We start from the raw sequence: 54,278 nt of genomic DNA, 5'->3' as shown, positions 1-54,278 counted from the left end.
AAATGGCCGGAGGCGAGATAGGCCGGCAGGTCGCGGGGGAAGGGGCTTTCCTGCGTTCGCGCCCAGGCGGTCGCCTCGGCGAGTCGGGCGGGGTCGAAGCCCAGGGTCTCGGCCGCGCCCTCGGGCAGGGCGGCGGGGTGTGGCGGTGGGAAGATCATTGCCGGCAGCCTCCGCCCGATCGCCGCTTTGGGGAAGACCCCGGGCGCGGGAAAGGCCATGGACGGCGGGGGCGCCGGATTTTTCGCCCGTTCGCCCGCCGGGCTCAGGGTTTTTCAACCGTTTGGCGCTTTGCTGTCCGAGATGGACCCTTGCCGCAGACAGACCGCCGCGCAGACAAGTCAGGATCACCGAGACATGCGACGCTTTCTTCCGGAGGGCGGCCGCACGGCCCGGCCGGTGCCTCCACGCCACTTCTTCCTGGCTGCAAGGGCCCGGCGGGCGGGAGGCAACCCATGACCTTTCCAGGCAGCCAGCCCGGAGCCGGGACGGTGCCGGAGGTGGAGCATGACCAGGCCGATCGCCACGAGCGCTACGTGACCTTCGCCCTCGCCGCGGCGGAGCTGCTGGTGGAGATCCGCCCCGACGGCACCATCACCTATGCCGCCGGCAGCTTCGAGCAGCGCTTCGGGCAGCCGCCGGACACCTTTCTCGGCGCCCCCCTCCGCCGCCTCCTGGCGCCCGAGGAGCGGGAGCGGCTGGAGGACGCGCTCATGCTGCTGGGCGCGCAGAAGCGCGTTCCCCCCATGCTGTTCCGCCTGCGCACCCGCGACCGGCGGCCGATGCTGCTTTCCGGCCTGCCTTTCGCGCACCGCCAGGGTTTGCGGTTCTGCCTCTGCCTCTCGGCCGTGCCGGAAGGGATGCCGGACCTGTCCGGGGAGACCGAGCTGGGGCCGGATGCTTTGGCCCGGGCCGCGGAGCAGCGCCTGCGGGAAGGGGAGGCGGCCTCCTCCATGGGCTTTCTCGAACTCGACGAGAACGGGAGCGACATCCTGAAGCAGATCCGCGAGGCGATGCTGGCCGCCGACGATGGCGACGGCGTGGCGGGGAGGCTCGCCCCGGGGCGCTACGGGATCGTGTCCGGTGGCGGGATGCCCGCCCCCGCGAGGGAGGGCGGACCGGAACGCGACGAGACGGGCCGGGGCCGGGCCGGCGCCGCCGGCGATGAGGGACTGTCCGGGGAGCAGGCGGAGTTCGGCCTGAAGGGTGGCATGACGGATCTCGCGAGGCTGGCGGCCAGGGTGGAGGCCGCACTGGCCCGGGGCGGCCGCGAGGCACGGCTGCGCGCGCTCGACATGCCGCTGACGGCGCCCGGGCTCAACGCGGTCCAGGCCACGCGCGCGCTGCGCCACGCGCTGAGCGCCTTCGCGCAGGAGGGGCAGGAGGGGCTGAGCGACTGGGGCTTCGACCAGGGGCTGGAGGGCTTCCTCGCCTCCGCCACCCTGCGCAGCGAGGCGATGCGGCGTGCCCTGGCGGAGCGGCGCTTCCACATGGCCTACCAGCCCATCGTCGGCCTGCAGGATGGCCGCGTACACCACTACGAGGCCCTGCTCCGCCCCCGCCCCATCCAGGACCTGCCGCTGAAGGGTCCGCAGGAGTTCGTGACCTTCGCCGAGGCCATCGGCCTGGCCGAGGAGCTGGACTGGGCGGTGCTGCACAGCGTCGCCCAGGTGGCGCAGCGGCCGGCCGCGCCGCGCATCGCCGTCAACCTGTCCGGCCTGTCGCTGCAAAGCGCGGCCTTCCGGCGGAAGCTGGAGAGCCTGCTCGATGCCTGGCCGCACCTGGCGGAGCGGCTGCTGGTGGAGATTACCGAGACGGCGCAGATCGGCGACGAGGACGAGGCCATCCGCAGCGTGCAGTTCCTGCGCGACCGCTGGGTGGCGGTCTGCCTCGACGACTTCGGCGCGGGGGCCGCCGCCTTCCGCTACCTGCGCGCCTTGCAGGTCGATTTCGTGAAGCTGGACGGTGCCTATGTCCAGGGCGCGCTGCGCAGTGCGCGCGACCGCAGCTTCGTGACGGCGATCGTGGAACTGTCGCACTCCCTGGGTGCCTCGGTGGTGGCGGAGCGGATCGAGACCGAGGCCGAGGCCGGGTTGATGCGGGAACTGGGCGTGAGCTTCGGCCAGGGCTTCCACTTCGGCCGCCCGGGACAGCTTCCCAGTCCGCAGGGCGGAGAGCCGGGAGGCCGTCCCGACTAAGGCCCGCGGTGCCCGATGGCCGACCCCGATCGGCCGATCCCCGTTGGCTGATCCGCGTTGGCTGATCCCCGTTGGCTGATCCCGGGGGGCATCCCCCTGGCGGCTCCCGCACGGCATTGGCAGAGGCCCGGGCTCACCCCACATGGGCGGCATGACCGATCCCGTCTCCCGAACCCTTGAGACGGCCATCCTCGGCGGTGGCTGTTTCTGGTGCTTCGACGCCGTCTACCGCAACCTGGAGGGCGTCGCCTCCGTCGTTTCCGGCTATGCCGGCGGCGTGGTCCCGCATCCGACCTACGAGCAGGTCTGCGGCAAGCGGACCGGCCATGCCGAGGTCGTGAAAGTCGATTTCGACCCCGCCGTCATCTCCTACGCCGATATCCTGCGCGTCTTCTTCACCATCCACGATCCCACAACCAGGGATCGCCAGGGTGCCGATGTCGGGCCGCAGTACCGCAGCGTCATCTTCGCCACGTCGCCCGAGCAGGAGCGCGTGGCGCGGAAGGTGATGGCGGAGGTGGCCGAGGCCGGCCTCTACCCGGCGCCACTGGTCACGGAGCTCGCCCCCGCGCCGGAATTCTGGCCCGCCGAGGCGGAGCACCAGGACTATTTCGCCCGCACCCCCTGGTCGGGCTATTGCCGGGCGGTGATCGCCCCGAAGGTGGCGAAGTTCCGCAAGAGCTTCGCCCACCGGCTGAAGGAGCGCGCGGCATGAGTGGAAAGGATCAGGTGATGGACCAGGAGGCGGCCCGCCGTTCGGAGGAGGAGTGGCGCCACTGCCTCCTGCCCCAGGCCTATCGCGTGCTGCGCGAGCACGGCACGGAACGCCCCGGCTCCTCGCCCCTGAACGGCGAGAAGCGGGCGGGCACCTATCATTGCGCCGGCTGCGGCGCGCCGCTTTTCGACTCCGTGACGAAGTTCGAGAGCGGCACGGGCTGGCCCTCCTTCTTCCGGCCCGTCGAGGGCGCGGTGGCCACCACGACCGACCGCGCCCATGGCATGGTGCGGACCGAGGTGCATTGCGCGAGCTGCCACGGCCATCTCGGCCATGTCTTCCCGGACGGCCCGCCGCCGACCGGGATGCGCTTCTGCATGAACGGCGTGGCGCTGCGCTTCGAGCCGGCGCCGGATCAGCCGGCGGGCTGACCGCCCATCGCGGCGCGTGGCGGGGGCTGTCCTCCGCCTCGCAACCTCTCGCGCCGCGCCATCCTGTGCTAGTGTCGGCGCATCGGCCGGGGGGGAGCGCAGATCCCTCCCCGGCACCGGCAATCCCCCGGGGGAGGACAAGGTCCCATGCGCTTCAAGAGCCTGGCCGGCGGCCTGACCGGGCTTGCCCTGCTGTCCGCCCTGCTGCCGCAGGCGGCGCGGGCCTCCTCGGCGGACCTCGTCTTCGTGCTGAATTCCGGCGAGGCGAACATCCAGCTCCTGGACGGGCGCAGCCACGAGGAGATCCGCCGCATCCCGGTGTTGCGGGAGGTCCACCACCTGACCCTGACGCCGGACCGCAGCCAGATCCTGGTCGGGGATTCCGGCGGCAACGAGATGCTCTTCCTCGACCCCGCGACCGGGGCGGTGCTGCGGCGGGAACGGATCAGCAATCCCTACCACCTCGCCTTCACGCCGGACGGGAAGCGGCTGGTGGTGACCAGCCTGCGCCGCGACCAGGTGGACATCTATGGCTGGGACGGTCAGGCGCTGAGCCTGCAGGGGCGGCTGCGGGTGGGCGACATGCCCAGCCACCTGGCCTACAGCCCCGACAGCCGCTTCGCCTATGTCACCCTGCAGGGGGAGCGCAGCATCGCCGCCGTGGACCTGGATCGCCGCGAGGTCGCCTGGACCCAGGAGGTCGGGCGCGATCCCGCCGGCATCCACTGGCATGACGGCAAGCTCTTGGTGGGCGCCATGGGGCAGGACTTCATCTCGGTGGTGGACCCCGGGACCCATGCGGTGGAACGCCGCATCACGGTCGGGCGCGGCGCGCACCAGATCTTTCCGTCCCCCGACAACAGCGTGATCTATGTCACCAGCCGCGTGGACAGCCGCATCACCGCGCTGGACCCGAAGGACCTGTCGGTGAAGCGGGTCTACGAGACGCCGGGCGGGCCGGACGACATCACCTTCGACCCGCAGGGCCGACTCTGGGCCACCCTGCGCTGGGTGGCCAAGGTCGGCATCCTCGATCCGGCCACGGGGGAGATGCAGACGGTGCGCGTCGGCCGTTCGCCGCACGGCATCCTCTACCGCGCCGCCGATCCGGCCCTGGCGCAGGATGCCCGCGCCACCCCGCCGCAGCCGCGCTGAGGCCGGCACGATGCGCGGCATGGCGCGCCCGTTCCTGGCCGGTTGTCTGGCCCTCCTGGCCGCGTTTCCGGCCCTTGCCCAGCCGGCGGCGCAGCCTCCCGCCTGCCGCGGCACGGTCTATCTGACCATCGACACGGGCTGGTCGCGGGAGGCCGAGCAGATCGCGGCGGTGCTGCGGCGCCGCGGGGTGCGGGCCACGCTCTTCGTGGCGGACGAGCCGACCTTCCACGGCGACCGGACCCTGGGCCCGGAATGGGCGGGCTTCTGGCGCGCCCGGGCGGCGGAGGGGCATGTCTTCGCCAGCCACACCTGGCGGCACTGGTACTTCACCAGCGACCCCGCCCCGGGGAAGGTGCGCTACGCCTCCCGCCAGCGGGATGGCGGCAGTACGGTGCTGGACGGCGCCGAGCTCTGCGAGGAGCTGCGCCGCCCGGTCGAGCGGCTGCGCCAGATGGTGCCGGAGGCGGTGGTGCTGCCGCTCTGGCGCGCGCCCGGCGGGCGCACCACACCCAATGCCCTGGCCCTCGCGCGGCAATGCGGGCTGCGGCACCAGGGATGGAGCGCCAACGGCTTCCTGGGCGACGAGCTGGACAGCGACCGGACCCCGAACGCCGCGCTGCTGGCACGCGCCCTGGGTTCCGTGCGCGAGGGCGAGGTGATGCTGATGCACTGGGGCGTGCGGTCGCGGCGGGAGCCTTTCGCCGGGGTGCTGGAGCCGCTGATCGCCGGCCTCCAGGAAAAGGGGTTCTGCTTCGAGACCTTGCCAGTCACGGGAAAGAACTGACGGCGGCACGGCAAGATCCGGCATTTTCCTGACGCGAAGCTGACAAAAACGCTTCGTGAGCGGGATTGTCCAACAACCGGGCGATGAAGACCAATTCATGCCCTGGACATGTTCTCTTCTGCCGCTATGAGGGGCCGCCAAAGATAAGAGGGGGCGGTGCCGCGGCATGTTGAGCGTTACCTTGCTGGCCTATGCCATGATCGTCGTCTTCATGGTGCTGGTCATGAGCGGCCGGGTCTCGGCCCTGATCGCGCTGATCCTGGTGCCGCTGGCCTTCGGCGCCCTGGCGGGCTTCGGGGGCGACCTCGGCAAGATGTCGCTGGACGGCATCCGCACCTTGGCGCCGACCGGCGTGCTGCTGCTCTTCGCCATCCTGTATTTCGGGGTGATGATCGATGCCGGGCTGTTCGACCCGGTGGTGCGGCTGGTGCTGAGGGCGGTGAAGGGCGATCCGGTCCGCATCGTGGTGGGCACCGCCATCCTGGCCCTGGTGGTCTCGCTCGATGGCGACGGCTCCACGACCTACATCATCACCTGCTCCGCCATGCTGCCACTGCACCGGCGGCTGAAGCTGGACCCGCTGATTGCCCCCTGCGTGATCATCATGGCGGCGGGCGTGACCAATGTGGCGCCCTGGGGCGGGCCGACGGCGCGCGCCGCCTCGGCGCTGCATGTCGATCCGAATGCGCTCTTCGTGCCGCTGCTGCCCTCGCTGCTCGCCTGCGCGCTCTGGGTGGTCTTCACCGCCTGGTTCCTGGGGCGGCGGGAGCGGGCGCGGGTCGGCGTCCTGTCGCTGCGGGAGCTGGACCACGTCGAATCCCCGCTGGGCGGCTTCGTGGACACGGATGGCGGCGAGGATCACCGCCGGCCGAAGCTGCTGCCCTTCAACGCGGCGCTGACGGCGGTGCTCATGGCCTGCCTGATCGCCGGGCTGGCGCCGGCGCCGCTGCTCTTCATGGTGGCCTTCGCCATTGCCATGCTGGTGAACTACCCGACGCTGGAGCAGCAGAAGGCCCGCATCGCCTCCCATGCGCCGAACGTGCTGGCGGTGGTGTCGCTGATCTTCGCGGCCGGCGTCTTCACCGGCGTGCTGTCCGGCACCGGGATGGTGGAGGCGATGGCCAAGAACGTGGTGGCGCTGATCCCCGAAGGCGCCGGCCAGTTCCTGCCGCTGGTGACGGCGGTGGCGAGCCTGCCCTTCACCTTCTTCATCTCCAACGATGCCTTCTACTTCGGCGTGGTGCCCATCCTGGCGGAAGCGGGGCGGATCTACGGCCACACGGCGGAAGCCATCGGCCGCGCCTCGCTGGTGGGGCAGCAGGTGCACCTGCTGAGCCCGCTGGTGCCTTCCACCTACCTGCTGGTGTCCCTGGCCGGGGTGGAATTCGGCCGGCACCAGCGCTTCACCCTGGGCTGGGCCTCGGCCAGCGCCCTGGTGATGCTGCTGATCGGCGCCCTGACGGGGGCGATCCCGCTTCTCTGACCGGATGGGAGGGCCATCCCGCATGGCCTTCCCGATACGGTGGCGTTACGCTCGCGCCATGCTCGATATGCTGACCGATGCGCTGGATGGCGCCACCGGCTGGTTCTTTGCCATGATCCTGCAGCCCGGCCTCTATGCGGCGGGGCTGATGGGGTGGGAGGAGGAGGCCTATCGCTGGGCGGGCTTCCTGCTGCTGGGCCTGCTGCAGGTGGCCGTGGTCTATCTCGTCTGCCGGCCGCTGGAGGCCTGGCAGCCGGTGGAGCCGCGCCACGACCGCCGCGCCATCCGCACCGATGTCGTCTATACGCTGCTGGCGCGGCTGGGCATCCTGCCTCTCATCGCCTTCGCCCTGTTCACGGGCGTCGAATCCCGGATCAGCGGCTGGCTGGCGGAAGCGGGCTATGTCTCGCCCTCGCTGGAGGTGCTGTTCCCGCCGCTGCGCGACTGGCCGGTGCTGACCTTCCTGCTCTATGTCGTGGTGCTGGATTTCGGCGAGTACTGGCGCCACCGGCTGCAGCATGCCCTGCCCTGGTGGTGGGCGCTGCACGCGATCCATCACGCGCAGACGCAGATGACCTTCTGGACCGATGACCGCAACCACGTCATCGACGACCTGATCGGCGCGGCCTGGGTCGGCGGCATCGCGCTGCTGATCGGCATTCCGCCGGAACAGTTCCCGCTGGCCTTGCTGATCCTGCGGCTCGCCGAGGCCATGTCGCACGCCAATATCCGGATGTCCTTCGGGCCCCTCGGGGAGCGGCTGGTGGTCTCGCCACGCTTCCACCGGCTGCACCACGGGGTGCTCGCGGCAGGTGAGGCGGGGCGCAACTTCGCCGTGCTCTTTCCGGTCTGGGACTGGATCTTCGGCACGGCGGACTGGCGGCGCGATCATTTCCCCGTCACCGGGGACCCGGATGCGCCGCGCGGCTTCGCGCAGGGTGGCTGGTGGCGGCACCAGGTGGACGGCACCCGCCGTTTCTGGCGCGCCCTGCGTGGCTGAGGCGCGGGCCCGGCGGTCGCTGGAAACCTGTCCGCGCCACCCCTGGGGGCGTGCCGCGACGAAAGGGGGCTGCAACCATTCCGTCACGATGACGCTTGCTGCGTCATCGCACCGGCTCGCGGCGGCGCGACTCCTCCAAAGGCACGGCCGCCCGCGGCTCTCGCCATCCCGGCGGGGGCCGGGGCGATCCTGGCCCGGGGATTGCCTGTCTTGTTACGGACCCATCGAGATGCGGCCGCCACGCCGCGGGAGACGACACGCCCATGCTGATCCGTGCCGGCTACAACCTTGCCTTCGAATGCCCTTCCGCGACCCCGATGCTGCTGCTGATCAACGTGGTGCCGGACCGCGAGCCGGACCTGCGTTCCCCGGTCGCCGTGCAGTTCCATTCCACCAGCGGGCAGGCCGTGCCCTGGCGCATGTACCGGGACGGGTTCAACAACGTCGTCACCCGCATCGTCGCGCCACCGGGACGGCTGACCATCTCGGCGGATTTCCTGGTGCAGGACAGCGGCCTGCATGATCCGGTCGTGCCGGATGCCGTGCAGCACCCGGTGGACGAGCTGCCGGACGAGGTCCTCGTCTTCCTGCTCGGCAGCCGCTATTGCGAGACGGACAAGCTCTCCAACCTCGCCTGGTCGCTCTTCGGCCAGACCCGGCCAGGGTGGGAGCGCGTGCAGGCGATCGTGGACTACGCGCACCAGCGCATCCAGTTCGGCTACCAGTACGCCCGCGCCACCAAGACGGCCTGGGAGGCGCATGAAGAAAGGCAGGGCGTCTGCCGGGACTTCACGCATCTGGCGGTGACCCTGTGCCGCTGCATGAACATCCCCGCCCGCTACGTGACCGGCTATCTGGGCGATATCGGCGTGCCGCCGGTGCCGGACCCGATGGATTTCTCGGCCTGGTTCGAGGTCTATCTCAGCGGCCGCTGGCACACCTTCGACGCCCGCCATAACAAGCCGCGCATCGGGCGCATCCTGATGGCGCGGGGGAGGGATGCGACGGACGTGGCGATCTCCACCTCCTTCGGCACTGCCTGGCTGGCGCAGTTCGACGTGATCACGGAAGAGGTCCCGGGGGGGTAGCGCCATCCCGCCGGGGCGGTGTGACCCCCGGTGCCTGCGCCGGGCCGTCCGCCGGGTCGGTTCAGCGCGGCCCGCCCGGCTTGTCGGGCGAGCCGCAGCCGCAGTCCCGCGAGTCCGGCGGCGGCGGTGGCGAGGCAGTCTGCGCGCTGGCGAGGCAGGGCAGCAGCAGGATCAAGGCAAGCACGAGAGCACGCATCTGGAGTCCCCGGTCGCTGTGGGACGGACAGGCTAGAGCAGATAGCTACGGGATGGCACGGCCTGGAAGCGCGGGTTCATACCGCGAACGAACAGGTAGGCGATCGGAAACCGCGGATAGGCCGGAGATGCAAGCCGGGCCGGAAATCGGCGGGAGTGGAATTATGGGTGACGACGCTGAGTCCGAGAACCGTCCGGCCGGGGACACGGCAAGGCCGCATGTCCACCCCCGGTCCGCGCTCATCAGGACCCAGCGCCGTCCCCTGTGTTTCCTATCCCTAAACTCGGCCCGTTTCCGGTTACCGATGACGCTGATCATACAGTCTCTAATGTCTTATACAAGATGCCGTGATGATTTTTTCTGTGTCGTTACGAAACTTTTTTGGGCCGAGGGGCGTGTCCAATCGGACGCCGGGAGGGCTGTCCTGAGCCCGTCCCGGCTCATGCGGCGCATTGCGGCACGAAGCGTGCTACATACATAGGCTCCGAGCAACCGATGCGATGATTCGAGTTGGAGACGCAGTGAGCGACTTTCCGCCCTCTTCCGATGGCCGTCCCGACGCGCGGCCCCTCTACGCGCAGGTGGAGTCGATCCTGAACGCCCGCATCGCCGCCGGTGAGTGGCAGCCGGGCCATGCGCTTCCTTCGGAGCCCGAACTGGCACAGGAGCTCGGCGTCTCGCATGGGACGGTCCGCAAGGCGCTGGATGCGCTGGAGCGACGCCACCTGATCGAGCGGCGCCAGGGCAAGGGCACCTTCGTCGCCCGCCAGACCAGCGAGCGGGCGCGGTTCCATTTCTTTCCGGTCCGCGACCTGCAGGGCCGGCAGGTCGAGCCGACCTCCACCGCTCTGTCCCTGGTGACCACGCCCGCCACGGAAGAGGAACGCGCCGCCATGCACCTGCCCGCCGATGCGCTGCTGCACCGGGTCCGGCGGCTGCGCGCCAAGGACGGCGTTCCCTTCATGCTGGACGAGACCAGCATGCCCGCCGCCGTCTTCCCGGATTTTTCCGTCCCTGCGGGGCGGGAGCCGATGGATGAGCTCTATGTCGTCTACCAGAAGCGCTACGGCGTGACGGTGGTGCGGTCGGAGGAGCTGCTGAGCGCCGATGGGGCCTCGCCCGAGGTCGCCGCCGTGCTGGAGATGCCCGCCGGCGCGCCCGTGCTGATCATGGAGCGCCGGACCTTGGATGCGGGCGGCCGCATGGTGGAACGGCGGACCTCCTGGCTGAACACCGCCCGGCACCGCTATGTCTCGGTGATGGAATAGGGCCGCCGCGGCCGGTGGCGCCTCCGCCGGCGGTCCGGGGCGGGCAGCCGTTTCCGGAGCCGCCTGCGCCGTGCCGGGGCTGGCACCGCTGCACCCGCGTTCCATCTGTTAGTCTTCCAATGGCCACGAGTACCCCCGCCATGCGATCCAACTGCGTTGTGCTGCGGACCGAACCCCCGTCCCGTATCGCCCCCGGGCCGGATGCGCCGGCCCTGGATCTCTGGTCGCGCCTCTGCCGCGATGCGAGCGGCGCGGCGGCGAGCGACCCGATCCTGGCGCAGCCCATGGCTGTCGCGGTGCTGCGCCATTCCTCCTTTCCGCAGGCCCTGGGGCACCGGATCGCGCGCAAGCTCGCCGATGCCGAACTGGATGCGACCGCCCTGGCGGGACTGGCCTGCGAGGCCTTTGTCGCCGATGCCGCCATTGTCGCTGCGGCCTCCACCGACCTGCTGGCGGTGCGCGACCGCGACCCGGCCTGCCCGGACCTGCTGACGCCCTTCCTGCACTTCAAGGGCTATCTCGCCCTCCAGGCGCAGCGCGTGGCGCATTGGCTCTGGCTGGCCGGGCGGCAGCACCTGGCGCTCTACATGCAGAGCCGCAGCGCCGAGGTCTTCGCCGTGGACATCCATCCGGCGGCGCGCATGGGCAAGGGCATCCTGCTCGACCACGGGACAGGCGTGGTGATCGGGGAAACGGCGGTGGTGGAGGATGACGTATCGCTGTTGCAGGGCGTGACGTTGGGTGGCACCGGCAAGCACCATGGCGACCGTCATCCCAAGGTGCGCCGCGGCGTGCTGATCGGCGCCGGCGCCAAGATCCTCGGCAACATCGAGATCGGGGAGGGCGCCAAGGTCGGTGCCGGCTCCGTGGTGCTGCATCCGGTGGCGCCCTACACCACCGTGGCCGGGGCGCCGGCCAAGCCGGTTGGGCGGAACACCACCTTCCCCGGCCTGACCATGGACCAGACGCTGCAGCCGGACTACTCCATCTGAGCCGTCCGGCGCGCCGGAGCCGCCGTCAGTCGTGGTAGTCGATGGCTGGCAGGCTGGAGAGTTCCGCCTTGGTCATGTTCAGCGTCACGCGCCGTTCCCCGGCGGCGATGCTCAGCCTGTCCAGCGGTACGGCAACGTATTTCGTGTTCAGCCCCAGGTCGCGCTCCACTTCGATCACCACGGTGACGATGCGGCCGGTGGACGGGTCGATCACCAGATCCTCCACCTCGCCGACCTCGACCCGGTCAGTGGTATAGACGTCGCGATCAATAAGCCGGTTCGCCAGCAGGTGCGACGGTTCGATGCGCTGCATGGCGGGGCTGCCCTGGGCCAGGGCGGGTGAGGGGGCGGGGATGGCCAGAAAGGCCGCGGCGGCTGAAGCCAGCAGGAAGGTGCGCATCTTGTTCCGTCTCCCGGTGACATGAGGCGAGGAAACGCGCGCCGGTGAAGCCGGGTTGCCCGGCGGCCGCTTCACGGCCGCAGTACCAGGAAGACCAGCGCGCCCGCCGCCAGCAGCCAGAGCGGGCTCATCCGCGTCAGCACCAGCATCAGCGCCGAGAGACCCGCCACCGCCCAGGCCAGCACGCCCCCTTCGGCGGCGGAGAGCAGGGTATAGGAGGCGGCCAGCACCATGCCGGCAGCCACCGGCGCCAGGCCCCGCTCCACCGCGATCTGCCAGCGGGCGCCCCGGTTCCGCGCCCAGACCATCGCCAGGGCATAGACCAGCAGCGAGGAGGGCACGAAGATCGCGAAGGAGGCGACAAGCGCCCCCGCCCAGCCCGCGACCTCCCAGCCCACCAGCGTGACCAGGAGCGAGCCGGGACCGGGCGTCAGGCGCGACAGGGCGTAGAGGTCCAGGAAGCGGGCATCCGTCATCCAGCCATAGACATCGACCGACTGGCGGTGGATGTCCGCCACCACGCTCTGGCCGCCGCCAACCGACAGGAAGGAAAGCGGCACGAAGACCAGCAGCAGGCGGAGGAGCGGGTTCTCCGGCACCTCGTTCAGCTCCCGCGCCGCAAGCCGTGCGTGGCCCAGGCGATGCTGACAGGGGCCAGGGCCAGCACGACGTAGAGCAGCGGCAGGCGCAGCAGCGCGATCCCGGCGAAGCTCGCGGCCAGGATCAGCGCCGGGACCGGGGAGCGGGCGGCATTCCGCCCGGCGCGCAGCCCGGTCTGGAGCGAGAGGCCGATCGCCGCCGCGGCCACGCCGGGCATCATCGCGTGGATGGCCGGGTTCTGCGACAGGTGCCGGAACAGCGCGGCGGCCGCGATGGCCACCAGCATCGCCGGCACCACCATGCCGCCCGCCCCGGCCAGCGCGCCCCGGCCGCCCCGGAGGCGGTAGCCGATCCAGATCGAGAGATTGACCGTGTTGATGCCGGGAAAGGCCTGCGACAGCGCCAGCCCGCTGAGGAATTCGCGCTCGTCCAGCCAGCGGCGGTTCTGCACGAACTCCCGCATCATCCAGCCGCTGAGGCCGCCGCCGAAGCTGGTCAGGCCGATCTTGGCGAAGGCCAGGAAGATCTCGCGGAGGCCTGGCGGGGCCGGAGAAGCCGGCGCGCTTTCCGGAGGCGGGGAAGGCCGCTCGCCACCGGCCGGCGTGACCTCCGCGAAACCCGCCATGCGATCCGTTTCCTCACCCTTGTGGCGGCAAGCCTGCGTCCGGCACGGATGGGCGGCAAGATACCGGCGGATGAAGGAGAGGAAGGAAAATGGCCCCGTGGCGGGGCGGCTCCCTTTGGGAGAACCGCCCCGGTGCCGGGAACCGTCCGGCCTTAATGCAGCACCATCCCCGTGAAGGGCGGCACATAGGCCTGCAGCGTCACCAGCAGGCCGACCAGCACCGCCAGGGCGATGGAATGAAAGAAGACGTAGCGCAGGATGTCGCCCTCATGCCCGAACCAGTTCGTGGCGGTGGAGGCGACCACGATGCTCTGCGCGTCGATCATCTTGCCCATCACGCCGCCCGAGGAGTTGGCGGAGGCCATCAGCACTGGCGAAAGCCCGAGCTGCTCCGCGGTGATCCGCTGCAACCCGCCGAACAGCACGTTGGAGGCGGTGTCGGAGCCGGTCAGCGCCACGCCCAGCCAGCCCAGCAGCGTGCCGAAAAGGGGATAGAGCATCCCCGTATTGGCGAAGGCCAGGCCCATCGTGGCGTCCAGCCCCGAGTAGCGGGTGAGGTAGCCCAGCCCCAGCATGGCGGCGATGGTGATCAGCGAGTAGCGGACCCGCCAGATCGTGGCCCCGTATTCGCGGATCAGGGCGAGGGGCGAGAAGCCCATCAGCAGTCCGCCCAGCACCGCGGCCGCGAGGATTCCCGTGCCGGTCATGGACAGCACGCCGAAGGCGAAGACGGCGCCCTCCGGCACCGGCGCTGCCACCACCGGCGGCACCTTGACCACCATGCGGTGCAGCCCCTCGATCGGCAGGCTGGCCGACCAGATGCCGTTGAGCAGGCCCCGCGTGCCTTCCAGCCCCCAGAGGAAGACGAAGACCGTCAGGATCAGCCAGGGCATCCAGGCCCGCAGCAGCGCCCCCTGGTCCGCCACGGCCGCCCCGCCGCCCGACATGCGGGCCACGGGCGGCGCATCCACCATCTCGGCCCCATGACCGGTGCGGGCCATCGCGGCGCCGCGCAGCCCTTCCCCGGCGGCCACCGAATCGTCCCGGCCGCGCAGCGAGGGGTCCTTCCAGATCCGGCGCGGCCGCCAGACGCGCATGAAGCCGATCAGGCAGCCCATCGAGACCAGTGCCGCGATCACGTCCACCAGGTAGGGGCCGTGGTAGTTGGCGACCAGGAACTGCGGCACGGCGAAGGAGACGCCGGTCACCAGGATGGCGGGCCAGACCTCCAGCATCCCGCGCCAGCCGGCGAAGGCCCAGATCAGCCAGAAGGGCACCAGCAGCGAGAAGAAGGGCAGCTGCCGCCCGATCATCGCCGAGAGCGTATAGACATCGAGCCCGGTGACCCCGGCGAGCGCGATCACCGGCGTGCCCAGCGCGCCGAAGGCCACGGGGGCGGTGTTGGCGATCAGCGACAGGCCCGAGGCGGCGAGCGGCGAGAAGCCCAGGCCGATCAGCAGCGCCGCGGTCACGGCGACCGGCGTGCCGAAGCCGGCCGCGCCCTCGAAGAAGGCGCCGAAGGCAAAGGCGATCAGCAGCAGTTGGAGCCGCCGGTCCTCGGTGATGCCGCCGATGGAGCGCTGAAGGATCTCGAAGGAGCCGTTCGCCACCGTCAGCCGGTAGAGGAAGATGATGTTCAGCACGATCCAGCCGATCGGGAAGAGGCCGGACATGATCCCCAGCAGCGTGGCGCGCCCGGCGATGCCCACGGGCATGCCGAAGACGAAGACGGCGACGACGAAGGCCACCACCAGGGCCGAGATCGCCGCCCAGTGGGCCTGGATCTTCAGGAAGGCCAGGGCGATCAGCATGGTGGCGACGGGGATGGCCGCCACCAGGGCGGACAGGAGGATCGACCCGAAGGGGTCGTAGGACTGGTTCCACGGCATTCTTGTTGGTTTCCCTGGATGGTGCTTTCCGCGCTGTCGTTGGGACCCCGACGAATCGGTGTCCGGCACCGCATGATGCACCAGTTGGGCCGTGGGACAGCCAGATACGTTTCGAGACTTGAACCTTGGGGGGCGCGGGGCGACATCCATGCCATGAACGAGGAATCGCGTCGTCCGCCCCTGCTCGACATGACGCCCGAGGGGGATTTCCGCACCCCGAAGCCGCCCGGCATGCTCGAACGCGTGTTGCTGCGCGTGGGCGGGGCCGCCGCCCTGGTGGCGGTGGTCGCCATCGGCCTGACCATGGCCGCCCTGGCCTTCGTGGTGCTGGGCCTGCTGATCCCCGTGGTTGTGGTGGCGGGGCTGGTGGCCTTCGTCACGCTGTGGTGGAAGATGCGGCAAGCCCGCCGCTACGGTCGTCCGGCCTTCGTGGTGATGCGGCGCTGACGGCGCCACCCTCCTTCCGTCCCGATCCCGCGCGGCTCTACGAGGTCCGCTCCGACGGCATGCCCTTCACCCAGGGCAGGGCGGAGGACGCGGAACAGGCCGCGCGCCTCCGTCTCGCACGCTGGTGCTGGGCGGGCTCCGTGTTGCTGAACGCCCTGGTGGCCGGGGTGGTGGTGCTGGCCTACCTGCTGCTGCCGCGCCGATTCGGCACCTGGTTCGGCCTGCTGCCGATCCTCTCCGTCCCGACCCTGGCCTTCGCCTTCCTGGTGCTGCGCCCAAGGCGGCCCCGGCGCCTGCACCGGGTGCGCCCGGACGCCTTCCGCTAGCCTCCGCCTCACGAAGGCAGGGCTTCCGCGCCATCAGCCTTCCGCCAGCCCCGCCGCCCGCGCCAGGAGCTCGTAGGACCGGCGGCGCGTCATGGGATCGTGGCAGGCGGTGACGACCGCCACCTCGGCGCAGCGGAACTCCGCCGCCATGCGGCACAGCTTCCCCCAGACCTGCTCCCCCGTGCCGACGGCCGAATGCTCCCGCAGCCGCTCGATGCGCCGCAGCTCGGCCTCGTCATAGGCGAAGCCCTCGGCCTCCTCCGGCGGGGGCAGGGGAACGAAGCCGGCGCGCTCCCGCAGCGTGCGCTGCAACTCGCGGGAGCGGAACAGGCGCCGCGCCTCCTCCTCCGTCTCCGCCGCCACGGCGAAGACGCAGATCGCCGCGTGCGGCGCCGGCAGCACGCCGGGCCGGAAGCCGCTGTGATAGGTCTCCAGTGCCTCGGCGGCGCCGCGCCCGTCCGAGAAGAAGTAGGCGAAGCAGTAGGGCAGGCCGAGATAGGCCGCGACCTGGGCGCCATAGTTGCTGCTGCCCAGCATCCAGACCTCGGGCGGCGGCGTCCCCTGCGGCTGTGCCTGGATGCTGGCGAAGGGATGGTTCGCCGCCAGACCGTCCCCCAGCCAGCCCAGCAGGTCGGTGAGCTGCTGCGGGAAATGGTCCTCCGTCTGCCGGGCGTTCAGCGGGTTCAGCGCATAGGCGGTGCGCCCGTCCGAGCCCGGGGCGCGGCCCAGCCCCAGGTCGATCCGCCCCGGCGCGATGGCCGACAGGACGCGGAACTGCTCCGCCACCTTCAGCGCGCTATAGTGCGGCAGCATGATCCCCGCCGGCCCGACCCGGATGCGTCGCGTGGTGGCGGCGATGGCCGAGACCAGGATCTCCGGCGCCGAGCCCGCCAGGGCCTCGCTGTTGTGGTGCTCCGAGAGCCAGTAGCGGGTATAGCCCAGCCGGTCCGCCAGCTTGGCGAGCTCCAGCGTATCGGGAATGGCCTCCGCGGGCGTGTGCCCGGCGAGCACGGGGGACTGGTCGAGGATGGAAAGCGCGGGCTTCATGCGGAAGAAATGGGGCGGAAACGCTCGATGCGAAAGGATGCAGCCTTGCCCGATACAACCAGTCCCGGGTCCGTCACGCCCGAACAGGCCATGCGCCGGGCCATCGCCCTGTCGCGCGAGAACATCGAGACGGGCGGCGGTCCCTTTGGCGCCGTCATCGTGAAGGACGGCCGGATCGTGGGAGAGGGGGCGAACCGGGTGGTACCGGATGGCGACCCGACCGCCCATGCCGAGGTCACGGCCATCCGCGACGCCTGCCGCCGCCTGGGCACGCACGACCTGAGCGGGGCCGTCCTCTACACGAGCTGCGAGCCCTGCCCGATGTGCCTTTCCGCCACCTGGTGGGCGCGGATCGGCGAGATCGCCTATGGCAATGGCCGCGCCGATGCCGCCGTCATCGGCTTCGACGACGCCGCGATCTATGACGAGGTGGCGCGTCCAATCGGGGAACGTCGCCTGCCCCTGCGGCGCTTCATGGCGGAGGAGGCGATCACCACCTTCCGGGCCTGGGCCGCGAAGGCGGACAAGGTGCCCTACTGATCCGGGACGGCGGGACGGCAACGGCGATGCCGAGGGCTGCGCCCGGCGATTGGCAGCGCCGAATCGACTCTTCCAGATGAATATCCTGGCTGACCTGGGATGTTGTCCTGCCGATTGACAGCACTGGGAGCGACACCATGGCGAATGCGAGCGTGGCCGATCTTTTTGCCGAGACGCTGCAGGGCATCGGCGTCCGGCGGATCTACGGGGTGGTGGGCGACAGCCTGAACGCGATCACCGAGTCGCTGCGCCAGCGCGGCGGGATCGACTGGGTGCATGTGCGGCACGAGGAGGCCGCCGCCTTCGCCGCCGGGGCCGAGGCGCAACTGACGGGCACGCTGGCGGTCTGCGCCGGCTCCTGCGGGCCGGGCAACCTGCACCTGATCAACGGCCTCTTCGACTGCAACCGCACCCGCGTGCCAGTGCTGGCCATCGCCGCGCATATCCCGAGCGCCGAGATCGGCTCCGGCTATTTCCAGGAGACCCATCCGGAAAACCTGTTCCGCGAATGCAGCGTCTATTGCGAGATGGTCTCCAGCCCCGAGCAGATGCCGCGCGTGCTGGACAATGCCATCCGCGCGGCGGTGGGGCAGCGCGGCGTGGCCGTGGTGGTGATCCCGGGCGACGTGGCGATGAAGCCCGCCATTGCCCCCGCCACGACCACGGCGCTGCTGCCCATGGCACCGGTGGTCCGCCCGGCGGAAGGGCCGCTGGAGGCGCTGGCCGAGATGCTGAACGGTGCCTCCAAGGTCACGCTGCTCTGCGGGCGCGGCTGCCGCGATGCGCATGGCGCCCTGCTGCAACTGGCGGAGGTGCTGAAATCGCCCATCGTCCACGCGCTCGGCGGCAAGGAGTTCGTGGAATACGACAATCCCTACGATGTCGGCATGACCGGGCTGATCGGCTTCTCCTCAGGCTACCACGCCATGGAGAACTGCGAGGCGCTGCTGATGCTGGGTACGGATTTCCCGTACCGGCAGTTCTATCCGCAGGAGGCGAAAATCGCCCAGGTCGATATCCGGCCGGAGAATCTGGGCCGCCGCACGCGGCTGGACCTGGGGCTGGTCGGCGATGTCGGCACCACCATCGCGGCGCTGCTGCCCCGGCTGGTGGAGAAGCAGGACCGCCGCTACCTCGATAGCTGCCTCGCGCACTATCGCAAGGCGCGGGAGGGGCTGGACGCGCTCGCGCAAGGCCGGCCGGGCGAGGGGGTGATCCATCCGCAGCACCTGGCCCGCGTGCTGAGCGAGCAGGCGGCGGAGAATGCCATCTTCACCGCCGATGTCGGCACGCCCACGGTCTGGGCGGCGCGCTACCTGAAGATGAACGGGCGGCGGCGCCTGATCGGCTCCTGGGTGCATGGCTCCATGGCCAATGCCCTGCCGCAGGCGATCGGTGCACAATGCGCCTTTCCCGGGCGGCAGGTCATCTCCTTCTCCGGCGATGGCGGCTTCACCATGCTGATGGGCGACCTGCTGACCCTGCGGCAGCAGAAGCTGCCGGCCAAGGTGGTGGTGCTGAACAACGGCACGCTGGGCTTCGTGGAGCTGGAGATGAAGGCTGCCGGGCTGCTGGAGACCGGCGTGGCGCTGGAGAACCCGGACTTCGCCGCCATGGCGCGGGCCTGCGGCATCCCCGCCCGCCGCGTCACCGACCCGGGCGAGCTGGAGGCGGCGGTGCGGGACGTGCTGGCGGAGGAAGGGCCCGCGCTGCTGGACGTGGTGAGCAACCGGCAGGAACTCGCCATCCCGCCGAAGATCACCGCGGAGCAGATGAAGGGCTTCGGCCTTTTCGCGCTGAAGGCGGTGATGAGCGGACGCGGCAACGAGATCCTGGACCTCGCCCGCAGCAACCTGCGGCTCTGAGCCGCGCAGCCCGGGGCGGGGGGTGATGCTGCCCTGGCCGCCTCTGTTCCGGGCGGCGCGGGCCATGGCCAGCGCGGTGCTGTCCTACGGGGCGGCACTGGCGCTGGCCCTGCCGCAGCCGGTCTGGGCGCCGGTCTCGGCGCTGGTGGTGGCGCAGGACCGGCTGCCCGATACGCTGCGCAGCTTCCGTGGCCGGCTGATCGGCACCGCGTTGGGCGTGGCCATCGCGATGGCGGTGCATCTGCTGCTCTACCCCCTCGGCGCGCCGCCCCTGCTGGTGCTGGGGGTGGCGACCGGTCTCGCTTCTCTGCTGGCTTCCGTCTGGCCGGCATGGCGGGTCTGCCTCTGGACCGCCGCGATCACCCTGCTCGGCCATCCGCCGGAGATGAGCATTCTGGCCAGCGGCCTCGCGCGGTTCCTGGAAGTGACGCTTGGCGCCTGCATCGCCACCGCCATCGCGGCACTGGAATTCCGCTCGTTGGTCGCCCTCGGCCGCTCTCCGTCCCGGGAAAAGGGCGGTGATACCCCGGGCGGCGGCTGAGGCCGGGGGCTATCCCGCCAGATGGCGCCGCCGCAGCAGCCGGGCCAGCAGCCCGTCCACCGGCCCTGCGATCACCGAGACGGCCCAGAGCCCGCCCGCCACCAGCACGATGGCCGGGCCGGTCGGGACGTCGAGGTGATAGGACAGCAGCAGCCCCGCCGTGGAGGCGATGGTCGCCAGCAACGCCGAGGCGCGGGCCAGCCCACCGATCTGCCGCGACCAGTGGCGGGAGGCGACGGCGGGCAGCATCATCAGCCCCACCGCCATCAGCGTGCCGAGCGCCTGGAAGGCCGCCAGCACGTTCAGCACCACCAGGGCCAGAAAGAGCATGTGCCAGGCCCCGCCATGCGCCCTCTGCGCGGCGGCGAACTGGGGATCGAAGCATTCCAGAACCAGCGGCCGCCAGGCGGGGGCCAGGACCAGGAGGGTGAGGGTGGAGACCCCCGCCATCATCAGGAGCGCGTCGTCGTCCACGCCCAGAACGCTGCCGAAGAGCAGGTGGGTGAGGTCCATCGCCCCGCCGCGCACGGACACCATGGCGACGCCCAGGGCGAGCGCCAGGAGATAGAGCGCGGCCAGCGTCGCATCCTCGCGCCCGCCTGTAGCGCGGGACAGCGCCCCGGCCCCGAGCGCCACGCCCAGCCCCGCCACCAGCCCGCCCAGGGACATGGCGGTGACGGAAAGGCCGGCGACCCAGAAGCCCGCCGCCACGCCGGGCAGGATGCCGTGCGCCAGCACGTCGGCGGACAGGCTCATCCGACGCAGCATCAGGAAGACGCCGAGTGGCGGCGCGGCGAGGCTGAGCGCCAGGCAGCCGATCAGCGCCCGGCGCAGGAAGCCGAATTCGATGAAGGGCGAGAAGAGCAGGTCATGGGCGCTCATGCCAGGAACGGGGCCCCGGCCGGCGACGTGGCGGAAAGAGACATGGGCTCAGGCCGCGACGGGACGGTCGCAGGCCTCGGCATCCTCGTCCCAGCCTTCCGCCATCATCCGGGCGCGCAGGCGGTTCTGCGCGGTCAGCACCGTTTCGGTCGGCCCCCAGGCCACGGCCTCCCGCGCCAGGAGCAGGCAGTCGGGGAACTCCCGGCGCACCAACTCCATGTCGTGCAGCACCGCGAGAACGGTGCGCCCCTGGCCGTGCCAGTCCCGGACCAGCCGCAGCAGGTCCGCGGCGGTGCGGGCATCCACGGCGTTGAAAGGCTCGTCGAGCAGGATCGCCGGCGCGTCCTCGACCAGCAGCCGGGCAAAGAGCAGGCGCTGGAACTGCCCGGCGGAAAGGCTGCCCACCGGGCGCCGGCCGAAGCCATCCAGCCCGACCGCCGCCAGGGCCTCGGCAGCCCGGCCGCGGTCGGCGGCGGAGGCGCCGCGCAGGGCGCCCAGGCGCGGCCAGTGCCCCAGCATCGCGACGTCGAGGCAGGTGATCGGAAAGGAACGGTCCAGCGAGGTCATCTGCGGCAGCAGGGCGATGCGGCCGCAGTTGCGCTCCACCTTGCCCTCGCTGGGGTTGTGCAGGCCGGCGATGGCGCGCAGCAGGGTCGTCTTGCCGGCACCGTTCGGCCCGACCACGGCGGTCAGGCTGCCCTGCGGAAAGAGGCCGTTCACATGGTGCACCGCCGGGCGGCGCTCATGCGCCACCGTCAGGTCGCGGAGGCGGATGCCGCCCATGGCGCTCATGGCTGCCCCCCTGACACGGGGGCGATGTCACTCGGCACAGGCTCGTCGGACATGGCCCAGGCCACACCCAGCCACAGCAGCCCGGACAGGCCGATGGCCAGGATCAGGCGCGGAACGACACCAGTGGACAGGGCGAGCGGATCGGGCAGGCGGACCATACGTTATTACATAACATCCTGAGAGCACTGGACAAGCGCTTCCGTCCCCGCCAATTCCGCGCCCTATGCAGGACAGCCCCGCTTCCCCCTCCGCGCCGCGTGCCGGCCAGGGCAGGCCGCCGGAAACCCCTTCCTCGCCTCTGCCACAGGACGCTGCGGCAACAGACGATGTGGCGACGGACCCTGACGCGGCCGGCCGGGAAGGCCCGGCCTCTTCGCCAATCGGAAAGCCAAGCGGAGCCGCCGGAACCTCCCGCCCGCTGGGCAACGGGGCCGCCGCATCGCCTTCCCCCGCCGGAGAGGGCACCGTCCCGCCGCCGGAACCCTTGTTCGCCCCTCCGGCCGCCCCTCCGGCCGCCCCCATGGTGGCAGGCGAAGACGAACTGCGCCGCCGGCTGCGGCGCCACAAGGCCCTGGCGGGTGGGCTGCTGCTCGTCATGGCGGCGCTGACGGTGGGGGCCTATGCCCTGCCGCCCGGCTGGTGGACCGACCTGCTGCAGGCCAGCGCCAAGGCCGGGCTGGTGGGCGGCATCGCCGACTGGTTCGCGGTCACGGCGCTGTTCCGCCATCCGCTGGGGCTGCCGATTCCGCACACCGCCATCATCCCGCGCCAGAAGGAGCGCCTCGGCGCTGCGCTGGGCCGCTTCGTGGCGGAGCATGTCTTCACGGAGCGCGAGGTGGCAAAGGTCATCGCCCGGCTCGACCTCGCCGGGGTGATCCGCAACGTCCTGGCCGACGAGGCGACGACGCGGCCGGCCGCGCGGGCCATCGCCGCCTCGGTGCCGCGCCTGCTCGCCAATGTTCAGGAGGGCAGGGCGCAGAAGCTGGTGCTGCGAATCCTGCCGCGCCTCGCCGATGGCCCTGCCGCCACGAAGCTGCTGGCGCATGCACTGCGCACGCTGGTCGAGGGCGGCAAGCACCGCGACGTCTTCGCCCTGGCGCTGGGCGAGATCCGCGAGGTGCTGCGGAACAAGGAGCAGTCCCTGCGCGAGGAAGTGGAGAAGCGCGTCCGCGACCAGGGCGGCTCCGTGGTCGGCTGGGTCGCCGGGGCCTATCTCGCCAAGCGCGTGGTCACGGCGGTGAACGGCGCGCTGGACGAGGCGCTGAATTCCGAGAATGCGGAAAGCGGGCTGCGCGCCGCCTTCGACGAATGGGTGATGCGCGAGCTGGACCGCCTGGAGCACGACCCGCAGCGCGCCGCCCAGATCGGGGAGGCGCTGCGCTCGGCCCTGCGCCATGGCGTGGTGGCGGGCTGGCTGGACGATGCCTGGCACCGGGTGCGCTGGGCGGCGGAGATGGACGCCGCCAATCCGGACGGGCGGCTGGCGGCCCTGGCACGGGCCGCGCTGGACAATGCGGGCCAGGTGCTGGCAGAGGACCCCGGCGCCCGCGCCCGGGTGAACGCGGCTGTGGAGCGGATGCTGCTGGCGTTGCTGCCCTCCGCCCGGCAGCGCCTGTCCGGCTTCGTGGCCGAGGTGGTCAGTGGCTGGGACGCGCGGACCGTCACGGACCGGATCGAGCTGCGGGTCGGGCGCGACCTGCAGTTCGTGCGGATCAACGGCACGGTGGTCGGCTTCCTGGTCGGGGGCCTGCTGTTCGCGCTGCTGAGCAGCGTCGCAGGATACGTGGCCTTCTAGCGGCGCCTTCGGGGGCGGCCTGCCCCGGGGAAACCAGCATAGCCCGCGGCGTGGATGCGGCCTGCACGGTTGCTCGTCGCAGGGCTGCCTGCCGGCGCGAAGCATCGTGACATATCGCGGCAAAGCATGACGATGCCGGATCAAGAACCCGTCGGTCCTCAACCGGAACGGGAAAACCGGCCAAAGTAACGGGCTGCATCACGGCAGCGTCATTCCAAGCAGAAAGCTCCGCCTAAACTTCCGTCTCCGGGCAGGCGTTAGGGCAGCAGTCCCGAGGGAGACCACGATGTCCGGCAAGGAACCGGAGACAGTGGCTGTACCCGTCGCTGAAGAAACTCTCATTGTCACCAAGCAGGACGTTGAGACAGCGCGTGTACGCGTGTCGCTGAAGACGGAAACGTTGCAAGACGTGGTCCGGGAAACCTTGCGCGGCCGCCGCGTGGAGGTGGAGCGGGTCCCGATTGGGCGGGAAGTGGACCACATGCTCGAAAGCAGGGTGGAGGGCGATGTCCTCGTCATTCCTGTCGTCGAGGAAATCCTTGTGGTCGAGAAACGGCTGGTCCTCAAGGAGGAGGTCCGGCTCCGCTATGTGAGTACGACGGAAGCCCTGGAATACCCTCTGACGCGCCGCAGCCAGTCGGCGACGATCGAACGGGTGGAGGCCGGTGAAGCCGACCACGCCCGGAGCGCTTTGCAGGACCCAACACCGACACCAGCAGACGAAGGAAAACCCAGCATGACACGCATCCTTACCGGCCTGTTCGACACCCGCCAGGAAGCCGACGCGGTCGTCGAACATCTGCTCCAGCATGATGGCATCGACCGCAGCCATGTCAGGGTCTACGCGGTCGACGCGGACACCGCGTCAGACTACCGCCCGACGGACGACAAGGGTTTCTGGGCATCCCTGAAGGACCTCTTCGTCCCCGACGAGGAGCGGGCGACCTATACCGAGGGCCTGCGGCGGGGCGGCGTGGTCGTCTCGGCGGAAGTGCCGGAACAGCTTCTGGATCATGCCTCCGATGTCTTCGAGAGCCATGGCGCCGTCGACCTGGACGCCCGGGAGGCGGAGTGGCGCAACCAGGGCTGGAGCGACACCACCCATGGCCTGACGACGGGCGACACCACGACCTCGCTCCCGCAGTCCCCCACCGCTCCGGGGACCATGGGCACGATGCCGGCCGCCATGCCTTCGGCGGACACTGCCAGCGCGGTGGGGACCGCTCGGGACAATGGCGAGGAAGTCATTCCGATCGTCGAGGAGCAGATCCGCATCGGCAAGCGTGACACGGAGCATGGGCGTGTCCGCGTCCGTTCCTATGTCGTCGAGACGCCGGTCAGCGAGGATGTGACCTTGCGCGAGGAACACGTCGACGTGCAGCGCCGCCCGGTGGACCGGCCGGTTTCCGATGCCGACCGCATGTTCGAGGAGCGCACGATCGAGGCAACCGAGCATGGCGAGGAAGCCGTCGTCGCCAAGGAGGCGCGGGTGAAGGAAGAGGTGGTCATCCGCAAGAGCGCGACGGAGCACACGGAGACGGTGAAGGATACGGTCCGCCACACGGAGGTGGACGTGGACGACAGCAGGACACCGGCTTCCACCACCCCCACCACGCCGCCGCGCAACCCCATCTAGCGCCGGTGTTCCCGGCCGACTGCCGGCCGGTGGACGAAGCCTGAAGAGGGGCCGAGGCATAGGCTCCGGCCCGGATTGAACGGAAGGGGCAGATCAGGGATCTGCCCCTTGTCGCGCGTCCTTGGTTCCTGCCTCCGGTGACTGATGGTTTTCCTGCGAAACCGGTTTCCTCACCTGCTCCGTCATGGCTCCGCCTCCCGGTGCGTGCGGCGCAGCAGGTCGATGACCTCCGCATCCTCCGTCTGTGTGAAATCCTCGTAGAAGCGGCCGACCGCCCCCAGCACATGCGGCTGCATCAGGACCACGGCCTCGTCGCAAAGGGGTTCCAGCGCGGTGACCGCCTCGGGCGCGGCAACAGGCACCGCTATGATGCGGCGCCGGGCTCCCGAAGCCTGCAGCGATTGCAGGGCCACCCGCATCGTAGCCCCGGTGGCGATGCCGTCATCCACCAGGATGACGCTGCGGTCGCGGATGATGGGCAGGGAGTGGCCTGGTGCGTAGATGGCGCGCCGGCGGGCGATTTCGGTGAGCTGCCCAGCGAGGATGCGGCCGATCTCCGCGTCGGACACGCCGAGTTCGTGCCGGACATCCTCGTTGATCACACGCCCTGGCGGATTGCCGTCGGTAACGGCGCCCAGTGCCAACTCCGGAAATCCCGGCGCCGGGAGCTTCCGGACCATGAGCTGGTCCAGCGGTGCGCCCAATGCCTGCGCCACTTCATAGCCCACCGGTACCCCGCCGCGCGGCAGGGCAAGCACGAGTGGTTGTGGCAAGTCCAGCGCATGCAGCCGGACCGCCAATTGCCGTCCGGCATCCCGCCGGTCGCGGAAAGCCATGGAGAGGTCTCCAGCGGCGCCACGCGCCGCGATGGCCGCTGGTGGCTACATGGTAACAGGCGGGACCTGAGGCGATGGACCCGGCGGCGGGGTGATATCCGGGCCAGGGCCGGGATTCGGCCCGTCGGGCTCCGGCGGCATGGGCGGCGCGGGCTCCTCGGGCGGCAGGGGAGGAATGGGCGTGCCGGGCGGCAGGCCGGGTTCGGGGATGGGGTTGCCGCCGGGCTGCGGGCCGGGGCTCGATGCGATCGGGGACATGGCGATCCTCCCTTTGCGACGATGCAGCGGCTGGCGCGCAGGCGACGGCCGCTCTCCCGCAAACAACGCCCCGCCGCGTCGCCCCGTTGCCATGGCGGTTCGCCCAGGAGCGGGGAGTTGAGCGCTAACGGTCAGCCGCGATGGACGGGGACGGCAGAAAGGCCAGGAGCTCCCGCAGCGTATCATCCGGGCATTCCTCCTGCGGCGTATGGCCGCAGTCCAGCGGCCGTCCCCGCACGTCGAGCGCCTTCTCGCGCCAGGTCTCCAGCACCTCATAGAGCGCGCCGACCGTGCCGCGTCCGCCCCAGAGCGCCAGCAGCGGCGCCCGGATGCGGCTCCCGGCATCGGCGGCATCGTGCTCCAGGTCGATGCCGGCCGCGGCGCGGTAGTCCTCGCAGATGGCGTGGATGGTGGCCGGGTCGCGGTAGGGGCGGAGGTATTCCTGGATCACCGCCTCCGGCGTGGCGCCGGGGATCTTCACCTGCCCCTCGATATGCCTGCGCAGGAAGAACTCCGGATCGGCACCGATCATGCGCTCCGGCAACGGGTAAGGCTGGATCAGGAAGAACCACCAGAAATAGCGGGTGGCGAATGCCTTGTCCGTGCGGGCGTACATCGTGGCGGTGGGCGCGATGTCGAGGACGGCGATGCGCTCCACCGCCTCGGCATGGTCCAGCGCCATGCGGTGCGCGACCCGCCCGCCCCGGTCATGCCCGACCACGGCGAAGCGCCGATGCCCCAGGGCGCGCATCACAGCCACCTGGTCCGCCGCCATGGCGCGCTTGCTGTAGTTCGCGTGCCGCTCGCCCCCCGCCGGCTTGCCGGAATCGCCATAGCCGCGCAGGTCGGTGGCGACCACGGCATAGCCCGCCTCAGCGAGTGCGGGGCCGACATGGCGCCACGTCACCAGCGTTTGCGGATGGCCATGCAGCAGCAGCACCGGAAAGCCCGTGCCGCGCGTGGCAGTGCGGATGCGTAGCCCGGGCGGCACATGCGGCGTTCCGGGCGGGATCTCCACATCCTCGATGCGGAAGCCGGGCATCCATCGGGCGTCGGTCATGGCGCGGCACCTCCTTGTGGCACGATCCTCGGCCCGGAGCGGCGGGGTGTCACCTCCCTTGGCTCAGCGGACCACGGGCTCAGCGGGCCATGGGGCTCAGCGGACTGGCGTCACATAGGCCTTGCGCCCGGACAGGCCGCTGCCCTGGCCGATGCGGATTCCGCCATCGGCCTGCGGCACGGCCAGGGGCGCGACCTCCACCCGGATGACGCTGCTGCCCCGCATGCCGAGCTGCCGCGCCACCATGGGGCTGACATTGAGGATGCGGTCGCCCCGGCGCGGGAACCGGTCACGCACCGCGACGATCGTGCTGCGGCGGTTGCGCAGGTTGGTGACGCGGGCGGTGGCGCCGAGCGGCAGGTCGCTGCTCGCCACGCTGTTGGACTGGGGATCGAAGCGCGCGCCGCTGGCCATGCGGCGCCCGGCGAGGTTCGGCGCGAAGACCGAGGCCTCGCCCCGGTGGATTGCGCCCGAGCGATCAGGGGCGGGGAGCATGCCCTCCGGCACGGCCGTCTGCGCCGCGGCCGGCAGAGCGGCGAGGAGCAGCAGCAGTGCCGCTGCGGGCACCAGGGATCGCCGCCGCCCGGAAGGGGACGGACGCCAGCTCCACATCGTCAGGACTCCGGAATTGTACGAAGTCCGGAATGCTATGGCGCGGCGGAAAGGTCGAGGGGGCAGGCGGCACTCTCCGCCCGCCTCACCCGATCGGGAACTCCGATGAGCACCAGGAGGGAGGCGGAGGGGCCAGGGCCCTTCCGCCTCCGGCCCCGTCAGGCACGGCGCAGCAAGCGCTCGGCGATCTGCACGGCATTCAGGGCGGCGCCCTTCAGGAGCTGGTCGCCTGCCACGAAGAGGGCCAGGGTGCGGCCGGACGGGTCGCCCAGGTCGCGGCGGATGCGGCCGACCAGCACGTCGTCCTGTCCCGAGGCCTCGGAGGGCATCGGGAAGTGGTTGCGGGCGCGGTCGTCCACCAGCTTCAGCCCCGGCGCCCCGGCGAGCAGGGCGCGGGCTTCCTCCGGCGTCACCACCTCGCCGAACTCGACATGCAGCGCCATGGCATGGGCGCGCAGCACCGGCACGCGGATGCAGGTGATGCCGACCGGCAGGTCCGGCGTGCCGAGGATGCGGCGGGTTTCCGCCACGACCTTCTGCTCCTCGCCGTTGTAGCCGCTCTCCTCGTCCATCTCCGCATTGTGGCTGAAGAGGTTGAAGGCATAGGGGTGCGGCAGGACCTTGGGCTCGAAACCCTCGCCACGCAGATAGGCGGCGGTGGACTGGCGCAGCTCCTCCATCGCCGCGGCGCCGGCGCCCGAGGCGGCCTGGTAGGTCGCGGCGGTCAGGCGGCGGATCGGATGGGCGCGGTGCAGCGGGGCGAGCGCCACGGTGGCGATGGCGGCGACGCAATTCGGGTTGGCGATGATGCCGGCATGGCTCGCCATGCTCTCCGCATTCACCTCGGGCACCACCAGCGGCACGTCGGCGCGCATGCGGAAAGCGGAGGAATTGTCCACCACCACCGCGCCGGACTGGACCGCGACGGGGGCGTACTGCTTGGAGACGCCGCTGCCGGCAGAGAAGAGGGCGATGTCCACGCCCTGGAAGCTGTCGGGGCCGAGCGCCTCGATCACCAGATCCTGGCCCCGGAAGCGCATCTTCTGGCCGGCGGAACGGGGGGAGGCCAGCAGCTTCAGCGAGGCGACGGGGAAGTTCCGCGCCTCCAGGCAGTTCAGCAGCTCGACGCCGACGGCACCGGTGGCGCCGACGATGGCCACCACGGGCGCGCGGAGATCCGCGGGTCGGTCCGGGGCGCTGCTCGGCGCTTCGAGGGAAAGGTCCAGGCTCATGGGGTTCTGGTCTCTGTGTGGAGGCCAGCGGGCGGGAGCCTGTTTCGGGGCCCCGCCGCTGCCGGCGGGGTCCTCGGGGGTTCTGCTATGCCGCCGCGATCGCCGCGCGCACGCCCGAGGACGCCCCGCCGGGGGACGTCTCTTTGGTCGTAATGCGCTTGAGCGAGGTCATGGGCACGGCACGGACGCTACGGAGGCGATACGGGACTGTCCACCGGAAAAGCCATGTGTCCCTTGCGGAGCAGGGCAGCCCGGCAACGGCCTCGCCGCCCCCGGTGGTCAAGGTCGGGTGTGACCCGGCCATGAATTCGCGCCATGGGGGCTGGCGCGCCGGCGCGTCCCGCGCATGCTGGGGGCGCCATTCATGCCGGGAGCATGCCACCATGACCATCCGACGCCTGGCCGAGGAAGCCCGCCTGTCCGGCGCCACCATCGGCGGCGGGCTGATCTTTCTGGCGGGACAGGTGGCGGACGATGCCACGCTCGATGCCGAGGGGCAGACCACCGACATCCTGGCGCAGATCGATGCGCTGCTGGCCGAGGCCGGGACCGACAAGCGGGCACTGCTGTCCATCACCGTGGTGCTGGCGGACATCGCCGATGCCCCGGCCATGAACCGGGCCTGGGACCGCTGGCTCGACCCGGCGGCCAAGCCGGCGCGCATGACGATCCAGGCGCCGCTGGTCGATCCGCGGTGGAAGGTGGAGATCACCGGCGTCGCCCTGGCGCCGGCCGCCTGACGCTTCCGGTTCGGCGGCGGCTTCTTTCGCCCCGGGCCGCCCCAATCATGCCAGGACCCTGCCAACACCTCGCCATGGGGTGGGAGAAGGATCGCCAAGACATGCCGCTTCGCCGCCATCCCGCCGGGCCTCATCCGGCCGTCCTGCCACGCCGCCGGGCGAGGCCCTGGCCATGAGCGCCATGGACCCCTGGCGCGGCCGGCGCGCCGTGGTGACCGGCGGAGCCGGTTTCCTGGGTGCCAGTCTCTGCCATGCCCTGTCCGCTGCGGGGGCGGAAGTCCTGGCCATCGACGCGATGCTGCCCGGGATGGGCGCGCATCCAGGCAACCTGGAGGGAAGCGGCGCCCGGCTGCTGCGAGGCGATCTGCGCGATCCGGCGCTGGACCTGGAGGGCGCCCTGCGCGGGGCGGACGCGCTGTTCAACTGCGCTGCCCAGACCTCCCATGCCGGCAGCATGAACGAGCCGCTGCCGGACCTGGAGATCAACGCCACGGCGCAGCTCCGCCTGATCGAGACGCTGCGCCAGACCGCGCCCCGGGCCGTGGTGGTGCACGCTTCGACCCGCCAGTTCTACGGCCGCCCGCAATATCTGCCGGTGGACGAGAAGCACCCGATCGTGCCGCCCGACGCCAACGGTGTCTCCAAGTTCGCCGGCGAGCAGTACTGGCTGCTGGAAAGCCGCGTGCGGGGGCGGCCGGCCGCCTCGCTGCGCCTGACCAACTGCTACGGCCCGCGCCTGCGCATCCGCGATGCGCGACAGACCTTCCTCGGCATCTGGATCCGCCGGGTGCTGGAGGGTGAGCCCTTCGAGGTCTGGGGTGGCGAGCAGCTGCGCGACCTCGCCTATGCCGAGGACGTGGTGGCGGCCTTCCTGGCGGCGGCGGAGACCCTGCTGGGACCGGCGCCGGAGCGTTGCGCCGGGCGGGCCTTCAACCTCGGCGGCGACGCCCCGGTCTCGCTGCTCCGGCTGGCGGAGCTTCTGGTGGACGCCGCCGGGCAGGGGAGCTACGAGATCCGCTCCTTTCCGCCCGACCGGGCGGCCATCGATATCGGGTCCTACCATGCCGACGACCGCGCGTTCCGGGAAGCGACGGGCTGGGCCCCGCGTGTGCCCCTGGCCGAAGGGCTGCGCCGCAGCGTCGAATGGTTCCGGCCGCGCCTCGCCGACTACGTCCAACCTGATCGCATCTGAGGAAGACCCCGGATGAACGTGCCCGACCTCCTGGTTCCGCAGGCCGATCCCGGCGCCGGCTACCGCGCGCAGAAGGCGGAGATCGACGCGGCGGTGATGCGCGCGCTCGAATCCGGCTGGTACATCCTGGGGCAGGAGGGCAAGGGCTTCGAGAGCGAGTTCGCTGCCTGGCTCGGGCGCGGGCAGGGCGCGGCGCAGCATGCGATCGGCTGCGCCAACGGCACCGACGCGCTGGCGCTGATTCTGCGCGGCCTGGGCATCGGCGAGGGCTGCACCGTCGCCACCGTGTCGCACACCGCCGTCGCCACCGTGGCGGCGATCGAGATGGCCGGCGCGACGCCGCTGCTGCTCGATATCGACCCCGACACCTACACCATGGATGCGGACGAGCTGGTGGCCGTGCTGGAGGAGCCGCCGCCTGGCCTGCCGCCGATCCGTGCCGCCATCGCCGTGCATCTCTATGGACAGGCCTGCGACCTCGCCCCGATGCTGGAAGCCTGCCGCGCCGCCGGCGTGGTGCTGATCGAGGACTGTGCCCAGGCCCATGGCGCGACGCTGGGCGGGCGCCGGCTGGGCACGATCGGGGACGCCGCGGCCTTCAGCCTCTATCCCACCAAGAATCTCGGGGCGCTGGGCGATGGGGGCGTGATCGCCACCGCCGATCCGCAGCTCGCCGAGAAGATCGGGGCGATCCGGCAGTATGGCTGGCGCTCCCGCTACGTCTCCGACCTCGCGGGCGTGAACTCCCGGCTGGACGAGGTGCAGGCCGCCATCCTGCGCGCGCGCCTGCCGCGGCTGGACGCCGGCAATGCCCGCCGGCGGGAGATCGCCGGGGCCTATGACGCGGCGCTGGAAGGCGGCTCGCTGACACCGCCGCTGCGGCGCGAGGGTGCCACGCATGTCTTCCACCAGTATGTGCTGCGAAGCGCGGAGCGCGACCTGCTGCAGGGCCGGCTGCGGGCGCAGGGGATCGGCACGGGCATTCATTATCCCGTGCCCGTGCATCTGCAACCCGCCTATCGCGGCCGCATCGCCCTGGGCCCAGCACGCTGCGCCGAGACCGAGGCCACGGCGCGCGAGGTGCTGAGCCTGCCGATGTTTCCGGAGCTCACCGATGCACAGGTCGAGCGCGTCTGCGGCGCGCTGCGGGATCTTTGACCGTCCTCCAGGCTCCCGGCGGAGGGCAGGCCTCCGCCGGGCATGACCCTCTTGTAATGTGTCAAAAACTGTAAATCCGCTCCATATCTGGATACTGTCTTCGCGACGGAAACGCCGCACCGGATAGGAACGGGGGAAGGAATGCCGCAGGGGGGAACGGGACGGCGCTTCGTCGTCCTCGACAGCTGGCGCGGGATCTGCGCGCTGATGGTTGCGCTCTTTCACTTCACGGTGCGCGGGCACTACGTGGCTTCGTCCTTCGGCGCCCACGCCTTCCTTTTCGTCGATTTCTTCTTCGTGCTGAGCGGCTTCGTCATGGCCCAGGCCTATGGCGCCCGGCTGGACGGCCCGGCCTCGGCGCGGGACTTCCTGATCCGGCGCATCGGCCGCGTCTGGCCCTTGCATGTCTTCGTGCTGCTGGCACTGATCGGACTGGAACTGGTGAAGCTCCGGCTGTCCCATGGTGCCGAGGGGGTGGAGAACGCCGCCTTCACCGGCCGGACGGCGGCCTCGCTGATCCTGCCCAATGCTTTGCTGGTGCATTCCCTGGGCTTCCTGCGGATCGATGCCTGGAACATCCCGAGCTGGTCCATCAGCGTGGAGATGGTGGCCTATCTGGCTTTCGCCGCCGGGATGCTGGGTTTCCGCCGCGCCTTCACCGGCTTCGCCATCGCGATGGTGGTGGGCTCGATGGCCGTGCTGCTGGCCTTCACGCCACGGGACCTGAACGTCTCCTATGATTTCGGCCTGTTCCGCTGCCTCGGAGGGTTCTTTCTGGGCTGCCTGGCCCATGCGGCCTGGAGCCGCTGGGAGGCACCACCCCTGGCGCCACGCCTCCACGACGCCCTGGAGATCGGGGCGGTGGTGCTGATGGCCGTCTTCCTGGTCTTCGCCCAGGACACCCTGGCCTTCCTGGCGGCACCGTTCTTCGCCCTGCTCGTCTGCCTTTTCGCCGGGGAACATGGCGTGGTGTCGCGGCTGCTGCGCAGCGCGCCGCTGGTGCTGCTGGGGGTGCTGTCCTACTCGATCTACCTCGTGCATTTCCCGGTCTTCGATGCCACGGCCAAAGCACTCTCAGTGCTTCAGAACCGGACGGACCTTTCCCTGCTCGGCACCTGGCGGACGGCGGATGGGCGCGTGCTGGTCGGGCTCGATTTCGGCAACCCTTGGCTGATGGACCTCGTTTCCGCCGGGCTGCTGGTTGTGACGGTACTGCTGGCCCTGCTGACCTATCGCCTGGTGGAGATGCCGGGACGGCGCTTCTTCGCCCGGCTGGTGGCGGGGCAGGGCGGGCGGGCGGCGGCCCCGGCGATCGCACCGGAAGAACGGCCCGTCCCGGGGCAGGCGGCCTGAAGCGGTTTCCGGCGCCGGCAACCGCCCCGGCCGCCCACGGAGGAGCCGGATAGCCTCCTTGGCCGGCCTTCCGGTCGGGCCTATGCCACGCGGCGTTCCGCAGCCGTCACGGCCACGGGCATCTCCGCCCCCTCGGCGACCTCCACGAACCGCTCCTTCTTCCCGTCCAGAGCGAGCAGGCCGCCGGTCTCCAGGTCGAAGAACCACCCATGCAGCGTCATCTCGCCCCGGGCCAGGCGGGCGGCGACGGAAGCATGGGTACGCAGGTGGTTGAGCTGCAAGGCCACGTTCTCCATGGCCAGGGCGCGAGCCGCCGCCTTGCTTTCCAGATCCGGATAGGACTCGCAGACGACGCAGCGTGCCGCATCGGCATGGCGCAGCCAGGCCTGCACGTTCGGCATGGTCTTCAGGGAATCCGGCTGCAACAGGGCCTTCATGGCCCCGCAGTCGGAATGGCCACAGATGACGATGTCGCGCACGCCCAGCACCACGACTGCATACTCGATCGAGGCGGAAACCCCGCCGGTGAACTGTGCCGTGGGCGGCACGATGTTCCCGGCGTTGCGGCAGACGAAGATCTCGCCCGGGCCGGACTGCATGATCTCCTCCGGGATCACGCGGCTGTCGGCACAGGAGATCACCAGGGCCTTCGGCTGCTGCCCGTTCTGCGCCAAATGACGGTAGAGGTCGCCGCGGCGCGGGAAAACCTCGGTGCGGAAGCGTGAGGCGCTGCTGATCACGGAACTCTGCATCGGAAGGCTCCTGTTGCGAGGAGGAACATGAACGCACGCATGAGCATTTCGTCATGTCCGATTCGGCCCGCTGGGCCAGGAGTTACCGCGCTGCAACATAGACTTCCCGTGAGGCCGGGCGGACAGGAGGAAAAACCCATCTCGTCAGCCGCTTGGCCCGGCCCGCACCGGAATGGCGGAAGCCGGTCCGGATGGCCCGGGCGGACGGGCAACACTTCGTTTCGCCGGTGCTGCAAGGCGTGGTGAAACCGTGCCTTCACCCGCCTCCGAACCGGGAAGTTCCACGAAGCCCCATGCAGGGCGTGGTGTTGACTGGGCCGATTGTTCTCCAGGCGAGGATAAGGAACACGATCCGTACACGCTTCGCGACCTTGGCCCTGGGCCTGGCCTGGCCATCGGGACTGGCCCAGCCTTCCTGCCCACGCTGGCACAGGCGCAGGTTCCGACCAGCCAGTTCAGCCCGGGCTCCACGCCCCTGAACGACAGCCGCTCCAATCGTGGTGCCCCGGACGTGGCGCCCAACCCGAACGAGCCGGTCAGCCGGGCCACGCGCGGCGCGACACCGCGCGATGACAGCCGCAGCGCGGACAATGCACGGGGCGGGCCGGGCACCGGCCCCGTGCGGCCCCGCTCCATGCAAGGTGGGAGGCCGTCGCGGCATCAGGCCGGGTCAGCCTCACCCACGGCGGATGCCTCGCAACCGGCCGGCGTGGTGACCGGCGGACCCGATGCCCGCCGGAGCACCAGCAACACGAACGGGGCCTTCCTGGGCGGCGGCGGCGTCTTCGAGCGCGCGCCGGATGGCAGCCTGCGCCAGGTGATGCGGTAGGCGTCTGTCCCGTTCCGGCATTTCCCGCACGGGCGGCGGATGCCGGGACGATGCCCCCGCGCGCAGCGGGGGAGGGAGGTCAGCCCTCGTCCGGCAGGATCTCCGTGGCCCTGTAGCCCTGGGCATAGAGCACGGCGCGCAAGTCGCCATGTTCCACCCGGGCCCGCGCCGCCGCCGCGACCACCGGCTTGGCGTGGTAGGCCACGCCGAGCCCCGCCGCGCCGATCATCGCGAGGTCGTTGGCACCGTCGCCCACCGCCAGCGTCTCGGCCATGGAGAGGCCGTTCTCGCTGGCGAGGCGGGTGAGGATGGTGAGCTTCGCATCCCGGTCGAACACCGGTTCCTCGACCCTGCCGAGCAGGTGCCGGCCGTCATCGAGCAGGATATTGGCGTGATGCGTGGTGAAGCCGCAGAGCGTCGCGACGCGGGCGGTGAACCAGGTGAAGCCGCCGGAGGCCAGCGCGCAGTGCGCCCCGTTCGCCACCATGGTCCGGACCAGGGCGCGCGCCCCCGGCATGAGATGCGTCTTGGCCCAGGTGGCCTCCAGCGCCTCGACCGACAGCCCCTGCAGCAGTGCCACGCGCTCCCGCAGGGAGGTGGCGAAGTCGATCTCGCCATTCATGCTGCGCTTCGTGATGGCGGCGACCTTCTCGCCCATGCCCGCATAGGCGGCCAGCTCGTCCAGCGTCTCGCTGGTGACGATGGTGCTGTCCATGTCGGCGACGAGCAGGCGCTTGCGCCGCCCTTCCGCCGGCTGGGCGATGGCATCGACCGGGCGCTCCGCCAGCGCCGCGCGGGCGGCGGCCGAGGCCTGGTCCGGCGCGATGCCGGAGAAGGGGAGGTCCACCGCCTCCCGCTCCGCCAGCCATTCGGGGCGCCCGGTTTCCGCGCCGAGCGCGCGCAGCGCATCGGCCATGGCGGGCAGGAGCGAGGGGGATAGCGCCGCTTCCGCCACGGAAGCGGGGGCTGCGATCAGGGTCAGGACATGCGACATGCTGGCGGGACCATATTTCACCACCTGGGCCCAGGCCATCCCGATGCGGCAACCACCCCTCCTGCTGATCGCCGGCCCGACCGCCAGCGGCAAGTCGGCCCTCGCCCTCGCCATCGCCCGGCAGGTCGGCGGCGCGGTGCTGAATGCGGACAGCATGCAGGTCTATCGCGACCTCCGCATCCTCACCGCCCGCCCGGCGCCGGAGGAGGAGGCCCAGGCGCCCCACCGCCTCTACGGCATCCGCGACGCGGCGGAGGCAGCCAGCGCCGCCTGGTGGCGGGGCGAGGCGGAGCGCGCCATCGCGGAGGTCGCGGCGGCGGGGCTCGTGCCGATCCTCTGCGGCGGGACCGGTCTGTATTTCCAGGCCCTGCTGCGGGGGCTGGCGCCGGTGCCACGGGTGCCGGAAGCGGCCCGCGAGGAGGCGCGCGCCCTCCTGGCGGAACTGGGACCGGAGGCGCTGCACGGGAGGCTGGCCGCGGCTGATCCGGACACCGCCGCGCGCCTCCGCCCGGGCGACAGCCAGCGCATCGCCCGGGCCTGGGAGGTCTGGCGTGGCACCGGGCGCGGGCTGGCGGCGTGGCAGGCTGTGCCCATCCCCGACCCGCCGCCGGAGCGGCCGGTGCTGCCGGTCCTGCTCGACCCGCCGCGCGAGGAGTTGCGGGAGGCCATCCGGCGGCGCTGGTCTGCCATGCTGGATCTGGGCGCCATGGAGGAGGTGCGGGCGCTGCTGGCGCGCGGGCTCGACCCGGCCCTGCCGGCCATGCGCGCGCATGGCGTGCCGGAACTCGGCGGCGTGTTGCGCGGGGAGATGTCGATGGAGGAAGCGGGACGCCGCGCCTGCCTGGCCATCGGCCAGTACACCAAGCGGCAGGCGACCTGGTTCCGCCACCACGATCTCGCGATGCCCGCTGGGCGGGGGGCTGACCCGAGCGTGCCGCATACGATCCGTGCTCGCTTCACCGGTTCAGCGCAATTTTCGGAAAGTCTTGAGACGCAAATAATATCGTTTGTTGATTCTGCCCGTTGACGCAGCACAGCATGCCCCCTAGATGGGCCGCTCCGCGCTGTTCCCTTGCGCGGAGCCAGTTCTAAGGAAACGGAACCTCGCCGATGTCCGCCACCCTTCCCGCCGCCTCCGACGCCGATGTGATGAACGGCGCCGAGATCGTCCTGCGCGCGCTGAAGGATCAGGGCGTTGAGGTCATCTTCGGCTATCCGGGGGGCGCCGTCCTTCCGATCTACGACGCGATCTTCCAGCAGAACGCGATCCGGCACGTGCTGGTGCGGCACGAGCAGGCCGCCGTGCATGCGGCGGAGGGCTATGCCCGTTCCACCGGCAAGGTGGGCTGCGTGCTGGTGACCTCCGGCCCCGGCGCCACCAACGCCGTGACCGGCCTGGTGGACGCGCTGCTGGATTCCATCCCGATCGTCTGCCTGACCGGGCAGGTGCCGACGCATCTGATCGGCAACGACGCCTTCCAGGAGGCCGACACCACCGGCATCACCCGCCCGGCGACCAAGCACAACTACCTGGTCAAGCGGATGGAGGACCTGGCACCGACGGTGCACGACGCCTTCCACATCGCACGTTCCGGCCGTCCCGGCCCGGTGGTGATCGACCTCCCGAAGGACATCCTGATCGCCAAGGGCCGCTACACCCCGGCCCCGACCGCGCCGCACCGCTCCTACCGCCCGCAGACCGAGCCCTCGGTGGAAAGCATCCGCGAGGCCGTGGCGCTGCTGAAGGGCGCCAGGCGGCCGATGGTCTATACCGGCGGCGGCATCATCAATGCCGGCCCTGAGGCCAGCGAGCTGCTGACGCGCTTCGTGCGCGAGACGGGCTTTCCCATTACCAACACGCTGATGGGGCTGGGCAGCTACCCGGCCAGCGACCCGCAGTTCCTGGGCATGCTGGGCATGCATGGGACCTTCGAGGCGAACCTCGCCATGCATGGCTGCGACGTGCTGCTGAACATCGGCGCCCGCTTCGACGACCGTGTGACCGGGCGGCTGAACGCCTTCTGCCCCGGCGCGAAGAAGATCCACGCCGATATCGACCCGTCCAACATCAACAAGAACGTGGCGGTGGACGTGCCCATCGTGGGCGATGCCACCGCGGTGCTGCGCGCGCTGAGCGAGGCCTGGAAGGCCGACGAGCGCCCGCAGGACCGCGAGGCGCTGGCCGCCTGGTGGCGCCAGATCGACGCCTGGCGCGAGACGAGGTGCCTGCGCTACGAACAGGCGGGCTCGGTCATCAAGCCGCAGCACGCGGTGCGGCGTCTCTACGAGCTGACGCTGGAGACCGGGCGCGACACCTTCATCACCACCGAGGTCGGACAGCACCAGATGTGGGCCGCGCAGTATTTCGGCTTCGAGAAGCCGAACCGCTGGATGACCTCGGGCGGGCTCGGCACCATGGGCTACGGCCTGCCGGCGGCCTCGGGCGTGCAGGTCGCGCATCCGGACGCGCTGGTGATCGACATCGCGGGCGAGGCCTCGATCCTGATGAACATCCAGGAGATGGGCACGCTGGCGCAGTACCGCCTGCCGGTGAAGGTCTTCATCCTGAACAACGAGTACATGGGCATGGTGCGGCAGTGGCAGGAGCTGCTCCATGGCGGCCGCTACTCGGAGAGCTATTCCGATGCCCTGCCGGATTTCGTGAAGCTGGCCGAGAGCTTCCACGCCAAGGGGCTGCGCGCCACGAAGGCCGATGAACTGGACGACGTGATCCGCGAGATGATCGCCCATCCCGGCCCGGTGATCGCCGACATCGCCGTGGACCCGAAGGAGAACGTCTTCCCGATGATCCCCTCCGGCGCCGCGCATAACGAGATGATCCTGGGCCCGGGCCAGCAGGGGGGCGTCGCCGGCGTCACCGACGAAGGCAAGGTCCTGGTCTGAGAGGCGCGCCGACATGTCCGACCTGAACAGGGCGCCCTTGCAGCGCACGGCCACCATCGCGGTGCTGGTGGAGAACGAGGCAGGCGTGCTCGCCCGCGTCATCGGCCTCTTCTCCGGCCGCGGCTACAACATCGAGAGCCTGACCGTGGCGCCGGTCGATGACGGCAAGCGCCTGTCGCGCATCACCGTCGTCACCTCCGGCACGGACATGGTGATCGAGCAGATCAAGGCGCAGCTCGACCGCCTCGTCCCCGTCCACCGCGTCGCCGACCTGACGCTGGAGGGGCCGCACCTGACGCGGGAGCTGGCGCTGATCAAGGTCGTCGGCCATGGCGAACACCGGATGGAGGCACTGCGCCTCGCCGACGCCTTCCGCGCCCGCGTGGTGGATGCGACCGTCGGCAGCTTCGTCTTCGAGATGACCGGCGCCGCCGAGAAGATCGACGCCTTCATCGAGCTGATGCGCCCTCTCGGTCTCGCCGAGGTTTCGCGCACCGGCGCGGTCGGCATCGCGCGGGGTGCCCGCGTTATCTCGGCGTGAGACGCTATGGACTCGGAGACCGCGATCAAACTGCAACTTGATCTCTGGACCAAAACCTTATTGGACCAGAGTGGCGACGCTAAGCATGTCGAAACACTTAGCATGGCTGCACTCGCCTTTGCCGTAACGACACTTAGCGGCGTCGTTGCTCTGTTCGCCACTCGTTGGGGGGGGCGATGTTGGTCAGAAGAAGCTTCTTGCTAGCGCAGTTCTCATAGTCGGTTTTTTTCTCTGGGCAGTTGGACTTTTTGGTCGTCGACGCTTGGCGATATGTGTCGACCGTGTCTCTCAGTGCAGACATGAGATGGGCAATATTATTGGCACAGAAGAAAAAATTCCGGATACCTTCGTGTTCGAGATAAAGAAGAACAGGAAGGGAAAATATTGGGCAGAGAGCCTTTTCGTTGAAACGGATCTCGTATTGGGATTCTTCATAGTTGTGCTCTCTTTCTTGGCTCTAACAATTTTTTCGTTACAGGAGATGCGCTGATGCGCGTGTATTACGACCGTGACGCGGATGTGGGCCTGATCAAGAACCGCAAGGTCGCGGTGATCGGCTTCGGCAGCCAGGGCCATGCCCATGCCATGAACATGCGCGATTCCGGCGTGAAGGAGGTCGTGATCGGCCTGCGCCCGGGCGGCTCCGCCCAGAAGGCCGAGGCCGCCGGCTTCAAGGTCATGAGCCCCGCCGAGGCCGCCAAGTGGGCCGATCTGGTGATGGTGCTGACCCCCGACGAGGGCCAGGGCGACCTGTACCGCGACCACCTGCACGAGAACATGCGCGAGGGCGCGGCGCTGGCCTTCGCGCACGGGCTGAACATCCACTTCAACCTGATCGAGCCGCGCGCCGACATCGACGTGTTCATGATCGCGCCGAAGGGCCCCGGCCATACCGTGCGCGGCGAGTACCAGAAGGGCGGCGGCGTGCCCTGCCTCGTGGCCGTGCACCAGAACCCCTCGGGCAACGCGCTGGAGATCGCGCTCTCCTATGCCTGCGCCGTCGGCGGCGGTCGCTCGGGCATCATCGAGACGACCTTCAAGGAGGAGTGCGAGACCGACCTGTTCGGCGAGCAGGCCGTGCTCTGCGGCGGCCTGGTCGAGCTGATCCGCGCCGGCTTCGAGACGCTGGTCGAGGCGGGCTATGCCCCCGAGATGGCCTATTTCGAGTGCCTGCACGAGGTGAAGCTGATCGTCGACCTCATCTATGAGGGCGGCATCGCCAACATGAACTACTCCATCTCCAACACCGCGGAGTATGGCGAGTACGTGACCGGCCCGCGCATCATCACGCCGGAGACCAAGGCGGAGATGAAGCGCGTCCTGACCGACATCCAGAGCGGCAAGTTCACCCGCGACTGGATGCTGGAGAACAAGGTCAACCAGGCCTCCTTCAAGGCCACCCGCCGCCGCAACAACGAGCACCAGATCGAGGCGGTGGGCGAGAAGCTGCGCGCCATGATGCCCTGGATCACCAAGGGCAAGCTGGTCGACAAGGCCAAGAACTGAGCCCGACGCAGAAAGGGCCCCGGGAGCGATCCCGGGGCCCTTTCCCTTTGCGGAGGCTGTCAGAGGGCGATGGTCAGCTCCCCCAGCCGGTCGGTGAGCTTCATGTTCTCTGAATAGTCCACCGGGCAGGTGATGACGGAGACTCCATCCTCCGCCAGCGCCTTCCGCAGCGTGGGCAGCAGCTCCGCCGCCGCGCCGATGCGGTAGCCCTTCGCGCCGAAGCTCTCCGCATATTTCACGAAATCCGGGTTGTTGAAGTCCACGTCCCGGTGGTGGCCGAGTTCCATGTCCATCTTCCACTTGATGAGGCCGTAGGCGCGGTCCTCCCAGATCAGCACCTTCAGCGGGATCTTCTCCCGCAGCGCCGTCTCGATCTCCTGCGAGTTCATCATGAAGGAGCCGTCGCCCATCGCGGCCAGGACCTTCCTGCCTGGCCTTGCCAGCGCCGCGGCCAGGGCGCCGGGCAGCGTCCAGGCCATGGTGGAGAGCCCGTTCGAGATCAGGCAGGTCAGCGGCTCATAGGTGGGGTAGAGCCGCGCCATCCACATTTTGATGGCACCGGTATCGGCCAGCACGATGTCCTCGTCCCCCAGCGCCTTGCGCATGTCGCTGATCACCCGCTGTGGCTTCACCGGGAAGCCATCGTCCGTCTCGTGCGACAGCAGTTCCTGATCCCGCAGGGTACGGATCTTCGGCGCGGGATGGCTGGCCGGCACCGGCCCGCCGCGGAAGGCTTCCGACAGGGCGGCGATGGCGCGCGGGATGTCGGCCTCGATGCTGACCGCGACGGGATAGGCGGCGTCCGTCTCCGCGGCGAAGCGGTGGACATGCAGGATGGTCTTGTCATGCTTCGGGTTGATCCGGACCGGCGCGAATTCCTGCAGTTCGTAGCCGATGGAGAGGATCAGGTCCGCCTCGTCGAAGGCGAAGTTCTCGTAGTCGTGCCGCATGAAGCCGATGACGCCGAGCGCGTTGGGATGCCGGTCGGAGATCGCCCCCTTGGCCATGAAGGTCGTGGCCACGGGCATGTTGAGCTGTTCCGCCAGCCGCGTCAGCGCTTTCGAGGCACCGGCGCGTGCCACGCCATGGCCCGCCAGCATCACCGGACGCTTCGCCGCGCGGATCAGCGCCGCGGCCTTCGCCACCTTGTCCTCGTCCGGCCCGGCGGCGTGGTAGGGGCGGGCGGTGAGCGGCTTCGCCTCCGCCGGCACCGTGGCCGCCTCCACATCCTCCGGGATGGCGATGTAGGTGGCGCCGGGCCGTTCCTGCTGCGCCAGGTCGAAGGCCTTGCGGACCATCTCCGGCACCGCATCAGGGGTCAGCAGCATGTCGGCCCATTTGGTGACCGGCCTGAACATGGAGACCAGATCCACGATCTGGTGCGACTCCTTGTAGATCCGGTTCAGCCCGACCTGGGCGGAGATGGCGACCAGCGGCGTGCTGTCCGTCTGCGCGTCCGCGACGCCCAGCAGCAGGTTGATCGCGCCGGGGCCGAGCGTCGCGGTGCAGACGCCCGCCTTGCCGGTGAGGCGGCCGTAGATGTCGGCCATGAAGGAGGCTGCCTGCTCGTGCCGCACGAGGATGAAGCGGATCTTCGATCCGGCCGTGGCATCGACCAGACGGATGTTCTCCTCGCCTGGGATGCCGAACAGGTACTCGACTCCCTCGGCTTCGAGGCAGGAGATCGCCAGTTCGGCGACCGTGCGTGTTTCAGTGCTCATTGCGCCATGACTCCTTGTGGAAAAAGGGAAGGCGGCGGCGCGCTCAGCGCGTGAGCCAGATGAACGCGCCCATGGTCAGCACCGAGAGCAAGGTGCTGAAGAAGAGGGTGGAGGCCATTTCCTGTTCGGCCACCTGGTACTGCACGGCCAGGATCACGATGATCGACGCGGCCGGGATGGCCATGGTGACCACGGATTCGCGCAGCGTGTCCGGCGGCAGTCCGACCAGCATGGCATAGCCGAGCACGGCGGCGGGCATGACGATGTTGCGCAGCAGCACCAGCAGCCCGACCGGCGCGCTGAGGGAGACGCTGCGGGACCAGAGCACGATGCCCGAGGCGAAGAGCGCGACGCCGCCGGTGGAGCGGCCTAGGAGCTGAAGGGAATCCCGCAGCGAGGCGGGGAAGGGGAAGTCCAGCAGCACGATCACCAGGGCGAGCAGCGGCGCCCAGACCACGGGCTCGCGCAGCGCATGGGTGATGTGGCTCATGACCGAGGCCGGCTGGCCCTGGGTGGCGGCGTTGCGCGAGGCCGTGCTGGCCGAGAGCAGCATGAGGGTCGCGGGCACCTGGATCAGGTTCATCACCAGGCCGGCCACGGCGATGGGAATGGCGCTGACCGCCCCGAAGAGTTGCCCCAGCACCGGCACGCCAACAAACGGAACGGCGGGGCCGGCGATGGCCAGGGCACGCAAAGCCGCCGTGCCGATCTCCTGTCGCAACAGGTAACGCATGACAAGGAAGGCGACGAGATAGCCACCCGCCATGCCGAGGAGGATCGCGAGCGCGAGCGGCCCCTGGGCGAGGATCTGGTCGCGCGGCGTGCCGACCATGCCGGCGAAGAGGCTCAGTGGCAGGGCGTAGAGCATCACCATGCGGTTGAGGACGGAGGCCTGCTTCGCGTCGAAGTCATGGTGCCAGCCGGCGGCGAAGCCCAGCATCAGCGTGATGACGATGGGCAGCAGCGCGGCGACGATGGTGTCGAGCATGGTCGGAACTCCTGGTTCCGGGCCGGTCGGTGCCGGGCGTCAGGCGCCCCGCTCGGCTGGTCCTTGGAAGACGCGTGCAGGGAACGCCATTTCGGCCGCTCCTGACACCCCGGACCCATGCAAGCTCGCGCGACCTGTCTGTATGATGTCAGTGTACAGGCGGCAGGCGACATGCGCGCTCTTCCGCCGCCCGCCGTTCAGCCACGGCGCGGTTTCCGGAAGAGTGGAGCGTCCGTTGCCGTGCCGCGCCAACCTGTCCTAGCGGCACTCCAGGATGCGGAGGTCGTAGACCGGGTGTTCCAGCATGTTCACGGCCGGGGCATTCGCCAGCATCCAGCCCCGGAAGGCCGGTGGCGCATCCTTGGGGGCCAGCGTATCCCGCACCTCGATGAAGGCTGCCGCGTCCGGCACCTCGTCGGGCGGGTGGTAGTCGCAGGCGAGGACCGTGATGCTGAGCGTGCCGAACTTCGTCGGCCTGTTCACCGCCGCGTCCAGCACGGTGACCTGGGCGGTCACCTTGTCGAGCGCCTGGAGCTTCGCGGTCTTGCCGGGGATCCAGTTGGCGGATTCCTGCGCCCGCGCATCCCCCCGGCTGAAGGGCAGGGGGGCGGCTGGCAGCAGCATGCCGGCGAGAAGCAGCGTGGGAAGGAGGGCAACCCGCATCGGCGCGCTCATGCCCCCGGGCGGCGGGGCGAGGGCAGGGCATCCACCACCCCGTGCAGCAGCCGGCGCATCGCCACCTCGTCCACCCCCATCAGCACCGCATCCTCGAAGGCATCCCGGAGGACCTGGACGAGCTCCTCATGGTTCTCGCCCAGCACCTTCAGCTTGTCGCGGCAGGACAGCGGCTGGCCGTCCTGGCCGGGCCAGAGCTCCGGCGGCTGCAGCCCCCCGCTCACGGGTGCCGGGCTCCTGACGGGACGTTCCCGGCGGGGGCAGGGGCTTCCTCCTCGGGCTTGGCGGAATTCATCTGGGTCACCGAGAAGATGAACTTGCCCAGCAACGCCTCCAGGCTGACGGAGGACTGGGTGATGGTGATCTCCGACCCGTCCCGCAGGTCCTTGTCGCTGCCACCCGGGACCAGCGCGATGTACTTGCCCCCCAGCAGGCTTTCCGAGGTGATCTCGGCGGAGGTGTCGTCGGGCAGCTTCAGCCCTGGGTCCACCTGCATCGTCACCACCGCCAGAAAGGTCTGCGGATCGATGCGCTCCTGCGTCACGCTGCCCACCCGCACGCCGGCGATGCGGACATCGGAGCCGGGGGCGAGACCGTCGATCCGGTCGAAGCGCGCGTTCAGCGTCATTCCGGCACCGGTGGTGGAGCGGCCGGAATTCGTGGCGGCATAGGCGAGAAACACCACGGCGACGACCAGCACGATGGCGCCGGCCGCGAGCTCGGCGAGGCTGCGTCCCTTCAAATCACGATCCTTATCCGACGGGGCGGAACGAATGCCCGGAAATCCCGGAGGGCCATGGCCCGGCCATCCGGCATGCCATCACGCGCCGGGGGTCCAGGCCTCGTAGTCGCCCGCGGTCTTCGGACGCTCTCCGCCCCGGTAGTCATGGCCGGGCGGCCGATAGGCGAGCGCGGTGCCGGTCATGTTCGGCTGGTGGTCGAGCTGCCAGGGATAGCGGCGGTTCTCGTCCAGCAGCGGCGTGGCATGGTGCAGCCAGCCGTGCCATTCCGGCGGCACGTTGGTGGCTTCCGGCTTGCCCGCGTAGACCACCCAGCGGCGGGTGTGGTTGAAGCCGGGCACAACCTTGCGGCTCTCGAAATACAGGTTCCCGTGGCGGTCAGTGCCGACCTTCCGGCCCTTGAAGCCGGAGCACAGGCGCATGAGCATGGACATGGGCTTTGGGGCCTCCTGGCACCGCCATATGGCACGCGCGCGCCGCGCGTGAAAGGCCGCGCTTTTCCTACCGTATCTGGTGGCGGTTGACTCCGGACGTCACCACATGTTGCTTCACCAGCGTGAATTTCCTTTCGGGGGCAGGACAGTCATGCAGAGGCTCGCAGGCACCGTGTGGTCCGACGTGACGCTGCGCCGCACCCGCGGCCAGGCGGATCCGGACGCAACGCCCCGTGCCGTGGCCCTGCCCGCGGCCTGGGAGGACGGCGCCGCTGACGCCCTGGCCGCCCTGATGCCTGGGGCGGGTCCTGGCACCCGCCCGCTCTCCCTGGTTTCCCTGGCGGAAGCCTGGATCCGCCGCGCCGCCGCCGGTGCTGCCGCGCTCGGCCTGCCGGAAGCCAGCTCGCTGGCCGAGGCGCTGCGGGCGCTGTTGCTGGCGCGGCGCGGCGCCCCCGGGGCCTCCGTCTGGCGCGACTCGACCGGCGACGAGCCGCGCTTCGTGCTGAACCTGCCCGCTTTCCTGGAGGCTCCGGCCGGTTTCGACTCGGCCGGCTATGCACGGGCGGTCCGCCTCGCCGTGCTGGCGCTGGAAGGGCTTTCCGCCGGGCGCGCCCGGCGGCTGCGGGTCGGCTTCGCCGATCTCGCGGGGCTGCTGGCCGGGCTGGGACTCGATTACGAGAGCCGCGAGGCGCGCGAGGTGGCCCAGGCCATCGCCGCCCTGACCCGTGGCGCCGCCGAGGCGGCCAGCGGCGAGTGCGCCGCCATGCTGGGGGAACGTGCGCCGGTGACGCTCTTCGCGCCGCCGCCGCCCGCCGCCTGCGCGGTGCCGGGACTGGCGGAAGCCGCGCGCGAGGCGCTGGACGCCGCCGCCGCCGCGCCCGGGCTGCGGCATGAATCGCTCTTCGCCCTTTCTCCCGCCGATGCGGTGGAGGCGCTGCTCGGCGCCGAGTCGGCCGGTCTCGCTCCGACGGCCGGGCCCAGCCGCCTGACCGCCACCGGCGGGGAGGAGCCCACCGCCGCCGCCCGCCGCGCCGGGGCGCGGGCCGGGGCCCTGCTGGCGCCGCGCGGCCCGGAGGCGAGGGCGGCGATGCAGGCCGCTGTGGAGCCTTTCCTTCACGCCGGGGCGCCGGCGCCGGTTGCCGTCTCGGAACGGCCCCGTCCGGTGCCGATGCCCGCCCCGACCCGCGCGGCGGCGCGCGGGCAGGTCTGGAAGGTCTCCATCGCCGGGCACAGGGTCACGCTGCGCACCGCCGAGCACCCGGACGGCACGCTGTCCGAGGTCTCGCTGACGCTGGCCAAGGACAGCGCCGCCTTCCGGGGCGTGCTGGACGCGCTGTGCCAGTCCGTCTCGCTGGGCCTCGCCCGGGGCGTGCCGCTGGCGGAATTCGTGCAGGCCCATGCCTATACGCGCTTCGGCCCGGCCGGGGTGGTGGAGGGCGACTCGCGGATCGCCCGGGCCACCTCGATCCTGGACTGGGGCTTCCGGCGGCTGGCGCTGGAGTACCTGGAGGGGCCGGCTCTGGCGGACCCGACCGAGGAGGAATGCGGCGCCGAGCTGGGTGTGGCGGCGGGCGAGCAGCCGCTGCTGCCGCTGGAGGCCCCCGCCGGCCCGAAGGCGCGGCGGCGCAGTCTGCGCCTGGTGGGCTGAGGGCCGGCGAAGGCGGTTTCACGGGCGGCACGGCGCGGTCTATGACGGCCCCGGTTCTTCCGAGGAGCATGTCCATGACCGGTCCGATCGACGCCCACCTGAGCGAGCTCGGCCTCACCCTGCCCGAACCCGCCACGCCCATCGCCAACTACGTGCCTGCGGTGATCGCCGGGTCGCTGCTGGTGATCTCCGGCCAGATCCCCATGCAGGCGGGCAGGATCGCCGTCACCGGCAAGCTGGGCCAGGGCGTCGGCCCCGAGGCAGGGCGGGAAGCGGCGCGGACCTGCTTCCTCAACGTGCTGGCCCAGGCCCGGGCGGCGCTGGGCGGCGATCTCGGCCGGGTGAAGCGCGTGGTGCGGCTGGGCGGCTTCATCGCCTGCACGCCGGACTTCACCCAGCACGCGGTGGTGATGAACGGCGCCTCCGACCTCGCGGTGGAGGTCTTCGGTGAGGCCGGCCGCCATGCACGCTCGACCATCGGCGTGCCCTCGCTGCCTGGCGACGCGGCGGTCGAGGTCGAGGCGATGTTCGAGATCGCCTGACCCGGCGACGCCCCCAGGGAGAACCCTTCCCGCCGCATCGCAGCAGCGGGAGCTTGCGCTGGCCCGGGGAGGGCGCACATTGGGTCCATGCCCGAGTGCGCGCCCGAGCTGACGTTGACCCTGCATCCGCGCATCGCGGAGATTTCCGCCGCCGAATGGGATGCCTGCGCGGGGGAGGGGAACCCCTTCGTCTCACACGCCTTCCTCTCGGCGCTGGAGGACAGCGGCTCGGCCGGCGGCAGGACGGGCTGGCTGCCGCAGCACGCGGCGCTGCGCGATGCGGGCGGCACGCTGCTCGCGGTGGCGCCCGCCTATGCCAAGAGCCATTCCTACGGCGAGTACGTCTTCGACTGGGGCTGGGCACGCGGCTTCGAGCAGGCGGGCGGGCGCTACTACCCCAAGCTCCAGGTCTCGGTGCCCTTCTCCCCCGTGCCGGGGCCGCGCCTTCTGACCCGCCCGGGCGGTGGCGTGCCGGTGGCGGCGCTGGCCCAGGGTCTGCGGCAGGCGGTGGCCGATCTGGGGCTTTCCTCCTGCCATGTCACCTTCTGCACCGGCGCGGAATGGGAGGCGCTGGGCGAGGTCGGGTGGCTGCAACGCCTCGGCACGCAGTTCCACTGGGCCAACCCGGGCTATGGCAGCTTCGACGACTTCCTGGGCGCCCTGTCCTCGCGCAAGCGCAAGACGCTGCGGCGGGAAAGGCGGGACGCGCAGGCGGCCGGGCTCCGCTTCCGCGCCCTGCGGGGGAGCGAGATCACGCCGGAGCACTGGCGGGTCTTCCACCAGTGCTACCGACACACCGTGGACCGCAAATGGGGCGACGCCTATCTGAAGCCGCGCTTCTGGCCGCTGCTGTCCGAACGGCTGGGCGACCGCGTGGTGCTGATGGTGGCGGAGCGCGATGGCGAGCCGGTGGCGGGGGCGCTGAACCTGATCGGGGAGGACGCGCTCTACGGGCGCAACTGGGGCTCGCTGGTCGAGGCGCCCTTCCTGCATTTCGAACTCTGCTACTACCAGGCCATGGACTTCGCCATCGCGCACGGCATTCCGCGCGTGGAGGCCGGGGCGCAGGGTGAGCACAAGATCCAGCGCGGCTACCTGCCGGTGCCGACCTATTCCGCGCACTGGATCGAACATGCCGGTCTGCGCCGTGCCGTGGCGGGCTTCCTGAATCAGGAGCGTCCGGCCATGCTGGCGGAGATGGAGGCGCTGGCCCTGGCCTCGCCCTTCCGCCGGGATGGACAAGAGGACTGACGCCGCCGCCGATGCCCGCTTCACCAGTACCGCGGGGCGCACACCCGGCGCCGCGATGCTGACCGCCTATGCGCAGCTCGCGGGGTCGATGGTCCTCACGGGGGTCAATGTCGGCGTCGCCAAGACCCTGGCCGGCGCGCTGCCCATCGCCATGATCCTCGGCCTGCGCTGCCTGCTGGCCGTCGCGGTGCTGCTGCCGCTGTCGCTCTGGCGGGACGGGCCGCGCCTGCCGCCGCGCGGGGCCCTGCTGAACCTGTTCTGGCAGGCCCTGCTGGGTACGGTGCTCTACAACGCCGCGCTGCTGCTCGGCCTGCGCCTGACCACGGCGCTGGAGGGCGGGCTGATGCTGGCGGCCATTCCGGCGGTGGTGGCACTGGGCGCGGCGCTGCTGCTGCGGGAACGGCTGACGCCGCGCGGCTGGGCGGCGGCCCTGCTGGCGGCGGGCGGGATCGGCGCCGTCACCCTGGCCCGAGGCGGCGGGGACGGGCAGGGCGGCGGCAGCCTCGCGGGCAATGCGCTGGTGCTGCTGGCCGTCTGTGGCGAGGCCGCCTATGCGCTGCTGTCCAAGCGACTCGCCGGGCGCATGCCGCTGCTGGCCGCCGGCCTGTGGATGCAGATCTTCTCCGCCCTGTTGCTCCTGCCCGCCTGGCTGCCCCTGGCCATCCCCTGGCCGGGTGCGGCGGGCGTCCTGGCTGATCCGCTCCTGGCGGGGCTGCTGATCTTCCACGGGCTGACGGCCAGCGTGTTCAGCCTGCTGCTCTGGTATTCCGGTCTGCGCCGCGCCCCGGCGGGCCTGGCGGGCGTCTTCATGGCCTTCCTGCCCGCCTCGGCGGCGGTGACGGCGGTGCTGTTCCTGGGGGAACCGATGACCGCGGCGCATCTCGCCGGCTTCGTGCTGATGCTGGCCAGCCTGCTGCTGGCGACCTTGCCGGCACGGCGCGGATGAGGGCCTGGTTCGCCTGTACCGGTGCGGAACTGCTGCGCACCGAAGCCGCCGATGTGGCCGCCCGCCTCGCGGCGGCGCAGACCCGGCGGGGCTTCGACGCCACCTATGCCCAGCTCGCCGCCTGGGAGGCCTCGGCGTCGCTGCTGCGCGAGGCGGTGGCGCGGGCGGGTGGTGAGGACTGGACCCTGGCCTTCGAATACGAGCTGCTGCGCCTGGAGAAGCGCATCGACGCGGTGCTGCTGACCGACCGCGCGATTCTGGTGCTGGAGTTCAAGGGCGAGGGCTTCTCCCCCGCCGATCTGCGGCAGGTGGAGGACTACGCGCTGGACCTGCGCGACTTCCATGCCGGCAGCCGGGCGCATCCGATCGTGCCCGTGCTGGTGCCGCTGCTGGCGCCGGACCAGGGAGCGCAGCAGCTCAGCCTGCTCTGGCACGCGGTGGTGCCGCCGCTCCGCGCCAATGCGCGGGGCCTGCCCGCCCTGCTGTCCGCCGTGCAGGCTTCCGTCCCGGCCCCGGCCACGCCGCTGGACGGGGCGGCCTGGCTCGCCGCCCCCTATCGCCCGGTGCCGAGCATCGTGGAGGCCGCCACCATGCTCTATGCCCGGCATGGGGTGGCGGAGATCGCGGCGGCCCGTTCGGACGCCGCCAACCTGACCCGCACCACGGAGGCCATTGCGCGGGCGCTGGACGAGGCCCGGCGTGACGCGGCGCGGGTGGTGGTCTTCGTTACCGGCATTCCCGGCGCGGGCAAGACGCTGTGCGGGCTGAACGCAGTCTTCGGTACGGCGCGGCTGGACGGCGCGGCCTTCCTGACCGGCAACGTGCCGCTGGTCGGCGTGCTGCGCGCCGCGCTGGCCCAGGATGCGGTGGCGCGCGGCGCCTGTGGGCGGGATGAGGCGGAGCGGCGGGTGAAGGCGGCGCTGCAGAACGTCCATGCCTTCCTGGCCGAACATGCCGGCGACCCGCGGCACGGATCACCGCCGGAACGGCTGATCGTCTTCGACGAGGCGCAGCGAGCCTGGGACGCGAAACAGGCGAGCCGCGATACGCAGCGGCGCAAGGCCGTGCTGACCCTGAGCGAACCCGCCCACACGCTGGAGATCATGGCGCGCACCGAGGGCTGGTCGGCGATCGTCGCGCTGGTCGGCCAGGGGCAGGAGATCAACACGGGCGAGGCCGGGCTGGCGGAATGGGGCCGCTGCATCGCTGCCGACGGGCGCTGGCGCGCGGTGGCCGCGCCGCATGTGCTGGGGGCCTCCGATCCGGTGCAGCGCCTCGCCCCCGGGCCGGCGCCCTGGCTGCGGCTCGATCCCGCGCTCGACCTGACGGTGCCGATCCGTGGCATCCGCAGCGCCGCCGTCGCGCCCTGGGTGGAGGCCCTGCTGGACGGGCGCGTCGCCGAGGCCGCGCGCATCGCGGCGGAGGCCGAGGGCGGGCTGCCGGTCTTTCTCACCCGCGACCTGGGCACCCTGCGTCGGACCCTGCGTGCCTTCGCGCGGGGCGAGCGGCGGGCCGGCATCCTGCGCAGTTCCGGCGCGCGCCGGCTGCGCGGCGACGGCTTCGGCGAGGAAGTTCCGGCCCCGGCGGTGGCGGACTGGTTCCTCCGCCGCTGGCCGGATGTGCGCGCCTCCGACGCGCTGGAGACCGGCGCGACGGAATATGCCTGCCAGGGACTGGAGCTGGATGTGGCGGGACTGGCCTGGGGTGGCGACTTCCTGCCCGCCGGTGCATCGGGGTGGCAGGCACGCCGCTTCGTCGGCAGCGCCTGGCAGGTGGTGCGTCAGGTGCAGGAGCGCGACTTCATCCGCAACACCTATCGCGTGCTGCTGACACGGGCGCGCTACGAGACGGTGCTCTGGGTGCCGCGCGGCGATGCCGCAGACCGGACGCGCGACCCGGCGGCGCTGGACCTGCTGGCGGCGCGGCTGCTCCGCTGCGGCGCGCGGAGCCTGGACGAGGCCTCGATGGAGCCGCCGGAACAGGAGATGGAAGATGCGCCGTCTCTTCTCTAGCCTCGCCCTCCTCTTCCTCCTCTTCGCGGCGCCGGCCCGGGCCGGGGAGATCAAGCTGGCGACATGGAACCTGAACTGGCTCACCACGCGTGCGCCGGGCGATCCCCTGCTGCCACCGGAACTGCCCGGCCGTGGCGCGGAGGACTTCGTGCGCCTCCACCTCTATGCCCAGCGGCTGGCGGCGGATGTGCTGGCGCTGGAGGAGGTGGATGGGCCGGAGGCGGCGGCGCGGCTGCTGGACCCGGCGGAATGGCGGTTCTTCTTCGCCAACGAACATGACGTGCAGCGGGTCGGCATCGCCGTGCGCCGCCGCCTGCGGGCGCGGCAGAATCCCGATCTCGCCGCGCTGGACCGTGCGCCGGAGGCACGCTTCAGCCTGCGCCGGGGCGTGGACGTGACGATCGAGGAGCCGGGAGGTGCCCCGTTGCGTCTGCTGGCACTGCACCTCAAGGCCGGCTGCCGTCAGGGGGCCTTCCTGGAAGGCGACCGGGAATGCGCGATCCTGGGTGAGCAGGCAGGCATTGTCGCGGACTGGATCACGGCGCGGCAAGGGGAGGGCGGCGGCTTCGCCGTGCTGGGCGACTTCAACCGGCGCTTCCAGGGGCCGCGCGACGCCTTCCTGCGCCGGATCGCGAAGCGCGGCACGCTGCTCCGCGCCACGGAGGGGCGTTCCGATCCCTGCTGGGGCGGGCGGGATTTCATCGACCACATCCTGCTCGGCGGCGCGGCCCGGGACTGGCTGGTGCCGGACAGCCTGCGCGTGCTGGTCTATGCGGAGCGCGAGCCGGGCCGGAAGGACAGCCTGTCGGATCACTGCCCCGTCTCGATCCGCCTGAACCTGCCGTGAACGAGGAAGCGCCCGCCCGGACGCGGTGGTCAACGGTGCCGTCGCTGGCGCGTTGCCTGCTGCACCGGATGGAACGGAGGCCAACCCATGTCGAATCCCATTCGCCAGCTCGTGGAACGACGGCGCATCACCTCGGGTGAGGGATTCGCGCTGAAGGACTATGCCACCGACGACAAGGGAAGCATCCCGCTGACCAAGGTGGAAAGCGAGGCGGCGCTGCAGGAGCGGATCGAGGCCATCGCCGAGTTGCAGGGCCGGCTCTATGCCAGCCGCCGCTGGTCCGTGCTCTGCATCTTCCAGGCGCAGGACGCCGCGGGCAAGGACAGTGCCATCAAGCATGTCTTCTCCGGCATCAACCCGCAGGGCTGCCAGGTCGTCTCCTTCTCCGCGCCGGTCGGGCTGGAGCGCGAGCACGACTTCCTCTGGCGCCACGTGGTGGCGCTGCCGGCCCGTGGCCGGATCGGCATCCACAATCGCTCCTGGTACGAGGAGGTCCTGGTGGCCCGCGTGCATCCGGAGATCCTGGCCGGCGAGGCGCTTCCGAAGGTCCTGGTGGATGACACGATCTGGGACGAACGGCTGGAGGACATCGGCTGCTTCGAGCGCTACCTCTCCCGGCAGGGGACGGTGCTGCTGAAGTTCTTCCTGCATCTCGGCGAGGAGGAGCAGCGCAAGCGCTTCCTGGCCCGGATCGACGAGCCGGACAAGAACTGGAAGCTGCAGCCTTCCGACATCGTGGACCGTCGCCGCTGGCACGATTACGAGACCGCCTACGAGACGGCGATCCGCGCCACGGCCGCGCCCTATGCGCCCTGGTACGTCCTGCCGGCGGACCGGAAGTGGTTGACCCGGTTGCTGGTGGCGGAGATCCTGCTCGGAACGATGCGGAAGCTGGACCTGCATTATCCCGAGGTCAGCGAGACCCAGCGGGAGAGCTTGCAGAAGGCGCGCAAGGCCCTGAGCTGACAGGTTTGCCGCCAGGGCTGGCCCGGTCTGCCGGACCGGTGAACTTCCGTTCATGAAGTTCAAGACAAGACGATAAGCGCCCCGGGACTCGCGCGCCTCGCTTTCCTCCCGCGCCAGCCTGCCTAGCATCGCCCCCAAAGCCGGGGCCGCAGGGCTGCGGGAAGAAAGTGGAGTTTCCGATGCAGGGTGGTTTGACGCGACGGCGGGCCTTGCTGTCGGCCAGTGCCCTCGTGGCGCTGGGCGCAACCGGACAGGCGCGCGAGGTCAGCGGCCTGCTGCCCTGGCAGCCGGGAGAGGTCTGGCCACCCGAGGCCATGGCCCAGCCCGGCCCCTGGCTTTTCCTGACAGCGGACGAGGCCGCGGCGATCGAGGCGATCGCCGAGCGGATGATCCCGACCGATTCCCTCGGCCCCGGCGGCCGCGACGCGGGCTGCGCCATCTTCATCGACCGGCAGCTCGCCGGTCCCTACGGCCGCCGCGACGGCTGGTACATGCAGGGGCCCTTTCCCGCCGACCGAGGCCGTGGGAAAACGGGTTCGCGGTCGCATGCAGCCAGATGAACTTCACGGACGGCACCTGAGAGCTGGCCGTGGCGTTCCGGGTGTTCAGGTCCGGATGGCTAGCATCAGCGGCCCTGCACCCAGGATCGCGATCACCCGCTTCATGTTGTAGGCCAGCACGTGCAGGCTCATCTCCGTGCCGACCCGTTTCAGCGTCCGGGTCAGGAAGTGGGTCGAGCCCATCCAGGCCTTCAGCGTGCCAAACGGGTGCTCGGCGGTCTGCCTGCGGACGCGCATGCTGTCCGGCGCTTGGTCGAGCCGGTGCTGCATGGCGTCCAGCACGCCCTCG

At 70.7% G+C, this 54,278-nt stretch carries 56 protein-coding genes (1 of these 56 running past the window's edge); 33 read left to right on the top strand and 23 right to left on the bottom strand.

The features are described 5' to 3' along the window. Positions 1 to 158, bottom strand: partial view of a serine hydrolase domain-containing protein gene (locus BT98_RS0107070; RefSeq protein WP_019459741.1) — the start only. The gene continues 946 nt to the left of window position 1, outside the view; only the first 158 of its 1,104 coding nucleotides appear in the window; its start codon is at positions 156 to 158; its stop codon lies off the left edge, out of view. A gap of 294 nt (positions 159 to 452) precedes the next feature. Here BT98_RS0107070 and BT98_RS0107065 point away from each other — a divergent pair, with 294 nt between their 5' ends. From BT98_RS0107065 to BT98_RS0107030, 8 genes are all read left to right on the top strand, one after another. After that, positions 453 to 2,195 carry an EAL domain-containing protein gene (locus BT98_RS0107065; RefSeq protein WP_019459740.1) on the top strand — a complete coding sequence of 581 codons (1,743 nt, stop codon included), beginning with the start codon at positions 453 to 455 and terminating at the stop codon, positions 2,193 to 2,195. Between the two features lie 142 nt (positions 2,196 to 2,337). Beyond that, entirely contained in the window at positions 2,338 to 2,910 is a 573-nt protein-coding gene (msrA, locus tag BT98_RS0107060; protein WP_027297183.1) for a peptide-methionine (S)-S-oxide reductase MsrA, read from the top strand. A gap of 17 nt (positions 2,911 to 2,927) precedes the next feature. Beyond that, positions 2,928 to 3,341 (top strand): peptide-methionine (R)-S-oxide reductase MsrB, encoded by a 414-nt coding sequence (gene msrB, locus BT98_RS0107055; protein ID WP_019459738.1) that lies wholly within the window; start codon positions 2,928 to 2,930, stop codon positions 3,339 to 3,341. A gap of 147 nt (positions 3,342 to 3,488) precedes the next feature. Then, positions 3,489 to 4,496, top strand: coding sequence for a YncE family protein (locus tag BT98_RS0107050; protein WP_019459737.1), 1,008 nt, complete (start codon positions 3,489 to 3,491; stop codon positions 4,494 to 4,496). A gap of 19 nt (positions 4,497 to 4,515) precedes the next feature. Next, positions 4,516 to 5,280 carry a polysaccharide deacetylase family protein gene (locus tag BT98_RS0107045; protein ID WP_026032962.1) on the top strand — a complete coding sequence of 255 codons (765 nt, stop codon included), beginning with the start codon at positions 4,516 to 4,518 and terminating at the stop codon, positions 5,278 to 5,280. Positions 5,281 to 5,446: 166 nt separating this feature from the next. Then, a complete protein-coding gene (locus BT98_RS0107040) occupies positions 5,447 to 6,763 on the top strand; it encodes a CitMHS family transporter (protein WP_026032961.1) in 1,317 nt (438 codons plus the stop codon). A 58-nt stretch (positions 6,764 to 6,821) separates the two neighbouring features. Beyond that, positions 6,822 to 7,763 carry a sterol desaturase family protein gene (locus BT98_RS0107035; protein ID WP_019459734.1) on the top strand — a complete coding sequence of 314 codons (942 nt, stop codon included), beginning with the start codon at positions 6,822 to 6,824 and terminating at the stop codon, positions 7,761 to 7,763. Between the two features lie 263 nt (positions 7,764 to 8,026). Continuing rightward, positions 8,027 to 8,851, top strand: a complete 825-nt coding sequence (locus BT98_RS0107030; RefSeq protein ID WP_019459733.1) for a transglutaminase-like domain-containing protein — start codon at positions 8,027 to 8,029, stop codon at positions 8,849 to 8,851. Positions 8,852 to 8,912: 61 nt separating this feature from the next. On the opposite strand, the gene BT98_RS28390 is transcribed toward BT98_RS0107030, so the two are convergent. Next, a complete protein-coding gene (locus BT98_RS28390) occupies positions 8,913 to 9,047 on the bottom strand; it encodes a hypothetical protein (protein ID WP_255346339.1) in 135 nt (44 codons plus the stop codon). Between the two features lie 521 nt (positions 9,048 to 9,568). Here BT98_RS28390 and BT98_RS0107025 point away from each other — a divergent pair. Beyond that, the gene (locus tag BT98_RS0107025) at positions 9,569 to 10,315 is read left to right on the top strand and encodes a GntR family transcriptional regulator (RefSeq protein ID WP_019459732.1); all 747 of its coding nucleotides are present in this window, start codon (positions 9,569 to 9,571) and stop codon (positions 10,313 to 10,315) included. 140 nt (positions 10,316 to 10,455) lie between these two features. After that, the gene (gene cysE / locus BT98_RS0107020) at positions 10,456 to 11,307 is read left to right on the top strand and encodes a serine O-acetyltransferase (protein WP_019459731.1); all 852 of its coding nucleotides are present in this window, start codon (positions 10,456 to 10,458) and stop codon (positions 11,305 to 11,307) included. A 25-nt stretch (positions 11,308 to 11,332) separates the two neighbouring features. Here cysE and BT98_RS23520 read toward each other — a convergent pair whose 3' ends face one another. From BT98_RS23520 to BT98_RS0107000, 4 genes are all read right to left on the bottom strand, one after another. Next, positions 11,333 to 11,707: a PRC-barrel domain-containing protein gene (locus BT98_RS23520; protein ID WP_019459730.1), complete on the bottom strand. Its 375-nt coding sequence runs from the start codon at positions 11,705 to 11,707 to the stop codon at positions 11,333 to 11,335. Positions 11,708 to 11,778: 71 nt separating this feature from the next. Beyond that, complete coding sequence (locus tag BT98_RS0107010; RefSeq protein WP_019459729.1) at positions 11,779 to 12,306, bottom strand: chromate transporter; 528 nt, start codon at positions 12,304 to 12,306, stop codon at positions 11,779 to 11,781. Between the two features lie 5 nt (positions 12,307 to 12,311). Next, a complete protein-coding gene (locus BT98_RS0107005) occupies positions 12,312 to 12,932 on the bottom strand; it encodes a chromate transporter (RefSeq protein ID WP_019459728.1) in 621 nt (206 codons plus the stop codon). Between the two features lie 152 nt (positions 12,933 to 13,084). Then, positions 13,085 to 14,821: an L-lactate permease gene (locus BT98_RS0107000; RefSeq protein WP_019459727.1), complete on the bottom strand. Its 1,737-nt coding sequence runs from the start codon at positions 14,819 to 14,821 to the stop codon at positions 13,085 to 13,087. A 153-nt stretch (positions 14,822 to 14,974) separates the two neighbouring features. On the opposite strand from BT98_RS0107000, the gene BT98_RS0106995 reads away from it, so the two are divergent. Together BT98_RS0106995 and BT98_RS0106990 are read left to right on the top strand one after the other, a co-directional pair. After that, positions 14,975 to 15,268 carry a hypothetical protein gene (locus BT98_RS0106995; RefSeq protein ID WP_019459726.1) on the top strand — a complete coding sequence of 98 codons (294 nt, stop codon included), beginning with the start codon at positions 14,975 to 14,977 and terminating at the stop codon, positions 15,266 to 15,268. Positions 15,269 to 15,327: 59 nt separating this feature from the next. Beyond that, on the top strand, positions 15,328 to 15,594 hold the full coding sequence (locus BT98_RS0106990) for a hypothetical protein (RefSeq protein WP_019459725.1): 267 nt from the start codon (positions 15,328 to 15,330) through the stop codon (positions 15,592 to 15,594). 33 nt (positions 15,595 to 15,627) lie between these two features. On the opposite strand, the gene BT98_RS0106985 is transcribed toward BT98_RS0106990, so the two are convergent. Then, a complete protein-coding gene (locus tag BT98_RS0106985; RefSeq protein WP_019459724.1) occupies positions 15,628 to 16,641 on the bottom strand; it encodes an LLM class flavin-dependent oxidoreductase in 1,014 nt (337 codons plus the stop codon). A gap of 45 nt (positions 16,642 to 16,686) precedes the next feature. Between BT98_RS0106985 and BT98_RS0106980 the strand changes: the two genes are divergently transcribed. The 3 genes from BT98_RS0106980 to BT98_RS25990 all read left to right on the top strand — a co-directional run bounded on the left by BT98_RS0106980 (position 16,687) and on the right by BT98_RS25990 (position 19,587). Further along, positions 16,687 to 17,181, top strand: coding sequence for a nucleoside deaminase (locus BT98_RS0106980; RefSeq protein WP_275437379.1), 495 nt, complete (start codon positions 16,687 to 16,689; stop codon positions 17,179 to 17,181). A 137-nt stretch (positions 17,182 to 17,318) separates the two neighbouring features. Beyond that, positions 17,319 to 19,046, top strand: coding sequence for a ubiquinone-dependent pyruvate dehydrogenase (gene poxB, locus BT98_RS0106975; protein WP_019459722.1), 1,728 nt, complete (start codon positions 17,319 to 17,321; stop codon positions 19,044 to 19,046). 25 nt (positions 19,047 to 19,071) lie between these two features. Then, entirely contained in the window at positions 19,072 to 19,587 is a 516-nt protein-coding gene (locus BT98_RS25990) for an FUSC family protein (protein ID WP_019459721.1), read from the top strand. Positions 19,588 to 19,596: 9 nt separating this feature from the next. Here BT98_RS25990 and BT98_RS0106965 read toward each other — a convergent pair whose 3' ends face one another. From BT98_RS0106965 to BT98_RS27160, 3 genes are read right to left on the bottom strand one after another with little or no spacing between them, the layout of a single operon-like run. Continuing rightward, entirely contained in the window at positions 19,597 to 20,469 is an 873-nt protein-coding gene (locus BT98_RS0106965) for a metal ABC transporter permease (RefSeq protein WP_019459720.1), read from the bottom strand. Between the two features lie 48 nt (positions 20,470 to 20,517). Then, positions 20,518 to 21,261, bottom strand: a complete 744-nt coding sequence (locus BT98_RS0106960; RefSeq protein WP_026032960.1) for a metal ABC transporter ATP-binding protein — start codon at positions 21,259 to 21,261, stop codon at positions 20,518 to 20,520. Continuing rightward, positions 21,258 to 21,419 carry a hypothetical protein gene (locus BT98_RS27160; RefSeq protein WP_019459718.1) on the bottom strand — a complete coding sequence of 54 codons (162 nt, stop codon included), beginning with the start codon at positions 21,417 to 21,419 and terminating at the stop codon, positions 21,258 to 21,260. The genes BT98_RS0106960 and BT98_RS27160 overlap by 4 nt, the downstream gene beginning before the upstream one ends. A 362-nt stretch (positions 21,420 to 21,781) precedes the next feature. Between BT98_RS27160 and BT98_RS0106950 the strand changes: the two genes are divergently transcribed. Both BT98_RS0106950 and BT98_RS0106940 read left to right on the top strand, forming a co-directional pair. Continuing rightward, a complete protein-coding gene (locus BT98_RS0106950) occupies positions 21,782 to 23,056 on the top strand; it encodes a DUF445 domain-containing protein (RefSeq protein ID WP_037250088.1) in 1,275 nt (424 codons plus the stop codon). 286 nt (positions 23,057 to 23,342) lie between these two features. Next, positions 23,343 to 24,692, top strand: a complete 1,350-nt coding sequence (locus BT98_RS0106940; protein ID WP_202801169.1) for a YsnF/AvaK domain-containing protein — start codon at positions 23,343 to 23,345, stop codon at positions 24,690 to 24,692. Positions 24,693 to 24,874: 182 nt separating this feature from the next. Here the strand turns inward: BT98_RS0106940 and BT98_RS0106935 are convergent, their stop codons facing one another. The 4 genes from BT98_RS0106935 to BT98_RS0106920 form a co-directional block, all read right to left on the bottom strand. Next, positions 24,875 to 25,528 (bottom strand): phosphoribosyltransferase, encoded by a 654-nt coding sequence (locus BT98_RS0106935; protein WP_019459714.1) that lies wholly within the window; start codon positions 25,526 to 25,528, stop codon positions 24,875 to 24,877. Positions 25,529 to 25,910: 382 nt separating this feature from the next. Further along, entirely contained in the window at positions 25,911 to 26,846 is a 936-nt protein-coding gene (locus BT98_RS0106930; RefSeq protein WP_019459713.1) for an alpha/beta fold hydrolase, read from the bottom strand. Between the two features lie 96 nt (positions 26,847 to 26,942). After that, entirely contained in the window at positions 26,943 to 27,413 is a 471-nt protein-coding gene (locus BT98_RS23510; RefSeq protein WP_051004727.1) for a septal ring lytic transglycosylase RlpA family protein, read from the bottom strand. 203 nt (positions 27,414 to 27,616) lie between these two features. After that, entirely contained in the window at positions 27,617 to 28,690 is a 1,074-nt protein-coding gene (locus BT98_RS0106920) for an aspartate-semialdehyde dehydrogenase (RefSeq protein ID WP_019459711.1), read from the bottom strand. A 383-nt stretch (positions 28,691 to 29,073) separates the two neighbouring features. Here BT98_RS0106920 and BT98_RS0106910 point away from each other — a divergent pair, with 383 nt between their 5' ends. The 4 genes from BT98_RS0106910 (at position 29,074) to BT98_RS23505 (ending at position 33,133) form a co-directional block, all read left to right on the top strand. After that, positions 29,074 to 29,430 carry a RidA family protein gene (locus tag BT98_RS0106910; RefSeq protein WP_019459710.1) on the top strand — a complete coding sequence of 119 codons (357 nt, stop codon included), beginning with the start codon at positions 29,074 to 29,076 and terminating at the stop codon, positions 29,428 to 29,430. A gap of 172 nt (positions 29,431 to 29,602) precedes the next feature. Next, on the top strand, positions 29,603 to 30,622 hold the full coding sequence (locus BT98_RS0106905) for an NAD-dependent epimerase/dehydratase family protein (protein ID WP_314209607.1): 1,020 nt from the start codon (positions 29,603 to 29,605) through the stop codon (positions 30,620 to 30,622). A 12-nt stretch (positions 30,623 to 30,634) separates the two neighbouring features. Beyond that, positions 30,635 to 31,780 (top strand): DegT/DnrJ/EryC1/StrS family aminotransferase, encoded by a 1,146-nt coding sequence (locus BT98_RS0106900; protein WP_019459708.1) that lies wholly within the window; start codon positions 30,635 to 30,637, stop codon positions 31,778 to 31,780. Positions 31,781 to 31,921: 141 nt separating this feature from the next. Then, on the top strand, positions 31,922 to 33,133 hold the full coding sequence (locus BT98_RS23505; protein WP_019459707.1) for an acyltransferase family protein: 1,212 nt from the start codon (positions 31,922 to 31,924) through the stop codon (positions 33,131 to 33,133). A gap of 80 nt (positions 33,134 to 33,213) precedes the next feature. Here the strand turns inward: BT98_RS23505 and BT98_RS0106890 are convergent, their stop codons facing one another. Next, positions 33,214 to 33,885: a carbonic anhydrase gene (locus tag BT98_RS0106890; RefSeq protein WP_019459706.1), complete on the bottom strand. Its 672-nt coding sequence runs from the start codon at positions 33,883 to 33,885 to the stop codon at positions 33,214 to 33,216. A gap of 908 nt (positions 33,886 to 34,793) precedes the next feature. After that, the gene (serB, locus tag BT98_RS0106880; RefSeq protein WP_026032959.1) at positions 34,794 to 35,708 is read right to left on the bottom strand and encodes a phosphoserine phosphatase SerB; all 915 of its coding nucleotides are present in this window, start codon (positions 35,706 to 35,708) and stop codon (positions 34,794 to 34,796) included. Here serB and miaA point away from each other — a divergent pair. The 4 genes from miaA to ilvC all read left to right on the top strand — a co-directional run bounded on the left by miaA (position 35,707) and on the right by ilvC (position 40,659). Then, complete coding sequence (gene miaA / locus BT98_RS0106875; RefSeq protein WP_019459703.1) at positions 35,707 to 36,735, top strand: tRNA (adenosine(37)-N6)-dimethylallyltransferase MiaA; 1,029 nt, start codon at positions 35,707 to 35,709, stop codon at positions 36,733 to 36,735. The genes serB and miaA overlap by 2 nt on opposite strands. Before the next feature lie 83 nt (positions 36,736 to 36,818). Next, a complete protein-coding gene (locus BT98_RS0106870) occupies positions 36,819 to 38,612 on the top strand; it encodes an acetolactate synthase 3 large subunit (RefSeq protein WP_019459702.1) in 1,794 nt (597 codons plus the stop codon). Between the two features lie 13 nt (positions 38,613 to 38,625). Beyond that, the gene (gene ilvN / locus BT98_RS0106865) at positions 38,626 to 39,153 is read left to right on the top strand and encodes an acetolactate synthase small subunit (protein ID WP_019459701.1); all 528 of its coding nucleotides are present in this window, start codon (positions 38,626 to 38,628) and stop codon (positions 39,151 to 39,153) included. A gap of 489 nt (positions 39,154 to 39,642) precedes the next feature. Then, a complete protein-coding gene (gene ilvC / locus BT98_RS0106860; RefSeq protein WP_019459700.1) occupies positions 39,643 to 40,659 on the top strand; it encodes a ketol-acid reductoisomerase in 1,017 nt (338 codons plus the stop codon). Positions 40,660 to 40,718: 59 nt separating this feature from the next. Here the strand turns inward: ilvC and BT98_RS0106855 are convergent, their stop codons facing one another. The 6 genes from BT98_RS0106855 to BT98_RS0106830 all read right to left on the bottom strand — a co-directional run bounded on the left by BT98_RS0106855 (position 40,719) and on the right by BT98_RS0106830 (position 45,217). Then, positions 40,719 to 42,380, bottom strand: a complete 1,662-nt coding sequence (locus BT98_RS0106855) for an acetolactate synthase large subunit (protein WP_027297182.1) — start codon at positions 42,378 to 42,380, stop codon at positions 40,719 to 40,721. Positions 42,381 to 42,423: 43 nt separating this feature from the next. Beyond that, on the bottom strand, positions 42,424 to 43,368 hold the full coding sequence (locus tag BT98_RS0106850) for an AEC family transporter (RefSeq protein ID WP_019459698.1): 945 nt from the start codon (positions 43,366 to 43,368) through the stop codon (positions 42,424 to 42,426). Between the two features lie 258 nt (positions 43,369 to 43,626). Next, positions 43,627 to 44,031, bottom strand: coding sequence for a DUF2155 domain-containing protein (locus BT98_RS0106845; protein ID WP_019459697.1), 405 nt, complete (start codon positions 44,029 to 44,031; stop codon positions 43,627 to 43,629). An 8-nt stretch (positions 44,032 to 44,039) separates the two neighbouring features. Further along, complete coding sequence (locus BT98_RS0106840) at positions 44,040 to 44,267, bottom strand: hypothetical protein (protein ID WP_019459696.1); 228 nt, start codon at positions 44,265 to 44,267, stop codon at positions 44,040 to 44,042. Then, complete coding sequence (mlaD, locus tag BT98_RS0106835; protein WP_019459695.1) at positions 44,264 to 44,785, bottom strand: outer membrane lipid asymmetry maintenance protein MlaD; 522 nt, start codon at positions 44,783 to 44,785, stop codon at positions 44,264 to 44,266. Before mlaD ends, BT98_RS0106840 begins: the two co-directional genes overlap by 4 nt. A gap of 78 nt (positions 44,786 to 44,863) precedes the next feature. Further along, the gene (locus BT98_RS0106830; RefSeq protein WP_019459694.1) at positions 44,864 to 45,217 is read right to left on the bottom strand and encodes an NADH:ubiquinone oxidoreductase subunit NDUFA12; all 354 of its coding nucleotides are present in this window, start codon (positions 45,215 to 45,217) and stop codon (positions 44,864 to 44,866) included. Between the two features lie 151 nt (positions 45,218 to 45,368). Here BT98_RS0106830 and BT98_RS23500 point away from each other — a divergent pair, with 151 nt between their 5' ends. The 8 genes from BT98_RS23500 to BT98_RS23495 all read left to right on the top strand — a co-directional run bounded on the left by BT98_RS23500 (position 45,369) and on the right by BT98_RS23495 (position 53,989). Continuing rightward, on the top strand, positions 45,369 to 46,865 hold the full coding sequence (locus tag BT98_RS23500) for a TSCPD domain-containing protein (protein WP_051544260.1): 1,497 nt from the start codon (positions 45,369 to 45,371) through the stop codon (positions 46,863 to 46,865). Between the two features lie 74 nt (positions 46,866 to 46,939). Then, positions 46,940 to 47,407, top strand: coding sequence for a RidA family protein (locus BT98_RS0106820; protein ID WP_019463118.1), 468 nt, complete (start codon positions 46,940 to 46,942; stop codon positions 47,405 to 47,407). An 87-nt stretch (positions 47,408 to 47,494) separates the two neighbouring features. After that, positions 47,495 to 48,658, top strand: coding sequence for a GNAT family N-acetyltransferase (locus tag BT98_RS0106815; RefSeq protein WP_019463119.1), 1,164 nt, complete (start codon positions 47,495 to 47,497; stop codon positions 48,656 to 48,658). Further along, positions 48,642 to 49,604 carry a DMT family transporter gene (locus BT98_RS0106810; protein ID WP_019463120.1) on the top strand — a complete coding sequence of 321 codons (963 nt, stop codon included), beginning with the start codon at positions 48,642 to 48,644 and terminating at the stop codon, positions 49,602 to 49,604. The genes BT98_RS0106815 and BT98_RS0106810 overlap by 17 nt, the downstream gene beginning before the upstream one ends. Further along, on the top strand, positions 49,601 to 51,616 hold the full coding sequence (locus BT98_RS0106805) for a DNA/RNA helicase domain-containing protein (protein WP_027297181.1): 2,016 nt from the start codon (positions 49,601 to 49,603) through the stop codon (positions 51,614 to 51,616). Before BT98_RS0106810 ends, BT98_RS0106805 begins: the two co-directional genes overlap by 4 nt. Then, positions 51,597 to 52,463, top strand: coding sequence for an endonuclease/exonuclease/phosphatase family protein (locus tag BT98_RS0106800; RefSeq protein ID WP_019463122.1), 867 nt, complete (start codon positions 51,597 to 51,599; stop codon positions 52,461 to 52,463). The genes BT98_RS0106805 and BT98_RS0106800 overlap by 20 nt, the downstream gene beginning before the upstream one ends. Positions 52,464 to 52,550: 87 nt before the next feature. Beyond that, positions 52,551 to 53,429 carry a PPK2 family polyphosphate kinase gene (locus tag BT98_RS0106795; RefSeq protein WP_019463123.1) on the top strand — a complete coding sequence of 293 codons (879 nt, stop codon included), beginning with the start codon at positions 52,551 to 52,553 and terminating at the stop codon, positions 53,427 to 53,429. A 179-nt stretch (positions 53,430 to 53,608) separates the two neighbouring features. Then, on the top strand, positions 53,609 to 53,989 hold the full coding sequence (locus BT98_RS23495; RefSeq protein ID WP_081798542.1) for a gluconate 2-dehydrogenase subunit 3 family protein: 381 nt from the start codon (positions 53,609 to 53,611) through the stop codon (positions 53,987 to 53,989). 45 nt (positions 53,990 to 54,034) lie between these two features. On the opposite strand, the gene BT98_RS23490 is transcribed toward BT98_RS23495, so the two are convergent. After that, positions 54,035 to 54,278, bottom strand: a 244-nt coding sequence (locus tag BT98_RS23490) for a transposase (protein ID WP_037250054.1), incomplete at its 5' end; no start/stop codon positions are given.

It is taken from the genome of Roseomonas mucosa ATCC BAA-692 (genome assembly GCF_000622225.1).
In the GTDB taxonomy this organism is placed as follows: domain Bacteria; phylum Pseudomonadota; class Alphaproteobacteria; order Acetobacterales; family Acetobacteraceae; genus Roseomonas; species Roseomonas mucosa.
This window is presented reverse-complemented; position numbering and strand designations above follow the sequence as displayed.

Excerpts from the sequence above, each read along its gene's own strand:
- ilvC (WP_019459700.1), top strand. The coding sequence starts at position 39,643 with ATGCGCGTGTATTACGACCGTGACGCGGATGTGGGCCTGATCAAGAAC.
- BT98_RS23495 (WP_081798542.1), top strand. The coding sequence starts at position 53,609 with ATGCAGGGTGGTTTGACGCGACGGCGGGCCTTGCTGTCGGCCAGTGCC.
- BT98_RS25990 (WP_019459721.1), top strand. The coding sequence starts at position 19,072 with ATGCTGCCCTGGCCGCCTCTGTTCCGGGCGGCGCGGGCCATGGCCAGC.
- BT98_RS0107000 (WP_019459727.1), bottom strand. The coding sequence starts at position 14,821 with ATGCCGTGGAACCAGTCCTACGACCCCTTCGGGTCGATCCTCCTGTCC.
- BT98_RS0106965 (WP_019459720.1), bottom strand. The coding sequence starts at position 20,469 with ATGAGCGCCCATGACCTGCTCTTCTCGCCCTTCATCGAATTCGGCTTC.
- cysE (WP_019459731.1), top strand. The coding sequence starts at position 10,456 with ATGCGATCCAACTGCGTTGTGCTGCGGACCGAACCCCCGTCCCGTATC.
- BT98_RS0106870 (WP_019459702.1), top strand. The coding sequence starts at position 36,819 with ATGTCCGCCACCCTTCCCGCCGCCTCCGACGCCGATGTGATGAACGGC.
- BT98_RS27160 (WP_019459718.1), bottom strand. The coding sequence starts at position 21,419 with ATGGTCCGCCTGCCCGATCCGCTCGCCCTGTCCACTGGTGTCGTTCCG.
- BT98_RS0106845 (WP_019459697.1), bottom strand. The coding sequence starts at position 44,031 with ATGCGGGTTGCCCTCCTTCCCACGCTGCTTCTCGCCGGCATGCTGCTG.
- BT98_RS0106805 (WP_027297181.1), top strand. The coding sequence starts at position 49,601 with ATGAGGGCCTGGTTCGCCTGTACCGGTGCGGAACTGCTGCGCACCGAA.
- BT98_RS0107050 (WP_019459737.1), top strand. The coding sequence starts at position 3,489 with ATGCGCTTCAAGAGCCTGGCCGGCGGCCTGACCGGGCTTGCCCTGCTG.
- BT98_RS28390 (WP_255346339.1), bottom strand. The coding sequence starts at position 9,047 with ATGCGTGCTCTCGTGCTTGCCTTGATCCTGCTGCTGCCCTGCCTCGCC.
- msrA (WP_027297183.1), top strand. The coding sequence starts at position 2,338 with ATGGGCGGCATGACCGATCCCGTCTCCCGAACCCTTGAGACGGCCATC.
- BT98_RS0106830 (WP_019459694.1), bottom strand. The coding sequence starts at position 45,217 with ATGTCCATGCTCATGCGCCTGTGCTCCGGCTTCAAGGGCCGGAAGGTC.
- BT98_RS0106960 (WP_026032960.1), bottom strand. The coding sequence starts at position 21,261 with ATGAGCGCCATGGGCGGCATCCGCCTCCGCGACCTGACGGTGGCGCAT.
- BT98_RS0107065 (WP_019459740.1), top strand. The coding sequence starts at position 453 with ATGACCTTTCCAGGCAGCCAGCCCGGAGCCGGGACGGTGCCGGAGGTG.
- msrB (WP_019459738.1), top strand. The coding sequence starts at position 2,928 with ATGGACCAGGAGGCGGCCCGCCGTTCGGAGGAGGAGTGGCGCCACTGC.
- poxB (WP_019459722.1), top strand. The coding sequence starts at position 17,319 with ATGGCGAATGCGAGCGTGGCCGATCTTTTTGCCGAGACGCTGCAGGGC.
- BT98_RS0106905 (WP_314209607.1), top strand. The coding sequence starts at position 29,603 with ATGAGCGCCATGGACCCCTGGCGCGGCCGGCGCGCCGTGGTGACCGGC.
- BT98_RS23505 (WP_019459707.1), top strand. The coding sequence starts at position 31,922 with ATGCCGCAGGGGGGAACGGGACGGCGCTTCGTCGTCCTCGACAGCTGG.
- serB (WP_026032959.1), bottom strand. The coding sequence starts at position 35,708 with ATGTCGCATGTCCTGACCCTGATCGCAGCCCCCGCTTCCGTGGCGGAA.
- BT98_RS0107005 (WP_019459728.1), bottom strand. The coding sequence starts at position 12,932 with ATGGCGGGTTTCGCGGAGGTCACGCCGGCCGGTGGCGAGCGGCCTTCC.
- BT98_RS0106820 (WP_019463118.1), top strand. The coding sequence starts at position 46,940 with ATGACCGGTCCGATCGACGCCCACCTGAGCGAGCTCGGCCTCACCCTG.
- BT98_RS0106940 (WP_202801169.1), top strand. The coding sequence starts at position 23,343 with ATGTCCGGCAAGGAACCGGAGACAGTGGCTGTACCCGTCGCTGAAGAA.
- BT98_RS0106890 (WP_019459706.1), bottom strand. The coding sequence starts at position 33,885 with ATGCAGAGTTCCGTGATCAGCAGCGCCTCACGCTTCCGCACCGAGGTT.
- BT98_RS0106935 (WP_019459714.1), bottom strand. The coding sequence starts at position 25,528 with ATGGCTTTCCGCGACCGGCGGGATGCCGGACGGCAATTGGCGGTCCGG.
- BT98_RS0106800 (WP_019463122.1), top strand. The coding sequence starts at position 51,597 with ATGCGCCGTCTCTTCTCTAGCCTCGCCCTCCTCTTCCTCCTCTTCGCG.
- BT98_RS0107040 (WP_026032961.1), top strand. The coding sequence starts at position 5,447 with ATGTTGAGCGTTACCTTGCTGGCCTATGCCATGATCGTCGTCTTCATG.
- BT98_RS0106850 (WP_019459698.1), bottom strand. The coding sequence starts at position 43,368 with ATGCTCGACACCATCGTCGCCGCGCTGCTGCCCATCGTCATCACGCTG.
- BT98_RS0106990 (WP_019459725.1), top strand. The coding sequence starts at position 15,328 with ATGCCCTTCACCCAGGGCAGGGCGGAGGACGCGGAACAGGCCGCGCGC.
- BT98_RS0106910 (WP_019459710.1), top strand. The coding sequence starts at position 29,074 with ATGACCATCCGACGCCTGGCCGAGGAAGCCCGCCTGTCCGGCGCCACC.
- BT98_RS0107045 (WP_026032962.1), top strand. The coding sequence starts at position 4,516 with ATGGCGCGCCCGTTCCTGGCCGGTTGTCTGGCCCTCCTGGCCGCGTTT.
- BT98_RS0106810 (WP_019463120.1), top strand. The coding sequence starts at position 48,642 with ATGGACAAGAGGACTGACGCCGCCGCCGATGCCCGCTTCACCAGTACC.
- BT98_RS0106855 (WP_027297182.1), bottom strand. The coding sequence starts at position 42,380 with ATGAGCACTGAAACACGCACGGTCGCCGAACTGGCGATCTCCTGCCTC.
- BT98_RS0106930 (WP_019459713.1), bottom strand. The coding sequence starts at position 26,846 with ATGACCGACGCCCGATGGATGCCCGGCTTCCGCATCGAGGATGTGGAG.
- miaA (WP_019459703.1), top strand. The coding sequence starts at position 35,707 with ATGCTGGCGGGACCATATTTCACCACCTGGGCCCAGGCCATCCCGATG.
- BT98_RS0107030 (WP_019459733.1), top strand. The coding sequence starts at position 8,027 with ATGCTGATCCGTGCCGGCTACAACCTTGCCTTCGAATGCCCTTCCGCG.
- BT98_RS0106900 (WP_019459708.1), top strand. The coding sequence starts at position 30,635 with ATGAACGTGCCCGACCTCCTGGTTCCGCAGGCCGATCCCGGCGCCGGC.
- BT98_RS23520 (WP_019459730.1), bottom strand. The coding sequence starts at position 11,707 with ATGCGCACCTTCCTGCTGGCTTCAGCCGCCGCGGCCTTTCTGGCCATC.
- BT98_RS0106985 (WP_019459724.1), bottom strand. The coding sequence starts at position 16,641 with ATGAAGCCCGCGCTTTCCATCCTCGACCAGTCCCCCGTGCTCGCCGGG.
- BT98_RS0106995 (WP_019459726.1), top strand. The coding sequence starts at position 14,975 with ATGAACGAGGAATCGCGTCGTCCGCCCCTGCTCGACATGACGCCCGAG.
- BT98_RS0106795 (WP_019463123.1), top strand. The coding sequence starts at position 52,551 with ATGTCGAATCCCATTCGCCAGCTCGTGGAACGACGGCGCATCACCTCG.
- BT98_RS0106815 (WP_019463119.1), top strand. The coding sequence starts at position 47,495 with ATGCCCGAGTGCGCGCCCGAGCTGACGTTGACCCTGCATCCGCGCATC.
- BT98_RS0106920 (WP_019459711.1), bottom strand. The coding sequence starts at position 28,690 with ATGAGCCTGGACCTTTCCCTCGAAGCGCCGAGCAGCGCCCCGGACCGA.
- BT98_RS0107035 (WP_019459734.1), top strand. The coding sequence starts at position 6,822 with ATGCTCGATATGCTGACCGATGCGCTGGATGGCGCCACCGGCTGGTTC.
- ilvN (WP_019459701.1), top strand. The coding sequence starts at position 38,626 with ATGTCCGACCTGAACAGGGCGCCCTTGCAGCGCACGGCCACCATCGCG.
- BT98_RS23500 (WP_051544260.1), top strand. The coding sequence starts at position 45,369 with ATGCAGAGGCTCGCAGGCACCGTGTGGTCCGACGTGACGCTGCGCCGC.
- BT98_RS0106950 (WP_037250088.1), top strand. The coding sequence starts at position 21,782 with ATGGTGGCAGGCGAAGACGAACTGCGCCGCCGGCTGCGGCGCCACAAG.